The organism is Pseudarthrobacter sp. Y6, from assembly GCF_050156205.1.
Lineage (GTDB): Bacteria > Actinomycetota > Actinomycetes > Actinomycetales > Micrococcaceae > Arthrobacter.
Genome location: NZ_CP189574.1, coordinates 111,657 through 166,442, shown reverse-complemented (window position 1 = coordinate 166,442; position 54,786 = coordinate 111,657). Strand labels below are relative to the sequence as shown.

General features: G+C 66.2%; 60 protein-coding genes and 3 pseudogenes (2 of these 63 running past the window's edge). 45 read left to right on the top strand and 18 right to left on the bottom strand.

Annotated elements, in window-relative coordinates; genetic code table 11:
- On the bottom strand, positions 1-1,844 hold the 5' portion of the coding sequence (locus tag ACQCSW_RS00855) for a LuxR C-terminal-related transcriptional regulator (RefSeq protein ID WP_426989084.1). 823 nt of this gene lie to the left of the window's left edge; the window shows 1,844 of its 2,667 coding nt (coding positions 1-1,844); it begins with the start codon at positions 1,842-1,844; its stop codon lies off the left edge, out of view.
- Between the two features lie 708 nt (positions 1,845-2,552).
- Here ACQCSW_RS00855 and rpsF point away from each other — a divergent pair.
- The 4 genes from rpsF (at position 2,553) to rplI (ending at position 4,349) form a co-directional block, all read left to right on the top strand.
- Positions 2,553-2,858 (top strand): 30S ribosomal protein S6, encoded by a 306-nt coding sequence (gene rpsF / locus ACQCSW_RS00850; RefSeq protein WP_011693941.1) that lies wholly within the window; start codon positions 2,553-2,555, stop codon positions 2,856-2,858.
- Positions 2,859-2,931: 73 nt separating this feature from the next.
- Positions 2,932-3,513, top strand: a complete 582-nt coding sequence (locus ACQCSW_RS00845; RefSeq protein WP_354251226.1) for a single-stranded DNA-binding protein — start codon at positions 2,932-2,934, stop codon at positions 3,511-3,513.
- 126 nt (positions 3,514-3,639) lie between these two features.
- Positions 3,640-3,879, top strand: a complete 240-nt coding sequence (gene rpsR / locus ACQCSW_RS00840; protein ID WP_003800144.1) for a 30S ribosomal protein S18 — start codon at positions 3,640-3,642, stop codon at positions 3,877-3,879.
- Between the two features lie 17 nt (positions 3,880-3,896).
- Entirely contained in the window at positions 3,897-4,349 is a 453-nt protein-coding gene (gene rplI, locus ACQCSW_RS00835; RefSeq protein ID WP_111908353.1) for a 50S ribosomal protein L9, read from the top strand.
- A gap of 9 nt (positions 4,350-4,358) precedes the next feature.
- On the opposite strand, the gene ACQCSW_RS00830 is transcribed toward rplI, so the two are convergent.
- On the bottom strand, positions 4,359-4,862 hold the full coding sequence (locus tag ACQCSW_RS00830; RefSeq protein WP_426989081.1) for a DUF1801 domain-containing protein: 504 nt from the start codon (positions 4,860-4,862) through the stop codon (positions 4,359-4,361).
- Here ACQCSW_RS00830 and ACQCSW_RS00825 point away from each other — a divergent pair.
- The 4 genes and pseudogenes from ACQCSW_RS00825 to ACQCSW_RS00810 form a co-directional block, all read left to right on the top strand.
- Positions 4,791-5,111: pseudogene (locus ACQCSW_RS00825) on the top strand (PhzF family phenazine biosynthesis protein); the annotation flags it as partial. The gene ACQCSW_RS00830 and the pseudogene ACQCSW_RS00825 sit on opposite strands and share 72 nt — an antisense overlap.
- Before the next feature lie 189 nt (positions 5,112-5,300).
- A complete protein-coding gene (locus ACQCSW_RS00820) occupies positions 5,301-5,927 on the top strand; it encodes an FMN reductase (RefSeq protein ID WP_426989079.1) in 627 nt (208 codons plus the stop codon).
- A 67-nt stretch (positions 5,928-5,994) separates the two neighbouring features.
- Complete coding sequence (locus ACQCSW_RS00815) at positions 5,995-6,375, top strand: zf-TFIIB domain-containing protein (RefSeq protein WP_426989077.1); 381 nt, start codon at positions 5,995-5,997, stop codon at positions 6,373-6,375.
- A 223-nt stretch (positions 6,376-6,598) separates the two neighbouring features.
- A pseudogene (locus ACQCSW_RS00810) lies at positions 6,599-6,956 on the top strand (IS481 family transposase); the annotation flags it as partial.
- A gap of 75 nt (positions 6,957-7,031) precedes the next feature.
- On the opposite strand, the gene ACQCSW_RS00805 reads toward ACQCSW_RS00810, so the two are convergent.
- Positions 7,032-7,727 (bottom strand): DUF2071 domain-containing protein, encoded by a 696-nt coding sequence (locus tag ACQCSW_RS00805; protein ID WP_426989075.1) that lies wholly within the window; start codon positions 7,725-7,727, stop codon positions 7,032-7,034.
- Here ACQCSW_RS00805 and ACQCSW_RS00800 point away from each other — a divergent pair.
- The 8 genes from ACQCSW_RS00800 to ACQCSW_RS00765 all read left to right on the top strand — a co-directional run bounded on the left by ACQCSW_RS00800 (position 7,626) and on the right by ACQCSW_RS00765 (position 15,289).
- On the top strand, positions 7,626-8,561 hold the full coding sequence (locus tag ACQCSW_RS00800) for a glycosyltransferase family 2 protein (protein ID WP_426989073.1): 936 nt from the start codon (positions 7,626-7,628) through the stop codon (positions 8,559-8,561). The genes ACQCSW_RS00805 and ACQCSW_RS00800 overlap by 102 nt on opposite strands.
- Before the next feature lie 125 nt (positions 8,562-8,686).
- Entirely contained in the window at positions 8,687-9,778 is a 1,092-nt protein-coding gene (locus ACQCSW_RS00795; RefSeq protein WP_426989071.1) for a hypothetical protein, read from the top strand.
- 11 nt (positions 9,779-9,789) lie between these two features.
- Positions 9,790-10,602 (top strand): glycosyltransferase, encoded by an 813-nt coding sequence (locus ACQCSW_RS00790; protein WP_426989069.1) that lies wholly within the window; start codon positions 9,790-9,792, stop codon positions 10,600-10,602.
- Entirely contained in the window at positions 10,599-11,882 is a 1,284-nt protein-coding gene (locus ACQCSW_RS00785) for a lipopolysaccharide biosynthesis protein (RefSeq protein ID WP_426989067.1), read from the top strand. Before ACQCSW_RS00790 ends, ACQCSW_RS00785 begins: the two co-directional genes overlap by 4 nt.
- The gene (locus ACQCSW_RS00780; RefSeq protein WP_426989065.1) at positions 11,879-13,672 is read left to right on the top strand and encodes a glycosyltransferase; all 1,794 of its coding nucleotides are present in this window, start codon (positions 11,879-11,881) and stop codon (positions 13,670-13,672) included. The genes ACQCSW_RS00785 and ACQCSW_RS00780 overlap by 4 nt, the downstream gene beginning before the upstream one ends.
- 5 nt (positions 13,673-13,677) lie before the next feature.
- Positions 13,678-14,040, top strand: coding sequence for a hypothetical protein (locus tag ACQCSW_RS00775; RefSeq protein ID WP_426989063.1), 363 nt, complete (start codon positions 13,678-13,680; stop codon positions 14,038-14,040).
- Positions 14,034-14,240 carry a hypothetical protein gene (locus tag ACQCSW_RS00770; RefSeq protein ID WP_426989061.1) on the top strand — a complete coding sequence of 69 codons (207 nt, stop codon included), beginning with the start codon at positions 14,034-14,036 and terminating at the stop codon, positions 14,238-14,240. The genes ACQCSW_RS00775 and ACQCSW_RS00770 overlap by 7 nt, the downstream gene beginning before the upstream one ends.
- Positions 14,237-15,289 (top strand): hypothetical protein, encoded by a 1,053-nt coding sequence (locus tag ACQCSW_RS00765; protein ID WP_426989059.1) that lies wholly within the window; start codon positions 14,237-14,239, stop codon positions 15,287-15,289. The genes ACQCSW_RS00770 and ACQCSW_RS00765 overlap by 4 nt, the downstream gene beginning before the upstream one ends.
- Positions 15,290-15,384: 95 nt before the next feature.
- Here ACQCSW_RS00765 and ACQCSW_RS00760 read toward each other — a convergent pair whose 3' ends face one another.
- Positions 15,385-15,957, bottom strand: a complete 573-nt coding sequence (locus tag ACQCSW_RS00760; protein WP_426989057.1) for a hypothetical protein — start codon at positions 15,955-15,957, stop codon at positions 15,385-15,387.
- A 2-nt stretch (positions 15,958-15,959) separates the two neighbouring features.
- The gene (locus ACQCSW_RS00755; protein WP_426989055.1) at positions 15,960-16,415 is read right to left on the bottom strand and encodes a hypothetical protein; all 456 of its coding nucleotides are present in this window, start codon (positions 16,413-16,415) and stop codon (positions 15,960-15,962) included.
- 689 nt (positions 16,416-17,104) lie between these two features.
- Here ACQCSW_RS00755 and dnaB point away from each other — a divergent pair.
- Positions 17,105-18,487 (top strand): replicative DNA helicase, encoded by a 1,383-nt coding sequence (gene dnaB, locus ACQCSW_RS00750; RefSeq protein ID WP_111908348.1) that lies wholly within the window; start codon positions 17,105-17,107, stop codon positions 18,485-18,487.
- A gap of 59 nt (positions 18,488-18,546) precedes the next feature.
- On the opposite strand, the gene ACQCSW_RS00745 is transcribed toward dnaB, so the two are convergent.
- Entirely contained in the window at positions 18,547-19,515 is a 969-nt protein-coding gene (locus tag ACQCSW_RS00745) for an acyl-CoA thioesterase (protein ID WP_426989052.1), read from the bottom strand.
- A gap of 83 nt (positions 19,516-19,598) precedes the next feature.
- Here ACQCSW_RS00745 and aztD point away from each other — a divergent pair, with 83 nt between their 5' ends.
- Positions 19,599-20,921 carry a zinc metallochaperone AztD gene (gene aztD, locus ACQCSW_RS00740; protein WP_426989050.1) on the top strand — a complete coding sequence of 441 codons (1,323 nt, stop codon included), beginning with the start codon at positions 19,599-19,601 and terminating at the stop codon, positions 20,919-20,921.
- A gap of 96 nt (positions 20,922-21,017) precedes the next feature.
- Here aztD and ACQCSW_RS00735 read toward each other — a convergent pair whose 3' ends face one another.
- Positions 21,018-21,452 carry a DoxX family protein gene (locus ACQCSW_RS00735; protein ID WP_426989048.1) on the bottom strand — a complete coding sequence of 145 codons (435 nt, stop codon included), beginning with the start codon at positions 21,450-21,452 and terminating at the stop codon, positions 21,018-21,020.
- A gap of 128 nt (positions 21,453-21,580) precedes the next feature.
- Here ACQCSW_RS00735 and ACQCSW_RS00730 point away from each other — a divergent pair, with 128 nt between their 5' ends.
- The 3 genes from ACQCSW_RS00730 to ACQCSW_RS00720 all read left to right on the top strand — a co-directional run bounded on the left by ACQCSW_RS00730 (position 21,581) and on the right by ACQCSW_RS00720 (position 24,028).
- A complete protein-coding gene (locus tag ACQCSW_RS00730) occupies positions 21,581-22,933 on the top strand; it encodes an MATE family efflux transporter (RefSeq protein WP_426989046.1) in 1,353 nt (450 codons plus the stop codon).
- 25 nt (positions 22,934-22,958) lie between these two features.
- A complete protein-coding gene (locus ACQCSW_RS00725; protein ID WP_426989044.1) occupies positions 22,959-23,549 on the top strand; it encodes a hypothetical protein in 591 nt (196 codons plus the stop codon).
- Positions 23,550-23,656: 107 nt separating this feature from the next.
- Complete coding sequence (locus ACQCSW_RS00720) at positions 23,657-24,028, top strand: hypothetical protein (RefSeq protein ID WP_426989042.1); 372 nt, start codon at positions 23,657-23,659, stop codon at positions 24,026-24,028.
- A 36-nt stretch (positions 24,029-24,064) separates the two neighbouring features.
- Here the strand turns inward: ACQCSW_RS00720 and ACQCSW_RS00715 are convergent, their stop codons facing one another.
- Positions 24,065-24,610: a CGNR zinc finger domain-containing protein gene (locus tag ACQCSW_RS00715; protein ID WP_426989040.1), complete on the bottom strand. Its 546-nt coding sequence runs from the start codon at positions 24,608-24,610 to the stop codon at positions 24,065-24,067.
- Positions 24,611-24,681: 71 nt separating this feature from the next.
- Here ACQCSW_RS00715 and ACQCSW_RS00710 point away from each other — a divergent pair, with 71 nt between their 5' ends.
- A complete protein-coding gene (locus ACQCSW_RS00710; protein WP_426989038.1) occupies positions 24,682-25,704 on the top strand; it encodes an EamA family transporter in 1,023 nt (340 codons plus the stop codon).
- Positions 25,705-25,841: 137 nt separating this feature from the next.
- Here the strand turns inward: ACQCSW_RS00710 and ACQCSW_RS00705 are convergent, their stop codons facing one another.
- A complete protein-coding gene (locus tag ACQCSW_RS00705; RefSeq protein ID WP_111908407.1) occupies positions 25,842-26,105 on the bottom strand; it encodes a WXG100 family type VII secretion target in 264 nt (87 codons plus the stop codon).
- Positions 26,106-26,318: 213 nt separating this feature from the next.
- On the opposite strand from ACQCSW_RS00705, the gene ACQCSW_RS00700 reads away from it, so the two are divergent.
- Positions 26,319-26,591: a DUF2277 domain-containing protein gene (locus ACQCSW_RS00700; protein ID WP_426989036.1), complete on the top strand. Its 273-nt coding sequence runs from the start codon at positions 26,319-26,321 to the stop codon at positions 26,589-26,591.
- 20 nt (positions 26,592-26,611) lie between these two features.
- On the opposite strand, the gene ACQCSW_RS00695 is transcribed toward ACQCSW_RS00700, so the two are convergent.
- The 6 genes from ACQCSW_RS00695 to ACQCSW_RS00670 form a co-directional block, all read right to left on the bottom strand.
- Positions 26,612-29,107: a heavy metal translocating P-type ATPase gene (locus ACQCSW_RS00695; protein WP_426989034.1), complete on the bottom strand. Its 2,496-nt coding sequence runs from the start codon at positions 29,105-29,107 to the stop codon at positions 26,612-26,614.
- Between the two features lie 24 nt (positions 29,108-29,131).
- Positions 29,132-29,362, bottom strand: coding sequence for a heavy-metal-associated domain-containing protein (locus tag ACQCSW_RS00690; RefSeq protein WP_426989032.1), 231 nt, complete (start codon positions 29,360-29,362; stop codon positions 29,132-29,134).
- A 69-nt stretch (positions 29,363-29,431) separates the two neighbouring features.
- A complete protein-coding gene (locus ACQCSW_RS00685) occupies positions 29,432-29,779 on the bottom strand; it encodes a metal-sensitive transcriptional regulator (protein WP_426989030.1) in 348 nt (115 codons plus the stop codon).
- 319 nt (positions 29,780-30,098) lie between these two features.
- On the bottom strand, positions 30,099-30,617 hold the full coding sequence (locus ACQCSW_RS00680; protein WP_426989028.1) for a universal stress protein: 519 nt from the start codon (positions 30,615-30,617) through the stop codon (positions 30,099-30,101).
- Positions 30,618-30,674: 57 nt separating this feature from the next.
- Entirely contained in the window at positions 30,675-31,436 is a 762-nt protein-coding gene (locus ACQCSW_RS00675) for a class F sortase (protein ID WP_426989026.1), read from the bottom strand.
- Positions 31,437-31,540: 104 nt separating this feature from the next.
- Positions 31,541-32,212: a hypothetical protein gene (locus ACQCSW_RS00670; protein ID WP_426989024.1), complete on the bottom strand. Its 672-nt coding sequence runs from the start codon at positions 32,210-32,212 to the stop codon at positions 31,541-31,543.
- Between the two features lie 341 nt (positions 32,213-32,553).
- Here ACQCSW_RS00670 and ACQCSW_RS00665 point away from each other — a divergent pair, with 341 nt between their 5' ends.
- The 3 genes from ACQCSW_RS00665 (at position 32,554) to ACQCSW_RS00655 (ending at position 34,288) form a co-directional block, all read left to right on the top strand.
- Positions 32,554-32,754 carry a hypothetical protein gene (locus ACQCSW_RS00665; RefSeq protein ID WP_354251246.1) on the top strand — a complete coding sequence of 67 codons (201 nt, stop codon included), beginning with the start codon at positions 32,554-32,556 and terminating at the stop codon, positions 32,752-32,754.
- A 108-nt stretch (positions 32,755-32,862) separates the two neighbouring features.
- Entirely contained in the window at positions 32,863-34,008 is a 1,146-nt protein-coding gene (locus tag ACQCSW_RS00660; RefSeq protein ID WP_426989022.1) for a WD40/YVTN/BNR-like repeat-containing protein, read from the top strand.
- A complete protein-coding gene (locus ACQCSW_RS00655) occupies positions 34,001-34,288 on the top strand; it encodes a MoaD/ThiS family protein (protein ID WP_426989020.1) in 288 nt (95 codons plus the stop codon). Before ACQCSW_RS00660 ends, ACQCSW_RS00655 begins: the two co-directional genes overlap by 8 nt.
- 120 nt (positions 34,289-34,408) lie before the next feature.
- Here ACQCSW_RS00655 and ACQCSW_RS00650 read toward each other — a convergent pair whose 3' ends face one another.
- Positions 34,409-34,645, bottom strand: a complete 237-nt coding sequence (locus ACQCSW_RS00650; RefSeq protein ID WP_426989018.1) for a hypothetical protein — start codon at positions 34,643-34,645, stop codon at positions 34,409-34,411.
- A 237-nt stretch (positions 34,646-34,882) separates the two neighbouring features.
- On the opposite strand from ACQCSW_RS00650, the gene ACQCSW_RS00645 reads away from it, so the two are divergent.
- Positions 34,883-35,959 (top strand): ATP-dependent DNA ligase, encoded by a 1,077-nt coding sequence (locus ACQCSW_RS00645; protein ID WP_426989016.1) that lies wholly within the window; start codon positions 34,883-34,885, stop codon positions 35,957-35,959.
- Positions 35,960-36,148: 189 nt separating this feature from the next.
- Here the strand turns inward: ACQCSW_RS00645 and ACQCSW_RS00640 are convergent, their stop codons facing one another.
- On the bottom strand, positions 36,149-37,468 hold the full coding sequence (locus tag ACQCSW_RS00640; protein ID WP_426989014.1) for an MFS transporter: 1,320 nt from the start codon (positions 37,466-37,468) through the stop codon (positions 36,149-36,151).
- Positions 37,469-37,699: 231 nt separating this feature from the next.
- Here ACQCSW_RS00640 and ACQCSW_RS00635 point away from each other — a divergent pair, with 231 nt between their 5' ends.
- From ACQCSW_RS00635 to ACQCSW_RS00555, 17 genes are all read left to right on the top strand, one after another.
- Positions 37,700-38,515, top strand: a complete 816-nt coding sequence (locus ACQCSW_RS00635) for an IclR family transcriptional regulator (RefSeq protein ID WP_426989012.1) — start codon at positions 37,700-37,702, stop codon at positions 38,513-38,515.
- A gap of 138 nt (positions 38,516-38,653) precedes the next feature.
- Positions 38,654-39,535 carry a shikimate dehydrogenase gene (locus ACQCSW_RS00630; RefSeq protein WP_426989010.1) on the top strand — a complete coding sequence of 294 codons (882 nt, stop codon included), beginning with the start codon at positions 38,654-38,656 and terminating at the stop codon, positions 39,533-39,535.
- The gene (locus tag ACQCSW_RS00625; RefSeq protein ID WP_426989008.1) at positions 39,535-41,445 is read left to right on the top strand and encodes a bifunctional sugar phosphate isomerase/epimerase/4-hydroxyphenylpyruvate dioxygenase family protein; all 1,911 of its coding nucleotides are present in this window, start codon (positions 39,535-39,537) and stop codon (positions 41,443-41,445) included. The genes ACQCSW_RS00630 and ACQCSW_RS00625 overlap by 1 nt, the downstream gene beginning before the upstream one ends.
- A 64-nt stretch (positions 41,446-41,509) precedes the next feature.
- The gene (gene pcaH / locus ACQCSW_RS00620) at positions 41,510-42,292 is read left to right on the top strand and encodes a protocatechuate 3,4-dioxygenase subunit beta (protein ID WP_160676190.1); all 783 of its coding nucleotides are present in this window, start codon (positions 41,510-41,512) and stop codon (positions 42,290-42,292) included.
- Position 42,293: 1 nt separating this feature from the next.
- Entirely contained in the window at positions 42,294-42,857 is a 564-nt protein-coding gene (pcaG, locus tag ACQCSW_RS00615) for a protocatechuate 3,4-dioxygenase subunit alpha (RefSeq protein WP_426989006.1), read from the top strand.
- A complete protein-coding gene (locus ACQCSW_RS00610; RefSeq protein WP_426989004.1) occupies positions 42,854-44,371 on the top strand; it encodes a lyase family protein in 1,518 nt (505 codons plus the stop codon). Before pcaG ends, ACQCSW_RS00610 begins: the two co-directional genes overlap by 4 nt.
- A complete protein-coding gene (locus tag ACQCSW_RS00605; protein ID WP_426989002.1) occupies positions 44,364-45,182 on the top strand; it encodes an alpha/beta fold hydrolase in 819 nt (272 codons plus the stop codon). Before ACQCSW_RS00610 ends, ACQCSW_RS00605 begins: the two co-directional genes overlap by 8 nt.
- Complete coding sequence (gene pcaC, locus ACQCSW_RS00600) at positions 45,179-45,634, top strand: 4-carboxymuconolactone decarboxylase (RefSeq protein WP_426989000.1); 456 nt, start codon at positions 45,179-45,181, stop codon at positions 45,632-45,634. Before ACQCSW_RS00605 ends, pcaC begins: the two co-directional genes overlap by 4 nt.
- A gap of 69 nt (positions 45,635-45,703) precedes the next feature.
- Complete coding sequence (locus ACQCSW_RS00595) at positions 45,704-46,918, top strand: thiolase family protein (protein ID WP_426988998.1); 1,215 nt, start codon at positions 45,704-45,706, stop codon at positions 46,916-46,918.
- Positions 46,919-46,921: 3 nt separating this feature from the next.
- Positions 46,922-47,581 carry a 3-oxoacid CoA-transferase subunit A gene (locus tag ACQCSW_RS00590; protein ID WP_426988996.1) on the top strand — a complete coding sequence of 220 codons (660 nt, stop codon included), beginning with the start codon at positions 46,922-46,924 and terminating at the stop codon, positions 47,579-47,581.
- 2 nt (positions 47,582-47,583) lie between these two features.
- Positions 47,584-48,276 (top strand): 3-oxoacid CoA-transferase subunit B, encoded by a 693-nt coding sequence (locus ACQCSW_RS00585; protein ID WP_426988994.1) that lies wholly within the window; start codon positions 47,584-47,586, stop codon positions 48,274-48,276.
- A 142-nt stretch (positions 48,277-48,418) separates the two neighbouring features.
- A complete protein-coding gene (locus tag ACQCSW_RS00580) occupies positions 48,419-49,231 on the top strand; it encodes an IclR family transcriptional regulator domain-containing protein (RefSeq protein WP_426988992.1) in 813 nt (270 codons plus the stop codon).
- A gap of 139 nt (positions 49,232-49,370) precedes the next feature.
- A complete protein-coding gene (locus tag ACQCSW_RS00575) occupies positions 49,371-50,639 on the top strand; it encodes a Re/Si-specific NAD(P)(+) transhydrogenase subunit alpha (protein WP_426988990.1) in 1,269 nt (422 codons plus the stop codon).
- Positions 50,639-50,974, top strand: a complete 336-nt coding sequence (locus ACQCSW_RS00570) for an NAD(P) transhydrogenase subunit alpha (protein ID WP_426988988.1) — start codon at positions 50,639-50,641, stop codon at positions 50,972-50,974. Before ACQCSW_RS00575 ends, ACQCSW_RS00570 begins: the two co-directional genes overlap by 1 nt.
- Positions 50,971-52,344, top strand: coding sequence for an NAD(P)(+) transhydrogenase (Re/Si-specific) subunit beta (locus ACQCSW_RS00565; RefSeq protein WP_426988986.1), 1,374 nt, complete (start codon positions 50,971-50,973; stop codon positions 52,342-52,344). Before ACQCSW_RS00570 ends, ACQCSW_RS00565 begins: the two co-directional genes overlap by 4 nt.
- Positions 52,345-52,409: 65 nt before the next feature.
- Positions 52,410-52,664, top strand: coding sequence for a hypothetical protein (locus ACQCSW_RS00560; protein ID WP_426988984.1), 255 nt, complete (start codon positions 52,410-52,412; stop codon positions 52,662-52,664).
- A gap of 44 nt (positions 52,665-52,708) precedes the next feature.
- Positions 52,709-53,626 carry a diacylglycerol/lipid kinase family protein gene (locus ACQCSW_RS00555; RefSeq protein WP_426988982.1) on the top strand — a complete coding sequence of 306 codons (918 nt, stop codon included), beginning with the start codon at positions 52,709-52,711 and terminating at the stop codon, positions 53,624-53,626.
- Between the two features lie 77 nt (positions 53,627-53,703).
- Here the strand turns inward: ACQCSW_RS00555 and ACQCSW_RS00550 are convergent, their stop codons facing one another.
- Positions 53,704-54,543: an ACT domain-containing protein gene (locus tag ACQCSW_RS00550; protein WP_426988980.1), complete on the bottom strand. Its 840-nt coding sequence runs from the start codon at positions 54,541-54,543 to the stop codon at positions 53,704-53,706.
- Positions 54,544-54,646: 103 nt separating this feature from the next.
- On the opposite strand from ACQCSW_RS00550, the pseudogene ACQCSW_RS00545 reads away from it, so the two are divergent.
- Positions 54,647-54,786: pseudogene (locus ACQCSW_RS00545) on the top strand (FUSC family protein) (its annotated part continues 43 nt past the right edge of the window); the annotation flags it as partial.

Genomic DNA, 54,786 nt, shown 5'->3' with positions numbered 1-54,786 from the left:
AGTTCCTCGTTTCCGATCGTGTTGGCCCGCCAGACCCGGAAGACGTGCCGCATTCCACGGTGGTATTTAGTTTCCGGTTCTGCGAGCTCAAGATCTTCGATCAGTTTCACCGCCTTCCGGACGTTCCCCGCCCGGATTTCATTGTCCACTGCGAGGAACTCCGCGGTTTCCCGCCAGTTGACGGTGTTTGCCTCCAGGAAGTTCCGCACCCGGGCAAAGGCCTCCTGGGCGGCGACATGGTGTTCGGCATAGCTCAGCGCACGGCCCCGTACCAGAAGGGTGGCAACCGTTTCGTTCCCGCCATCGGGCTTGCGGCCGATCTCCTCCGGTGTCCCGCTGATCGCTTCGATGAGTTGCCTTGCGCTCGCCGCCAGGGCCAGACAGTCCGGTGAGGCGTGGTCCTTGAACTCCTCGGCGTACCGCAGCAGGCTGGTGGCATCCGCAAGCTCCCAGCGGTCCGCATAATAGAGCGCGCCGGCCACGAGCAGGCGGTTAGCGAAGGCCGGATCGTGCTGCCCGAACTCCTTCACCAGCCGGAGCACCATGCTGGAGCGCACGGTGCCGCCCTGGATGAACTGGATCTCGAAGGCGAGGCCTGTCAGCCGAAGGATCAGGGCAGGGTTCCGCGTCACGCGCTGAGCCCAGTCCAAGTAGCGCTTGGCGTAGACGAATTCACCCCGGTTCAGCAGCAGCTCGGCCACGGTGGTGAGCCTCGCAGCCGTCTCCGCTTCCCACGGGTTGATGGTCAGGGCCCGTTCAACGTATTCGACGGCGAAGGGCACTTCGCCGCTCCGGATTAGGTCAACGGCAAGGCGGAGCAGCCCAAACGGGGTCTGCCGTTCCAAAGCGGTAAAGCTCAGGTGCCAGCGGTGCGCATAGGGATCCGCGGGCTCCGCCGCTGCCGCCATGGCGCGGTGGCTGGAGGTCCGCGTTGCCGGTGTCATGGCCGCATACACGTAGCCCCGGAGCAACTGGTCCTGGATCCTCAGATGCGGCCCGGACCTGCCCACCATGCCCTGTGCCAGCAGTTCGTCGATCCCGCCCCACAGCTGGTCATAGGCTCTTTCCAAGGTGGCGATATCGCTGCGGCAGGACAGCGAAAGCAGGTCAAGGACCTGCCTCGCGACAGGCGAGAGTCCCCCCACGGTGGCAGCGAACTCCGCTTCGAAGCTTCCCTTGCCGGGCAGCGGAACCGGCAGCGCGTATTTTCCGTCTGCCACACGTTCCAGCAGCAGCGTAAAGAGCTCGACGGCGGCGAGCGGGTTCCCTTGGGTGGCAGCGGCGACTGTGTGGACCGCCGCCGTCGCGGTCTGCCGGGCCGGAATGGCCTCCAGCATGCGGACCGTGTCGTTGTAGTTCAGCGGCGCCAGCTGGAGGGCGGGAAGGGATGCGAACGGGCTATCGGCTATCTCTTCCCGCACGCTCATGAACAGCGCCATGTCCGTTCCCGTCAGCCGACGCGCCAAGTAGCCGATCACCGCCTGGCTGCTGGGGTCCAGTTGGTCGGCGTCATCGATGACAATGACCGTCCGGGACGACGAGCGCTGGTGCAGTCCGTTGAGCAGCAGAGTGGAGACAGTGGGGACGTCCATGGCGCCAGTGGAATCGCGCAGCAGTTCGTCGGCGAAGCGGTTGAGGACGGGGTCATCGATGCCGGTCAGGAGCGCGGTGAGGCCCGAGAGTGGCCAGTCGGACTCTGAGGCACTCGCTGTCAGGAAGACGGTGCGGACATCGGAGAGGCGGGGAATCTCGGCGAGGAGGGCGGACTTACCCGTCCCGCGCCTGCCCACCACCTTGAGGGCTGAATCGTTAGGACCCCGGATTACGGAGAGTATCCGGTCCAATTCCCTGCTTCGGCCTATTAACGACATGTGGTCCCCATCCATCGAAGAAGGAGACCGAACTGCTTGTTCTATCCAAAATCCTGGGTCCATCCAGCCGCTTGCGCGACACGAGGACCGGCTTTCCTGGCCGCCTCATTGCGTCCAGTACGGTACCCAGCCGTTCTTGCCAATATAGACCTGTTCCGCTGCGGGCACCAGAGACTTTATGCCTCGAACCGGAGGGCAGTTGGGGGTCTAATGAGGCCGCCAGTCCCAGCCCCGGGTTGATGGTGGCGGCCAGGATGACGGTACGAAAATGTTTGGGCTGCGTCAGCCGCCGGACGATATCCGCCCGGTCCTGCGCTATGGATTTCGGCCAGGCGTAACAAGCGGTCACGGCTGCGTCCAGCCGCTTGTGCAGCTTTTTCAGGTCCGCCCATCGAGGCTAGACCACTCGCCCCGTCTGTGCTGGCTTTATCCACAGAAACCTGGCCAGCCCGCTTGTTGGGAAGTTTTCCACATACGCGCATCACGGCTTCCGCTCCGGGACCACGGCGCCTAGCCTTGAGTCAAGCGCGAATCGTCTATCCGGTCCAAATGCACTAAGATATTGAAGTCTGTGCTGCGCCCTGCCTCCGTTCTGTTGGCCGGGCATCGCACAGCATCGCAAATGAACCTCCTGTTACGGAAATGCCGTAACCGCTTAGCCCAAAGGAGGTGGGTTCACATATGCGTCCTTACGAATTGATGGTAATCATCGACCCCGAGGTCGAAGAGCGTACCGTTGAGCCGTCGCTTCAGAAGTTCCTGAACGTCATCACCAACGATGGTGGAACCATCGAAAAGGTTGACATCTGGGGCCGTCGTCGACTGGCTTACGAAATCAAGAAGAAGTCCGAAGGTATCTACGCCGTGGTGAACTTCACCGCCAAGCCGGACACCGCCAAGGAACTTGACCGCCAGCTGTCTCTTAACGAGACCATCATGCGCACCAAGATCACCCGCCCCGAAGAGCAGAAGGTTGTTGCTGAGTAATTTCAGCTCCGATCTTCATTCTTTACCCCGCAGGATCGAATTCTTCACCCAGGATCGAACAAGGAGGCAGTAGATGGCAGGCGAAACCACCATTACGGTCATCGGTAATCTCACCAATGACCCGGAATTGCGGTTCACACCGTCAGGTTCGGCAGTAGCGAACTTCACCATCGCTTCCACCCCGCGCACCTTTGACCGCCAGTCCAATGAGTGGAAGGACGGGGAAACCCTGTTCCTCCGCGCAGCGGTCTGGCGTGAAGCAGCCGAGAACGTCGCCGAGTCCCTCACCAAGGGCATGCGCGTGATCGTTTCCGGCCGTTTGAAGAGCCGTTCCTACGAAACAAAAGAAGGCGAAAAGCGCACCGTTATCGAGCTCGAAGTCGATGAAATCGGCCCGAGCCTGCGTTATGCCAATGCCAAGGTCAACCGCACCCAGCGCTCCGGCGGTCAGGGTGGTCAGGGTGGCTTCGGCGGCGGCAACAGCGGCGGTGGCTTCGGAGGCGGCAACTCTGGTGGAAACCAGGGCGGCAACTCCGGTGGAAGCTTCGGTGGCGGCAACCAGCCGGCTGCACAGGAGGATCCCTGGGCAACGCCCGGTGTCTCCAACGCAGGCGGCGGCTGGGGCAATGGCCCCGATTCCGAACCTCCCTTCTAACCAATCATTTAGGCCCGACGCCGGGACCGCCGAGGTGCCGCAAGGCACTTGACGTGACTGCCGCCGTCGGACCACCACCATCCCGTGGATCAACATCCACGGGCTCCATAGAATAGGAGCTCCACGATGGCTAAGGCTGAACTCCGTAAGCCCAAACCAAAGTCCAACCCCTTGAAGGCCGCTGACATCACTGTCATCGACTACAAGGACGTAGCATTGCTGCGCAAGTTCATCTCCGACCGCGGAAAGATCCGCGCCCGTCGCGTCACTGGCGTCACGGTACAGGAACAGCGCAAAATCGCCCAGGCAATCAAGAACGCCCGCGAAGTTGCACTGCTGCCTTACTCCGGCGCTGGCCGCGGTTAGGGAAGGGATTAACTAACATGGCAAAGCTCATTCTGACCCACGAAGTAACCGGTCTCGGTGCTGCTGGCGACGTTGTCGAGGTCAAGGACGGTTACGCACGTAACTACCTGCTGCCCCGCAACTTCGCCCTGACCTGGTCCAAGGGTGGCGAGAAGCAGGTTGAGTCCATCAAGGCTGCCCGCGCCGCCCGCGAGCACGCTTCCCTGGAAGATGCTCAGAAGCAGGCCGCTGCACTCTCCGCCAAGCCGGTCAAGCTCGTCGTCAAGGCTGGCGAGACCGGACGCCTGTTCGGCACCGTCAAGCAGGCCGACGTCGCCGACGCTGTTGAGGCCGCTGGCCTTGGCCGCATCGACAAGCGCAAGGTTGAACTGCCGACTCACATCAAGTCGGTTGGTTCCTACCAGGCCAACGTCCGTCTTCACGCTGACGTTGCCGCTGTGATCGAACTCAACGTAGTCGCAGGTAAGTAGCCTTTCCGGTTACGCAGCCTTAAACTGCACGAAAACCCCGTTGCCGTCACCGGCAGCGGGGTTTTCTGTGCCTCGCGCCGAGGTCAGGGCTGGTGCAGCCGTGACGTGGCCGTAGCCCGTGCGTACCATCTCGGCCAGGACTTCGCGGTCCACGTCGTCGAGCTTGTTGATGTAGAGGCAGGCCACTCCGGTCTTGTGCTTGCCGAGCTGCGGGAGCAGATGGCCCGCGTCGGGCCCGTACAGTGCGAGGTTCGCCTTGCACGATGAGAAGCCCACGGCGGCGGCATCCGCTTCGCGGCCGCTTTCGTACCGGTAGTGATAGCTGCCGAATCCCACGATGCTCGGCCCCCGCATAACGGCTTCCTGCCGGGTAGTCTCCCACCCCGCGGCAGGCGTGTCAGCCAGGCCGCTCGGGGTGATAGCCAGCGGCGGTGAGCCAGAATCCTTCTCCCGCGCCGCCGTCGTCCGTTCACCCAGGTGGACGTCTTCACGGACGAACCCTACCGGGGCCATCCGCTCGCAGTGGTTGGTGATGCCGTAGGCCTCAGCGCGGAACAGATGCAGCGTTTCGCCAACTGGACGAACCTCTCAGAGACCGCTTTCCTCCTGCCTCCGACGCATCCCGATGCCGACTACCGGGTCCGCATTTTCACCGGCCACGAGGAGTTCCCCTTTGCCGGGCATCCCACGATGGGGTCGGCGCACGCGTGGCTCGATGCCGGTGGCGTCCCGAAGCAGGACGAGGTCCTGGTCCAGGAATGCGCGGGGCCGGGCGGGGCGCATCCACGTGAATGCTGTCAGTGAAGACGTCTGGGTGGGCGGCAGTTCCACCACGTGCATCAGCGGCACGGTGGTGCTCTAGCGCCCGTGGAATAAAGGCGGACAGCCACCGGTTACCCAGGTACATGCAAATACATGTAACATAGGCTGTACCGAACCTCAGGAGTCCACGTGGAAACCCGCCGCATCACCGTACTGTCCGCCGGCCTGGGCGTGCCGTCCTCGAGCAGGCTGCTTGCCGACCAGCTCGCCGCAGCCGCAGAGCACCGCCTCGCAGATGCCGGTTTCGAGGTGACGGTTGAGGTCGTTGAGCTCCGGGACCTCGCGGTGGACATCGCCAACAACTTTGTCACCGGCTATGCGGCCCCGCGCCTGGCGGATGTCATTGCCGGCGTGAAGGCTTCCGATGGCATCATTGCCGTCAGCCCGGTGTTCAGCGCCTCCTACAGCGGCCTGTTCAAGTCCTTCATTGACGTCCTGGACCCCAAGTCCCTGGACGGGAAGGCTGTCCTGCTGGGCGCCACCGGCGGTACGGACCGCCACCAGATGGTTCTCGAGTACGCGATGCGCCCGCTGTTCAGCTACCTGCGCACCAGGATAGCCGCTACGGCCGTTTTCGCTGGCCCCCAGGACTGGGGAAATACGGACGACGGCGGCTCGCCCCTATCGTCGCGGATCGACCGTGCGGCGACCGAGTTTGCCGCCCTCCTGGCGGGGGAGCAGTCCGGCCGCAAGCCGGCGGCCTTGGCGTCCCTGCCGTTCGAGCAGCTCCTAGCGGGCATTTCCGGCGGACGCTAAGGCGCGGCCGTCCGTCCCGGGCCTCCGGCTGCCGAACGATTCGGTCTCCCCGGTCGTTGACCGGAACATGAAGTGTCCTGTGGATTCAATTGACCTGATCATGAGCGAACGCAGCGGCGTCGAGATCGATTACTGCCCGCAGTGCCGTGGCGTCTGGCTGGACCGCGGGGAGCTGGACAAGATCATCGACCGCGCCAACGATGCCATGGGTGGCAGCGCTCCGACGCCGCCGCGCCCGGCGGCCGCGGCGCCTGTCCCTGCTCCGGTTCCGCCCCCGCTGTATCCGGACTTTGAACCCCGCCGCGAGCAGCCCCGGTTCGACCAGCCGCGCTACGAGCAGCCGCGTTACGCCGACCGGAAGTATGACAAGCCGGGGTATGACCGCGACTACGACCGCCGTCGTCCCAAAAAGAAGGAAGGCTGGCTGGGAGACCTCTTCGACTTCTAGCCGCCGGACGGAGCGCTGTGCCCTGGTCGGCTGCGTGCCCAAGGTGTAGTGCCCACGCAGGTTATGAACAGCGTGGCGTGATGTAAAGGGCGAGAGCCTCCGGTATCGATTTGGGTCACCACACTCATCTCGACGCCAGGAGGCTCTCGTGTCCTACGTTACCCATGCCAATGCCGACCTGACACCAAAAGGCCAGGGGAAAACTTGCCCGGTTGGTTATCGAGCAGAAGGCGGCGGACACCGCTCCCTGGGACGGGCCGCAGGCAGAAAGAACCGCCGGGCCGGGGCCGGCTACGCCTACCTGCACCCCGCCGTGGATGAGCACCTAAGGCTGGCCTACTCCGAAATCCTCAACGATGAGAAGAAGGAAACTGCCACAGCGTTCTGGCTCCGCGCCGCAGCCTTCTTCGCCGCACACGGAATCACCGTCAAAGCCGGTCCTACGCCTGGCCCTACACATCAGAAGCCGAACGGGGAGCCGCTTACCCGGACTGGCTACATCAGTACAGTCACCACAGGCCCATACCGGCATCGGAGGTAAAACTCCCATCAGCCGCGTTCATAACCTATGTGGGAACTACACCTTAGGTCACCGGCGGTTGGCCGAGGCTGCTCACCAGCCTTGGCCGTCCGTACTTGGTCCGCACTCCGGGGGATTACAGGACCGATTCAGGCGGTCCGCTCGCGCTGATACCGGCAGACGCAAACAGTTCATCCTTCAGATGGTGCAGCTTGGCAGTGCACAGCGGCCACGGTTTATGGGTGTTTGGAATGTAGATGCTCCGTCCCCGGAACGTGCCGTGCATTCCAAACGTCGCCGTGAGAAAGACCGATAACGGGTCGTCGACGGTGGCATCTGATTGGGGTACGACGGTACTCCGTGCTCCTTGCCTGAGACGCCTGACCGAGTATCCGGCGGCTTCAACGTCTGGCGAGTCCGGCCGGGGTTGGGAATAGCGGATTCGCGACCACACGTAGGGAATTTCCGCTGCTCGCGCTGCCAGGACGACGGGCAGCCGGTTCCTGTCCAAGCTCAGGAAGACCACGCCCCTGGTTCCATCGGGTCCCCGTGAGTAGAGGCGCACGTTGACCTCACTGAAGCTGCCCAGGTACGGAATCCCGGGGCCGCGTCCGATTCCGGCGTTCTGTATGCGGAAACCGATAAGCCCTACCCACGAACTGCTGTCGAAGAGGTCCGGTTGCACTCCGGGCGGCATGAAACGAGCAGCTGCGTTTTCCGGGATGCGCCAATGCAGGAATATGGCGTCGGTCCAGCGCTGGTCCATGATGGCGGGCGGTGGCAGTTCAGGCGGATCGGGCCAAAGGGACTCGGCGTTCGAGCGTTGATCCATAGCCAAGCCTTCTCACAGCGGGAGGGGTACCCCCTCTACCGAATAAGTCCCCCAATGCACCTAACAGATCACTCGGCGTTGCCACCTCCACCCCTAGCTCTGGCGGAGCACGAAATTCCCTACGTAGGACGCGATATAGAAGCGAGTACTCGCTACTGGTGTTTACCTAGCCGGGCAGGCCATACGCTATTGGCCAAAGCTCTCTACAAACGCCATGAAGTGGTGAGGCATTTGTCTATTTCCACCCAGTCCCCAATTTCGTTCTCCAAGCCGGCGGCAGAGCCGGAGAGAGCGTCCATAAGCGTCGTTATCCCAACTTTGAACGAGGCCAAAAACGTCCCTTGGGTCCTTCGGCGTATGCCTTTATACGTGGACGAGGTCGTGATTGTTGACGGTCGTTCCAGGGACAATACCGTTGGGGTGGCGCGGGCACTCCGCCGGGATATCGTGGTGCTGGACGAGCAGCGTAAGGACAAAGGTGTCGCGCTATGGTCAGGATTTGCTGCAGCAACGGGCGACATCATCGTCATGCTGGACGCTGATGGAAGCATGGATCCCCAGGAAATTGGCTGGTTCGTTTCTCCACTCCAGCATGACTATGACTTCGTCAAGGGTTCCCGATACGTCACCGGAGGGGGGTCGGAGGACCTGCCTTGGCTGCGGCGTACAGGAAACCGTGCGCTGACCGGGCTGGCCAACGCGGTTCTGCACAGCAACTACTCGGACCTTTGCTACGGCTACATCGCTTTCCGGCGGAGTATCTGGAAGTTCTGCAGCCGGAATCCGACGGACACCGATCCGAAAAGCGTTCTTCCCGTAATGAGCGTGGCCTGACATGACATACGTTCCTTCCCTGCGCGGTCGCGTCGCCACCGGTCCACTCGCCACCACCGCCACCGCGACGACACGGCCGACACCGTCCACACCATCCGACGACACCACCCAGACAGGGGACTAGCATGCACACCGAGCAGACCAAGGCACTGCACTTCGACATCCACGGCCGCGTCACGGTCCGCGTCGAGGCAAAGGCGCCGGCAGCGACCCAGCTCCAGAGCATGTTGGCGTGTTTCGCTACCGACACAGAACGGCCAGCTGACATCGTCGTCGATGACCGCCCGGAGCCGATGCCGGAAGCGGGTCTGGTTGAGCACGAGCTCGCGTACACGGGGAACAGTGTGCGTTTCCAAGCCGATCGGGTCCAGGTCGTGAGGGACGGAGAGCAGTGGCGCATTCACGGGCCGGGCGAGCTGTTGACCTCCGTGGTTCCTGTTCTCGATGCCGCCATGGTCGGTCGGGGAGCCGGCATGATTCACGCGGCAACGATGGCGTACCGGGGCCACGCGATCGCGCTTCCCGCCGCTGGAGGGACCGGTAAGACAAGCACAGCTGCCAAGCTGATGCGGCGCGAGGGGTGGTCGTTCATGGGCGACGACTGGGCCTTCCTCGCCGAGGACGCCACGCTGCTCGGCTACGCGAAGCCGATGTTCATCAAACCGCACCACCGGGACATCTACCCGCACCTGTTCGAAGGTGTCCGGAAGCCCCTGGTTCCCTCAGTGCTCTCGCAGAGCGTCGGCCGCCTGACCACTGTGGTGCACCCGTACGTTATCCGTTATCCGCGCCTTGCGGACTTCTCCCGCCGATGGTCGCCGGAGCACCGCATGGTCGAGGCGGGGACCGCGTTCCCGGGACGGGAAGTGACCACCTCGGCCCCGCTCGCGGCCGCCATTTACATCGAGCGCTTCGAGGGCACCCGGTCTCGGATGGTCGAGCGGACCACCGATTGGATGGTCGACCGCATGATCGGCAACTTCCACATCGAGATGGCGGGCTTCTCGCAGCGGGTCGTGACCGGCCTGGCGGCTACGTCCGTCGTCCCGTGGCGCGAGCACTTCGCGGCGAAGGGGGTCGTGCTGAGCAAAGCGCTCGACGGACGGCCCTGCCACCTGCTGCAGGTACCCTCCGCATACACGGCGGATGAGGCGTCGGACGACATAGTCCGGTATCTGGAGCAGTTGCTGCCGTCCGTCCTCGACGAGCAGGCCTGAGGGCGGACACGGTGGGTCACAGTCCTGCCGAGGTCACCGCGGTCGTTCCGGCCCGCAACGCGGAGCGCATGCTTCCGCGCTGCCTGGAGAGCCTGAGTCAGTCCGGTGTTGCCGAGATCATCGTGGTGGACGGATGCTCCACCGACGGCACCGTCGGGCTCGCCCTCGCGGCCGGTGCCCGGGTCCTGAGTGACGAGGGCCGCGGCCTGCCATGGGCTCGAACGCTCGGTGTGCGGAGCAGCAGCACCCGTTGGGTCCTGCTCGTCGACTCCGATGTCGTGTTCGGGCTCACGGGGGTCGCCGACCTGCTCACGGAGCTGGTCGAGGGTGGCCACGACGCCCTTCAGGCCGGTCTGGAGAGTGTCGGCGGACCGGGCTACTGGGGGCAGGCGCTCGCACATCACCATCGCACCGGCCGCAGTCGCCTCTGGTTCGGGCTCGTGGCGACGCTCGTCGACCGGGACCTGATGCTGGGCGTGGGTTTCGACGACTCGTTCAAGTCGGGGGAGGACATCGAGCTGCGTTGGCGGATGCGGCAGTCAGGGCTGCGAACGGCGGTGTCACGCAGGGTCGTCGTCGAACATCGTTTCGCCGCGGACGACTTCGAGTTCGCGTGCGACCAGTTCCTCATGGACGGAACAGGACTGGGACGGATGATCCGCAAGCACGGCTGGCGCGGGGCGCGGTTAATGCTGCTGCCCGCCGCCGCGGCGGTCCGGGGCAGCGCCTTGAGCCTCGCCCAGGGCCAGCCTCGGTGGCTGCGCTACTACCTCGCCTTCTTTTGGTACAACTACGCGGGCATGGCGAGGGGTCTCGCGTCGTGAAGGCTGAGCGCGGGACCGCTGTGCCGGACGCCTCGACCGTCCGGCACTCCGCCCTGCGCAGCTCCCTCGGCCTCGTCCTGGGCAAGGCCGCCCAGACGGGCGCGGGTTTTGCCTTCTGGGTCGTGGCCGCGCGCGCTACGTCCGACCGTGAGGTCGGGCTCACCACGGCCGCGGTCTCGGCGGTGATGATCTGCACGCAGCTCGCGGTGCTGGGCGCCGGGTCGGCCGTGATCGTCTCGGTGGGGAGAGGGGAGCCGCCCTCGCGGGTGCTGGATGCGGCGTTCGCCATCGTGGGGGTTGCCGGCACCGGGCTGGCCCTCGGCTACCTCGTGCTGCAGTCGGCCGTGGCTCCGGACACGGCCTCGGCATCTGTTCTCTTCTGGCTCACGTTCCTCGTGGCTGCCGTCACCGGCACCCTTGTCATCGTGCTGGACCAGGCGCTCGTGGCGTTGGGACGCGGCGCCAGTGCGACCTTGAGGTACGCGTTGGGCGGCGGGGTTTCACTGGGTGCTGCAGCGCTCGTGGCGTGGCGGGCACACGGCGCCTCCGCCGACGTGCTGATGGTCTGCTGGACCCTCGGTACGACCGTAGCGTGCGTCGTCGGTGCGGTCCAGCTGCGACGACTGGTCGGCTACCGGCCGCGACCGTCCTTGCGCTTGGCGAGGGGCCGTCCACTGCTGGCGGTGGGCCTTCCGAACCAACTCCTCACCCTCACCGAGCGCGCTCCCGGGCTGTTGCTGCCGCTCCTGCTCGCGCACACGGTGGCGCCGGAGGCCGCTGCCTACTGGTATCCCGCATGGATGATGGCTTGGGCCGCCTACACCGCTCCGATGCTGATAGGCATTGTCCAGTTCTCCGAGGGTGTCCGCGACCCGGACCGGCTGGTGTCGACCACCTGGGCGGGTCTCCGTTGGTCGCTCGCGGTCGGAGGTCTTGCTGCCGTCATCCTCGTCGTCCTCGCTCGCCCGCTGCTCAGTCTGCTGGGGGAGCGGTATGCCGACTCGTCCGCCGACGCGCTGCGGTTGTTGGCAGCCGGACTGGTGGGGTACGCGGTGCTGCAGGCCTACAACGCCGTGTGCCGAGCCCGCGGTCGCTACGCTGAGGCAATCGTGGTCGGCGTGACGCTCGGAACCGCCCTCTGCGTCTCAGCGCTGTCGGTCGCCGACAGGGGCGCCACCGCCATGGCGCTTGCGTGGCTGGTGGTGCTCTCCATCGGGGCCGCGGGGGTCGGCCTCCGCCTGCTCGCCGTCCTCCGGCGCGTCAGGAAGGACACGCGATGACCAGCGAGCTCGAAGTGACCAGCCGCACCGGGGGACGCTGGAAGCCCCGTGACGTGTGGTGCGCACTGGCGGGCGTCGTGTCGCTGGCGCTTGCCGCAGGGGCCGCCTCCACGGTGTCCGTGCCCGTGAACAGCGACCTGGGGCTCGTCGCCGTGCTGCCCTACCCGTTCTGGGCGGGGGTCCTGCTTCTGAACATCGCCTTCGTCGTGGCGCTGCGGGGAGATGCCTCGGGCCCGGCGCGCCGCCCGGTCATGATGTGGCTCGTCGTGGTGCTTGTGCTCGTGCTGTTCGGCACCGCAGCCTTCGTGACGGACGTACCGCGGGGTGAGGTCGCGTTCCGTCATCTCGGCATCGCCGACGCCCTCGCGCGCACCCAGGGGATCGACCCGGATATCGACGCGTACTTCAACTGGCCGGGTTTCTTCGCCCTCCTGGCGACGGCGCTCCGGGCGACCGGTCTGGACCCGGTGGCCGTTGCCCTGTGGGCACCGGTGATAGACATGGGACTGTGGCTCACTGCCCTGGGCGTGGTAACGGGCTACCTGACGCGCGATCCGCGACGGCGCTGGCTCGTGCTCTGGCTCTTCTGCCTCGGCAACTGGCAGGATCAGGACTACCTTTCTCCCCAGGCCTTCGGCTTCTTCCTGTACCTCGTCGTGGTCGCGCTGGTCCTCGGCCCGTTGGCAGCGCGGCCTCCCCAAATCCACGGCTTCCGACGCACCGACTTTGCGGCCTGGTGGCGAGGGCGGTCGCCCTCCGAGCCCCGGCCCGGGCTACGGGTGAGCGCCCTCGCGGTGACCCTCTTGCTCGTCACGGTCATCTGCGCGAGCCATCAGCTGACTCCATTCATGGTGCTCATCGCCCTCACCGCTCTTACCCTGAGCGGACGTGTCTGGCCCAGCCGCCTGCCGCTGATCACCGCGGTCGTGCTGGCGCTCTGGCTCGTCTACCCGGCGAGTGCATACCTGATCGGGCACCCACCCCTTGCGGACGCAGGCCTGCAGGCCGCGACCGAGGCGAACGTCGTCGACCGCGTGAGCGGGACCGCTGGGCACGTGCTTGCGGTACAGGTCCGGATGGCTCTCACCCTTGTGTTGTGGGCGCTCGCCGCGGCAGGGGCCGTGCGCGACCGGCGCAGAGGGCGTCTCGACATTAGGGTGGTCCTCCTCGCTGTCACCCCACTGCTGCTCTTCCCCGCGCAGTCGTACGGCGGGGAGATGCTTATCCGCGTCTCGCTGTTCGCCCTGCCCTTCATTGCCGTGCAGGCGAGCTCGGTCCTGCTCCCCGTGGAGGGCAGCACACGCCCCTCCTACCTCGCCGCGGGGGGCCTTGTGCTCACCTGCTGCCTGCTGGCCGTGATGACCGTGACGGCCCGGTTCGGGAACGCCCAATATGACGTTTTCACTGACGGTGAGATGGCCGCCGTCGCCGCCGTGCGTGGTCTCGCGCCCCCCGGATCTGCGATCATCTCGGCTGCCCACCCGACGCCGTGGCGCAGCGAGGCTTACCTCGAAAACCGGTACCGGACGATTGAGGACCTGTGCAAGTCCGACTTGTCGGCGGTGGCGTGCGGCCCATTTGTCTACGACTATGCCCGGCACAACGCTGCTGGTGCCGTCGTGCTGCTCACGCGCTCGTCGGAGGCGAGCCTCGTAGTCAAGGGCGCCATCAGCGAGCGCGGCTTCGCCGAGCTGGAGGAGTGGCTGAGCGCGAAGGCCGGCGTGGAGCTCGCGTTCAGCAACGCCGACGCACGGGCGTACCGGGTGGCGCCGTTCGGGGCAGCGCCATGAGCTCCATGAGCGGCGTCAGCCGGCCCACGGTGGCGCTCGGTCTCGCGGCCGTCGCGCTGTCGCTGGTGACGCTCGTCGGGCTGCCGACACCGCTGCAGGCCGTCGCCGCTACAGCCGTCCTCGTCCTGCTCCCGGGGCAGGCACTGGCCCGACTCACCCCGGTGACCGACCTCGCGCTCGGCACGCTGCTCGTCCTGGCGCTCGGCCTCGCCTCGCTCACGGCGGTGTCCACGGCGATGTTCTACCTCGCTGTGTGGTCGTGGCAGGCGTGCGTGGTCACGATGGGCGTCATCACCGTCCTCGCATGCATGGTCCGCGCTCGGCAGGAGGTTGCCATGGCCCGCGCACGGCAGGAGGCACCGTGTTGATCAATCTGGCGGGGCTGCTCGCGGCTGCCGTCCTGCTCGTCACCCTCGTCTCTCTGGAGATCCGGCGCGCCGGAGCAGACACCGGGCAGCGCACACGCCCGAGGGTCCTCGGCCGTACGGTGAGCGGAAGGGTCGTCGCCGTCATATGGACGGTCTACCTGCTACTCTTCCTTCCACGAGTGCTGGGCCTGCTCACGTGAGCGGCGCGGCGCGGTGGTGGCTCCTCAGCGACCTCCACCTGGGCGTGTCGGACGACGACGCCCGGCGCCCCGGCAGAATGCTGGCTGAGTTCCTGCGCCGCGAGGTGCTCGCAGCCTCCGGTCCTCAGCAGCACGTCGCCTTCGTCGGTGACACGTTCGAGCTGGTCGGGTTCGCCGAGGACAAGAGCCTGGCCCGGCTCGAGTCCATCCTCGCCCGCCACCTCGACACGTTCAGGGCGCTGGAGGCGTGTGCGGCGCGCGGTGTGCAGCTGCACTTCGTGTGCGGCAACCACGACGTGGAGCTGGCCCGGCCCTCGGTTGCCGCCCGCCTGTCGGCGTTGCTGTCACCCGTCGAACCCACGCGGGTCCGGGTGCACCCGTGGTTCCTGCACGTGCCCCACGTGCTCGTGGCCGAGCACGGGCACCAGCACCACGCGCTGCACCGGATGCCCGAGGTGCTCCGCGCGGCGGTCAACGGCACCGACGAGCTGGACCTACCACCGCTCGCCGCCTGGAACGCCGATCCGTCGAGGTCGCGCCTGAGCCGTGCCGGGGCCGTTGCCCGGGCCTGCCTGGCGTCCGAGCGGGCGGAACGCCGCATCCGGGAGCCCGCGTACGACGAGCTGTTGCAGACCGAGTCACTGCGGCTCGCGCTCGACGGGGTGGCCGTTCGGGACCTGGCGCGCCTGTCCCGGTTCCGGACGGTGTCGGCGCTCCCGGTCGCCGCGACCCGCATTGTGCTCGCGGCCGCCGGGCACAGAGTCGCCGACGAGGAGGCTCCTGCTGCAGCGGGCCGGTTCGCACGTACCCTCGAGGCGCACGGTTCCGGGGTGGCCTGGTACGTCTCGGGCCACACCCACCGGGCCCTCGAGTCGGCGCTCGAGGCGTGCCCCACTCGGTACGTCAACACCGGCACGTGGTGTTCGGACGTCCGCGGTCGGGGACCTGACCAGTCGGACCGTCGGGCGTTCCCGTACGCCGTGGTCGACGTCGCCCGCGACGGCGCCACCAGCGGCGGGCTGCGGTACTGGCGTCCGGACGGTGGCTGAGCCGTACCGGTGTCAGCGCACCGGACGGGCGGGCTGCACGCGCGCGTGCAAGGACGCGTGCAGGGAATGGGGCGGCGGGCCGCCGGTCATATCGTCTAATCGTCCAGGAGGGCGATGAACTCGCGTGCCTGCTTCAGGGAGATGTCCGAGTGCCTGGTCAGGGCAGTGGCGGCGCCTTCGGTGTCGCCACTGCGCGCCAGCGTGCGGATGCGGCCGTAGATCTCGTCGTTGAGCATGTTGCTGCTGACCTCACGCGTCACGTCGCCCTTGCTGGCAATGGCGCGGTAGCGGTAGGGGAACCGCTGGGGCGTGTCGTCGTCGTCGGGCTCTGCCTCCGCCGCTTCAGCCGCAGGGCTGCGGTAGCTCTGCGGATGGGCGGCCAACGCCCCCACCGCGTCCCGGGATGCCCGCAGGCCGTCTCCTGTGGCCTCGTAGTACAGCTTGATGGCCGCCATCGCCTGTCCCTGGGCAATGAGCGCGTACAACCTGCGGTGCTGGTCCTCAGAGAGCTTGGCGGCGGCCAGGCGGGCCACCTCAACCGGATCCGGCGCCGGGGCGGTTCCGGCCTGCTTGAACGCCGCCTGCCGCCTGCTGACCGCCCGGGCTGCCAGTGCGACTCCGGCGGCCACGACCGCGAGGATAATAACGGGGATCACGAGCGATTCCATTTCTAAAGCCGATCTACATACTTTTTGGCTGTCGCCAGGTCCGTTTGGGTTGCCTGGCGGAGGAGTTTGATGGCCTGGATCTTGTGTCCGTCGTGCGCCATCGTCTGCAACTGCATGGCCAGCTGAGGGTCCAGAGAGCCGCCGGGCAGCGCCGCGTAGCCATACTGACCGGCACCCGCTCCGGACTGCCCTCGCCGTGCTGCCCGGGCATGGTCTTCCTGCTGCGACTGCTGCTGTTCGTTCTGGCTGGGCCGGGTGTTGGCTTCGAGGCGGGCACGCACGGCTGTGGCCACCCGCACCTGCTCGGCATAGTGCTCCGCAGAGCGCCTGGCCAGGTCCTGCTGGTACTTCTCGGCGTCGGAGGTCCCGGAATCACGCGGTCTGAGGGCTGTCGTGAGTGCCCAAATTATTGCCGCCAACACGCCGGCCGGCAGAAACACCATCAGTACGTCGCCCATAGTCAGAGCTTATGCCAGATGCCCGTTATCCACAGCACATTCCTGCCGTTGCATACAGCCGATTTGCCGTGGCGTCAAAATATGCCGGGCGGTGTGGGTCTCATCACCTTGGGGGCATGAATCGGCGGTTGAGGCGCTTGGAAAGGCAGATCTTTCAACAGCGCCGCGCCGCAAGCTGTGGATGAAGGTTAGGAAAAAAAGAATTTAGTCCACATCCTCGACGAACGTTTTCGCAGGTCAGACGCTTGTATGCGGCAAAAGTTTTTTTGTTTCCACAGGTTCACCCACAGGCTGTGCACAAGCTATGCCCATTAGTGCACAGGTTGTCCACAGCCCTCCGGGCTTGTGGGCTTGGACGCTGGGGCGGTTGCGGCTACCGTTGCGGGATACCTGCTTTTGGGGCGCTATGACGCTGTCGCGGACATGTGCTTTCGCCGCAGTGGAGGCCCTTGGTCCAGCCGCTGCGGCGCATTCTGTGGATAACTTGCGGAGCATGGGGATAACTCCCACGCGCGTTGAACAGACTCCAAGTTGCGCAGACTTCAATCGGGCCCGCCGGACTTCATTGTCGGTGGCCGCTGATAGACCTGAACGTATGCCGTCCCGTGGAGGTCCCGCAGGAGGGCATCCGGCAGGTAAATGACTTACTCGCCGCATCATGACGCGGCACACTACGGAGGACGGCAGTTTTGTCAGTAACGCACCTGGACTCGATCGAGGGTACCCGCGGATCAGAAGGCAGCCGTAAGCCACCCCAGGACATTCCCGCCGAGCAGTCCGTCCTCGGCGGCATGATGCTGTCCAAGGACGCCATCGCGGACGTTGTGGAAATCCTCCGCGGCCAGGACTTCTACCGGCCTGCGCACGAGACCATCTACGAGGCGATCATCGACCTCTACGGCCGCGGCGAGCCAGCAGATGCCGTCACCGTCTCGGACGAACTGACCAAGCGCGCGGAGATCAACAGGATCGGCGGCCCCGCCTACCTGCACGAGCTCATCCAGACCGTCCCTACGGCCGCCAATGCCGGCTACTACGCCGAAATCGTGGCAGAGCGCGCCATTCTGCGCCGGCTCGTCAACGCGGGCACCAAGATCGTCCAGCTGGGATACGGTTCCGACGGCGAGGTGGAGGACCTGGTCAACCAGGCGCAGGCCGAGGTTTACGCCGTGGCGGAGCGGCGCACAGCAGAGGACTATGTGGTCCTCAAGGACGTCATGGAATCCACGGTGGACGAGATCGAAGCGTCCGGACACCGCGGGGAAGGCATGACCGGTGTGCCCACGGGGTTCTACGAACTCGATGAACTCACCCATGGACTGCACCCGGGACAGATGATCGTCATCGCCGCCCGCCCGGCAGTTGGTAAGTCCACGTTTGCCCTGGACTTCGCCCGCTCGGCGGCCATCAAAAACAACCTGGCCACGGTCATGTTCTCGCTCGAAATGGGCCGGAACGAAATCGCCATGCGCCTGTTGTCCGCCGAAGCAACCATCGGCCTGCAGGACCTCCGCAAGGGCACCATCAAGGACGAGCAATGGTCCAAGATCGCCACCACCATGGGCCGGATGAATGATGCCCCGCTCTTCATCGATGACAGCCCGAACATGTCGCTGATGGAAATCAGGGCCAAGTGCCGCCGCCTCAAGCAGCAGCATGACCTGAAGCTCGTGATCCTGGATTACCTGCAGCTCATGAGCTCCGGCAAGAAAGTGGAGTCACGCCAGCAGGAAGTCTCCGAGTTCTCCCGTGCGCTCAAGCTGCTGGCCAAGGAACTCCAGGTCCCGGTCATCGCCCTGTCACAGCTCAACCGTGGCTCCGAGCAGCGCCAGGACAAGCGGCCCATGGTCTCTGACCTCCGTGAATCCGGCTCCATCGAGCAGGATGCGGACATGGTCATCCTGCTGCACCGTGAGGACGTCTATGACAAGGAATCCCCGCGTGCGGGCGAGGCGGACATCCTGATCGCCAAGCACCGTAACGGCCCCACCAAGGACATTGTGGTGGCATTCCAGGGCCACTACTCGCGCTTCGCCAACATGGCGGCCGACGCCGGAGGCAGCGGCTTCTAGGCCCGTTCCCGCATGGGCTGGCTGGCTCAGCCCTGCCCCAGCAGGTGGTTCCCGCTGGCTTAGCCCTGCCCCAGCAGGTGGTTGGGCAGCCGGTTCCCCGGAGCGGTCCCACGGATCTCGAGCAGTTCGCGGGCGTGGGCATGGAGCCGCTCGTCCTCTGCCGAGACCGGCACCCAGCCGGGGATGGGCACCGAGTTGCCGTCGGCGTCGCGCGCCACCATCACTGTGAGGCAATACGTGGTGAGGTTCAGTTCCGTGCCCTTCGGATCGCCGGAGCGCACGTGTACGGCGATGTGCATGCCTTTGGTCCCGGTGTAGACCAGCCTGGCCTCGACCTCCACCACATGGCCGATCAGCAGGGGCCGGTAGAAGCGCACGCCGCCGGAGAATACCGCCACCGTGTCCATTCCGCAGTACCTGGATGCGCAGACATAGGCGGCTTCGTCGATCCACTTCATAACGATTCCGCCGTGCACTTTCCCGCCCCAGTTCACGTCCGTGGGGGCGGCCATGAACCGCAGCGTCACGCGTTCGGCGGTCCCGGCGTCGGTATATTCCTGGGCGTTCATGGCTTCGACGATCCGTTCACGGACCTTGATCCGTGCAAGGGCGTGGTCGCGCTGTTCGATCTCCGCTGCCGTGACCGGTTCGAACTGTTTGACGGGTATCGGCTTGCCGTTGTCGCCGACCGCCACGAAGATCACCATGCACTGGCTGCGCATCGTGGCGGGGCCGCCCTTGGGATCGCCTGAGGAGACGACGGTCCGGATGTGCATGGAGGAGCGTCCCGTGTAGACGATGGTAGCCTCCACCTCCACCATGTCGCCGCTGTTCACCGGGTCCGCGAAGTGGATGTTGCCCACGTAGGCGGTGACGCAGTAGGACTTGGCCCAGCCCACGGCGGCAGCGTACGCAGCCTTGTCCACCCATTCGAGGACGGTCCCCGCATCCACCGAGCCGCTGTGGCCCACATCCGTGGGGGCAGCCAGGAAGCGGAGGGTTACGGAATTGGCCGCGGTCTCAGTCATGCTGCGATCTTACTGAGATGTCGCATTACCGGAGGGACGGGACTGACTCATAGTCACAAATTAGAATGAGTATCATTAGCAGCATGCTCAAATCTCAACCCAAGTTCCCCTTCCCCCAACGACACCCCCGGACGTTCCCGGCGGTGCTCGCGGCTTCCGCACTTCTCCTCTCGGCGTGCGGGGGAGAGCCCGGCACCGACGCTGGACCCTCACCAACGACAAACACGAATTCGGCCGGCAGTACCACCGCCGAAGGCAGCGAGGCAAAAGAGTCCCAGGCGCCAGTCCCGCGGCTGATCCTGACCCACGATGCAGGTATTACGGTTCTTGACGCCAAAACACTGCGGACGGTGGGGGAAGCGCCCTTGGAGGGATTCAACCGTCTCAGTCCGGCAGGCGACGGCCGGCACGTCCTGGTGTCCACCGGAGATTCCTTCCGCGTCTTTGACGCCGGCGTGTGGACTGGGGCGCATGGCGACCATGGACACTCCTATGTGGCCGCACCGCGGCTGATGGACCGGGCGTTCCGCGCCAACAAGGCCGGCCATGTGGTCAACCCCGGCGGGCAGACGGTTCTCTTCAATGACGGGTCGGGCAAGGTGGAAATATTTGATCCGGCCGCGCTGACGGACGCACTCAAGACCGGCCTGCCCGCGACCAGCACCTACACCGCGCCGGCAGCCCATCATGGCGTGGCTGTGCAGCTGGAGGATGGCAAGCTGCTGGTCACGCTTGGCAACGAGGAAGGCCGCAACGGCCTGGCGCTGCTGAGCGCGCCGGACGGTGACGGCGGGCAGGGACGCAGTGAGCTGCTCCGCAGCGAGGATTGCCCCGGCGTGCATGGCGAGGCCGTGGCAGGCAGTGAAACCGTTGTGGTGGGTTGTGAGGACGGCATGCTGGTCTACCGGGACGGTGCCTTCACCAAGGTTGCAAGCCCTGCCCCCTATGGCCGCATGGGCAACCAGGCCGGAAGCCCCGCCTCCCCGGTGATCCTCGGCGACTACAAGGTGGACAGGGATGCCGACCTTGAGCGGCCCACTCGGATCTCACTGGTCAACACTGACACCCGGGCGCTGCAGCTGGTGGACCTGGGCACCAGCTATTCCTTCCGCTCCCTGGGCCGCGGTCCGGCCGGCGAGGCCCTGGTGCTGGGCACGGACGGGGCGCTCCATGTCATTGATCCGACGACGGGCGAGGTCACCGCTGCCATTTCCGTGGTTGGCGCCTGGACGGAGCCGGATGCCTGGCAGGATTCCCGCCCCACCCTGTTTGTCCAGGGTTCAACGGCCTACGTCACGGAGCCGGCCACCTCCACCATCCACGCCGTTGACCTGAACGCGGGAAAGGTGGTCAAGAGCGCCGTCCTGGAACGCGCCGCCAACGAACTGACCGGAGTTACCGGCTGACGTTCTGCCGACTAAGGACGTTAAAGCCCGACGGCGGACCGGCACCTTGGTGCCTGTCCGCCGTCGGGCTTTGCGTTTACTTTGTGAGAGTCCGCCTTACGCGAGGACTGCCAGTTTGGAGCCCTTGCGGCCGAACAGGACGCGGTCCACTGACACACGGCCAGCTCCGGTGAGTGCGAGTGCCAGGGCGGCAGCGCCCAGGAGCAGCACCAGTTCGTACCCGCCCTTGTCAGCGAAGACTCCTGCCGAGGCGTGCACCAGGAAGAGGGCGCCGATCATGTTTACAGCCAGCAGGGCAGCCACCACGCGGGTGAGTGCGCCCAGGATGAGGGCAATGCCGCCGGCAAGTTCGAGGCCTGCAATGAGGGGTGCTGACACGTTGGCTGCGGGCACACCCATCTGGGCGAACGCGGCCTGGGTGCCGGCGATGGTCCATTCGTTGAACTTCTGCCAGCCGTGGGCGGCGAAGAGGAAGCCAAGGATGACGCGCAGGACGGTGATGGCGGTGGTGGTAAGGCGTGACTGATTCATAAATCGAGTCTCCTCGATCATTAGTTGAAGTGTCAACTAACCGCCCGTCATAGTGTCCTTTGTCATGACTTCCGGTGTTACGGAAGCAGAGCCGCCAGGTGGTCGGTGCCGGCCGTTAGGCTGAAACTGTGCCCAACCAATCCGCCCCGGCTGCCGTGCAGCGTCCCGCCAGCCATGCCCGGGAAATCCTGCGGCTCGCCGTGCCGGCGTTCGGCGCTCTGATCGCCGAACCGCTGTTCCTGCTCGCGGATTCGGCCATCGTGGGCCATCTTGGCGTGGCCCAGCTGGCCGGCGTGGGGCTCGCCTCCGCCGTACTGCACACCGCCGTCGGCCTGATGGTCTTCCTCGCCTACTCCACCACCCCGGCGGTGGCCCGCGCGATGGGACACGGCCAGTTGGGCAAGGCACTCGCCGCAGGGCGCGACGGCGTCTGGCTGGCACTCCTGTTGGGCATAGTGCTGGCGGTGGCCGGATTCTGGGCCGCTGAACCGCTGGTGTCCCTGATGGGCGCTGAGGGTGCCGTGCGTTCATTCGCTGTTGACTATCTGCGCTGGTCCATGCCCGGCCTGGTGGCAATGCTGCTCATATTTGCGGGCACGGGCGTCCTCCGCGGATTGCAGGACACCAGGACACCGCTGCTCGTGGCCACCGCAGGCTTCGCCCTGAATATTGTCCTTAACCTGTGGCTGGTCTACGGGCTGGACTGGTCCGTTGCGGGCTCGGCGGCAGGCACCAGCGTGGCGCAATGGGCCATGGCGGCCGTCTATCTGGTGACTGTCCAGCGAAATGCTGCCCGGCACGGCATCAGCCTCTGGCCCGACTGGAGCGGTATCCGCGCGATGACCCGGATCGGTTCGTGGCTCATGCTCCGCACGCTGAGCCTGCGTATTGCCATCCTGGCCACGGTTTTTGTGGTCACGGGGCAGGGTGCCGTCAACCTGGCGGCGCACCAGCTGGCCATGACCATCTTCTCGTTCCTCGCTTTTGCCCTCGATGCCCTTGCCATCGCCGCCCAGGCCCTGATCGGCAAGGAACTGGGCGCATCCAACCCCGTCAGGGCGCGGCACCTGACCCGGACAATGATCCGCTGGGGTGTCGGATTCGGCGTGGTTACGGGAGCCCTGCTGGCCGTCGCTGCGCCCTGGGCGGGGGCGCTGTTCACTTCCGACGCCGGCGTCCAGTCCGTGCTGACATACGCCCTGTGGATCCTGGCCGCCGGTCAGCCCGTTGCCGGTTATGTTTTTGTCCTGGACGGGGTGCTGATCGGCGCCGGCGACGCCAAGTACCTGGCGCTGGCGGGCGTGGTCAACCTCGCCGCCTACGTCCCCATGCTCGTGGCCGTTGCCGTCTCCGGCATGTCCGCAGCTGCAGGCCTCGTTTGGCTGTGGGCCGCCTTTGCGCTGGGCTATATGGCCGCCCGGGCTGTGACGCTGGGCCTGCGCGCCCGGTCGGACCGCTGGATGGTGCTGGGTTCGCCATAGGGCCGGCGGCCACTAAACTGGACCGGTGAACCAACCATTGACACCCACAGATGCTCCCGCAGGCACCGCCCAGCAGGCAGGCCCGTGGAAGCCGGTACTGCTCCGGGCCATGGCCGCACTGGTGTTCGGTGCCGTGACCATTTTCTGGGCCGGACCATCGGTCCAGGTCATGGGCTGGTCCGGCGGGCTGTATCTGCTGGTCACGGGCCTGCTGGTGCTCTGGGCCATCCCGAAGACCGGCTACCCGCGTGACCGCATGCCCGGCAAAATCCTCTCCGCCGCAGGGGCCGCCCTGGCAGGCGCAGGTGTTGCCTTGGTGCTGCTTCACGGGGACCGCGTCTTCGGCGTCGTCGCGGCGGTGGGACTTGGCCTGGCCGGGGCGGCTGAGCTGTACTGCGGAATCCGGTATCGCGGCCGGCACATGCTGGCCCGCGACTGGCTGGCCTCGGGCGTCATCGGCCTGGGTACTGCGGCCTTCCTGCCCTTTTTCATTAGCCTCGGAGCCCATGCCCTGCTTGGCGTCGCCGGCGGCGGGGCCATCATCTCCGGTGTGCTGTGGGTCGTGTCCGGGCTGACGCTCAGGCACGATTCCCGGCCCGCCTCCGCGAAGCCGTAAACTAGAAGCAAAAGGTTCTACCCGGCGTAGAAAACACGCCCGGAACAACCCCCGTACACATTCGAACCAGCACGCCCGTCCGGCATGGCTGTAGGAGAGGAACTATCTTGGCAGACCAGAAACCAGGAAAACCGCGCAATCTGCGGACCTCGGTGAAGGGGCCGCTGATGTTCTCTGCGTTCTGGGCCGTCGTCGCCTTCGTCGCGGTGCTGATCTTCGCCTCCGGCGGCAGCTCGAAGACCCCGCGGTTCGACCTCGCCTTCACGGGCGCCGGCATCGCGTTCATCGTCACGCTGGTGATCGCCGCCATGCTGGCCATGAGCCACAAGGAGAACGCCGAACACCTGGGCAAGGGATCCGGCGTCAACCTGAGTTCAGCGCGGAAGCCGTCGCATGGATTCGGGGGACACGGCCCAAGCCAGGCCAGCGGCGCCCCTGAGTCTCCGGACGCTGACAGTCCCGGCACCAGCGACTCCTAGCCCGCCTGCTCCTCGCGCGCCGGGCCCGGCCCTGGCTCAGCGAACCGTAGCCTGCCGCGCGCGGTACGCTGCCACGTGCGCGCGGTTGGCGCAGTTCCCGGTGTCGCAATACCGTTTGGACCGGTTGCGGCTGAGGTCCAAGACCATGGCATCGCAGTCCTCGGCCTCGCACACCAGCAGGCGGTCCATCTCCTTGCTCCGGATGACGTCCACCAGGGCCATGGCAGCTTCAGTGCCCATGCGCTCTGCCAGCGGCGCGTCCCTGGCAGTGGCGTGCAGATGCCAGTCCCACTCATCGTGTTTCATCAGCTGGGGGAGTGCGTTCGCCTCGCGCAACAGGCGGTTGACGCCCGCCACGGCAGAGTCTTCGTCTGCAGTCCACAGGGCGGCAAGCCGGCTGCGCAGTTCGTGGACACTTGCCACTTCCGCTGCGTCGCCGGCGCGGGATCCACTGAACCCTTCGGACTGAAGGAAGTGATCCAGGTCCGCCACCGTGGCGAGTGATTCATGGCCGTTGGCGGCGGTGTTGATCAGGTTGACCACGGTGCGCAGAGCTATTTCGGTGTCAGGGGCAAAGACCATCTTGACTCCTTACTGGGGCTGGGCGTAGGGTCAGGACCATTACCCTACTTTACTCCTGACAGGAGGCGTCGGTGACTGCCGCCCCTAACCCCGCAGCCGCGGGCGGATTCCTTGGCTCCGGTCTTGGAATCGCGTTGTTCTCTTCTGCTGTCTTCGGGCTCTCCGGCTCATTCGCCAAGGCGCTCCTGGAAACCGGCTGGTCCCCGGGCGCTGCCGTGACGGCCCGCCTGACCGGTGCTGCGCTGATTCTCGCCATTCCTGCGATTCTGGCATTGCGCGGACGGTGGTACCAGCTGCGCGACAACTGGGTCACCATCGGCCTTTTCGGCCTGATCGGTGTGGCCGCGTGCCAGCTGTTCTACTTCAACGCCGTAGCCCGCCTTTCCGTGGGCGTAGCGCTGTTGCTTGAATACCTGGCTCCCGTCCTCATCGTGCTTTGGCTATGGGGAGCCAGCAGGAAGCGGCCACGGGCGTTGACCTTCGGCGGAACAGTGCTGTCCCTCGGCGGCCTGGTCCTCGTGCTGGACCTCACCGGAACGGTCAAGATCGACATTGTCGGGGTCCTGTGGGGGATGGCCGCTGCCGTATGCCTTGCCATCTACTTCTTCATCACGGCCAAGGAGAATGATTCCCTGCCGCCCATCGTCCTTGCGTCCGTCGGGCTGCTGGTGGGGGCAGCCGTCATGTGGCTGGCGGCCGCCACGGGACTGCTTCCCATGGCCTTCAGCACCGCGGATACCAGGCTTGGCCCCTGGATCACGCCCTGGTGGGTCTCCTTGGGTGGCCTGGTCATTCTGGCAACAGTCCTGGCGTACGTTTCCGGCATTGTCGCTGCCCGCGCCCTTGGCTCCAAAGTTGCGTCCTTCGTCTCGCTGACCGAGGTGCTGTTCGCCGTGATCTGGGCATGGCTGCTTCTGGGTGAGCTGCCCGGCGCCATCCAACTCCTGGGCGGCGTCCTCATTGTCGGCGGGGTGGTTCTGGTTAGGCTGGACGAGCTGCGGTCCGGTACAGCTTCAGCCGCCGGTGCAACGCCAGCTACTGGCGGGACGCCCGCCCCGCTGGACCACGCGAACGACGTCGAACCTGTGCCCTGATTGCCGGCTGTCCTGACCTGAAGGACAGCTGCCTTGCCCTGACGGACAGGTGCCATAACCCGCTGGCACAGCCGTTAAATGCCGCGGGGGCCCGGACACTGTGCTGTGTCCGGGCCCCCGCGTCAGAGCTTCTGCGGTTAGCGTGAAGCCTGGTCCTGCTCGTTGGCGTTCTTGGTGGCCTTCTGGCCGGCATCCTTCAGCGCCTGGATGACCTGGTTCAGCGCCGCGGTGTGCGTGCCTGACCATTCGCCGCGGAAGTGGGTGGCGTCAGGGCCTTCCCAGTTGGTGCTGTCCAGCACGCGGGACAGGTTGGACCTCTGCTGCTCGATCTCGCCAGCACCGGCCTGCAGCTTGCTGCCAAGAGTCCTGAGCTGCTCTACATCTGCGCCCCAAATAGCCATGAGTTTTCTCCTCGTTGTCTTGGATCCGATCCAGATCGGCATCCCCAGCGGCCCCCGGCTGATCCGGAAGATCCATTACCTAGAACCTATCCCGGCCCCAAAACACTGTCGATGGGCACCGCTGCCCATGCACCACTCCCCATGGGCGCGGGACCCGCATCCAGTACAGGGCTGGGGGTCGATCCGAGGCGTTCCAGAGCCTAGCATGGCTGTATGTGCCGGAATATCCGAACCCTCCACAATTACGAACCGCACGCAACCTCTGAGGAAGTGCATGCTGCCGCGCTGCAGTATGTGCGCAAGGTCAGCGGCAGCGCCAAGCCGTCCAAGGCCAACGAAGACGCCTTCGAAGCGGCGGTGCACGAGATCGCCCACATCACCCAGCACCTGTTGGATTCGCTGGTCACCCACTCTCCCGCCAAACACCGGGACGAAGAGGCCGCCAAGGCGAAGGCCCGCGCGGCGGTGCGCTTCGGCACCGCCTGAGGACCTGTCCGCATGAGGACTTACTTGCCGAAGCTGCGCAGCCGGAGCGAGTTGGCCACCACCAGGACGGAACTCGCCGCCATCGCGGCACCGGCAATCATCGGGTTCAAAAGGCCCAGGGCGGCCACAGGAATGCCGATGGCGTTATAGAAAAATGCCCAGAACAGGTTGGTCTTGATGGTGGCCAGCGTCCGCCGGGACAATTCGATGGCCTGTGCCACCTGTCCCAAGTCATTGCCCATGACGGTGAGGTCCGCCGCCTCGATGGCCACATCGGTACCGGATCCCATGGCGATGCCCAAGTCAGCCTGCGCCAGCGCGGCGGCATCATTCACGCCGTCGCCGGCCATCGCCACAATGGCCCCACCCGCCTGGAGCCGACGGACGGCGTCCACCTTCCCGGCAGGCAGAACACCTGCATAAACATCGTCAGGGGAAATGCCGACGGCGGCAGCGACCTGCGCGGCCACCGCGGCGTTGTCTCCGGTCAGCAGAATGGGGCGCAACCCGAGCTTCTTTAGCTTTGCCACAGCTTCCGAGGATCCCGGCTTCACGGTGTCGCGGAGACTGATGATTCCGGCAGGGGTGCCGTCCACCGCCACCCAGATGGCCGTGGCGCCGGTGGCTTCCGCCTCGGCCAGCGCCTCCAGCTGCGCGCCGGAAGGGCGGACGCTATTCTCCGTGAGCCAGCCGGTGCGGCCCGCCAGGATCACTCGCCCTTCAGCGGTTCCCACCACTCCGCCGCCTGGTGCCGAACGGAAGTGTTCGACGGCGGGGAGCCGCCCGCCGTCGTCGTGCCCTGTTTGCGCCTCAACAGCCGCGGCCGCGATGGCGTGTGCGATCGGGTGCTCCGAGCCTGCTTCGACGGCGCCCGCGAGCCGCAGCACTTCCTCGCCCTGGTAACCGTCAAACGCGAGAGTGTTGCCCACGGCGAGTTTTCCGGTGGTGACGGTGCCGGTCTTGTCGAGCAGGATGGTGTCCACCGTGCGGGTGTCTTCGAGGACCTGCGGGCCCTTAATCAGGATGCCCAGCTGGGCTCCCCGTCCGGTTCCGGTGAGCAATCCCACCGGAGTGGCAAGCCCCAGGGCGCAAGGGCAAGCGATGACAAGGACAGTGACTGCGGCGGTAAAGGCGGCCCTAAGCTCGGCAGGCTCAATCACCGGGCCGCTGAACGCAAGCCACAGCGCAAACGTGAGCACAGCGATGGCCAGCACGATCGGGACAAAGACGGCGCTGATCCGGTCGGCGAGGCGGGCGATGGGGGCTTTGCCAGTCTGTGCCTGCGAGACCAGCCGGGCCATCTGTGCCAGCGTGGTTTCGGAGCCCACGCGTGTGGCCCGGACCAGCAGCCGGCCGGACGTGTTGATGGTGGCGCCGGTTACTTTGCTCCCGGGCTCCACCTCCACCGGGACGGATTCGCCGGTCAGCAGGGATGCGTCCACAGCTGAAATGCCGTCGATCACCTCTCCGTCCGTGGCGATTTTTTCGCCCGGGCGGACCACCACGACGTCTCCCACGCGGAGCTGATCGGCGGGGACTTTATGTTCGGAGCCGTGATGAAGGATGGTGGCATCCTTGGCGCCGAGGTTCAGCAGCGCTCTGAGGGCGTCGCCGGCCTTCTGCTTGGCGTTGGCTTCGAGGAACCGGCCCAGAAGCAGGAACGTGGTGACCACGGCGGCCACTTCGAAATAGAGACCGGCGGAGTCCATTCCGGCCATGGCCGGCTGTTCGGTCATGCTGGGGTCCACGGCGAGTTGCCACACGCTGAACAGGTAGGCGGCAGCGACGCCTATCGACACCAGCGTGTCCATGGTGGACGCCAGGTGGCGCGCATTGATGGCCGCAGCGCGGTGGAAGGGCCAGGCCGCCCAGCTGACCACCGGAAGCGCCAAGGCCCCGGCCACCCAGCCCCAGTTGGGAAACTGCAGTGCCGGAACCATCGAAATCGCGAGGACGGGGAGCATCAGTATCACGGCGAGGATCAGTCTTGGCCGTAGTTGGGCCGCCTTGCCGCCGTGGGACATGTGGTCACTTAGCGCACCGCCTTCGGCGCCATGTTGCGGGCGGTCGTCAGGCGCGGCACCGTCGGAGACATGCTCTGCATGCTCGCTCGTGCCTCCCCGGCGGCCCCCTGGCCTCGCAAGCTCGGCCAAGGAACCCTGCCCCCGTGGGCCCATCTTAGACGCATGCTGCCGCATGCCCCCGCCATCGCCGCCTGCGGACATCGAGCCGAGCACGTCGGTTCGGTCGCCGGCACTTTGGCTCGGGTACCGCGCGAGGCGGACCGTGGCTTTGTAGCCCGTTGCGTTGACGGTGTCTACAATCTGCTGGTCCGTGATGCCGGCTGGGACTGTGACGTGGGCGGATTCCAGCGGCAGGTTGACCGAGGCTTCGACGCCGTCCAGTTTGCCCAGCTTCTTTTCCACGCGGTTCACGCAGGAGGCGCAGGTCATGCCCTCGATGTCCAGTTCAACCACCCTGCTTTGGGGCTGGTGACGGAGATGGTCTGTGCTCATGTGGGATCCCCTGATCGGACAGCGCTACGCGTCGTTGGCAACAACCAGGTAGCCGGCTTCGGCGACCGCTTCGCCGATCTCGGACGGCGACAGCTCCTGGCTTGAGGTGATGGTGACGGTGGAAATGCCGCCGGCGTTGAGTTCGACGTCGACCGTTTCAACCCCGGCGAGTGATTCAAGTTCTTCGCTGACGGACGATATGCAGTGACCGCAGGTCATGCCGGACACGTTGACGGTGGTGGAGGTGGTGCTCATGGCTGGCTCCTTCAAGAGGGCCGGCGGTGGCCGGCCGTGAATGGGTGGTCGGTTGTCAGTGGCAGGTGGTCAGCGGAGGAGGCGGCCGATGGCCTCTGTGGCTTCCTTGACTTTGGCGTCTATGGCCTCAGCGCGAAGGGCAGGATCGGGTTCCCCGGCGGCACCCACAACGCAGTGGCCGATGTGCTCTTCCACGAGTCCCAGGCTCACGGCGTGCAGAGCCTTGGTGACCGCGGAGACCTGGGTCAGGATGTCGATGCAGTATTTGTCCTCATCCACCATCCGGGCGATGCCGCGGACCTGGCCCTCGATGCGCTTGAGCCTACGCAGGTATGCCTCTTTGTTGGCGGTGTAGCCATGCGGAGGCGCCGGGGCGGTACCAGTGGGTGTGGCCAAGGTTTCCTGCGAAGTTTCCATACTGCCAACATATACCCGGTGGGGGTATATAGCAAGTACCCCCCGGGGGTATCAATTTCGGGGATGCTTTGCCACGACCCTGGCAGGTGCGGTTGTGGGAGGGCACAAAAAAGCTCCGGAGTGCGTTATTGGGGGATACGCACTCCGGAGCAGCATTTGGGCAGATCCACCGGCCGTTGCGACCGGATCCTTCTGCTTGAATTAGCTTACTTGCCAGTATGGCCGTCCGCTACCACCTCGAATAAGTACTTTCGCTTTATTATTTCGGTCACCCAAAACCGCCCCGGATGGGGCGGGGCGACGGGTTCAGGTGACCGGCTCAGGCATCGTCCTGATGCGCCGGCCTGCGGTAGGGAACCACCAGCACTGGCCGGCTTTGATGATGCGTGAGCCAGAGTCCCACGGATCCGTTGAGCAGTTCGGAGACCCGGTGGGACAGGCCGCGCTCCGACGTTCCCACGATGATCATGGGCGAGTTGGTTTCCGCGGCGAGCCGGGCGAGGGCGCGGCCCGGATCCCCCGCCAGGGTCCGCAGTGTCCAGCCCACGGGGGCGCCCGACGTCGCGGCGTCGGCCACGGCTTCCGCGATCACTCCCCTGAGTTCCGTGGTGACCGAGCGGATGTCGTCGTCGTCCTTGTCCGGGTGCAGCGACAGCCGGTGCGCGGATCTGGTCGGATCCCATTCCACCAGGTAGCTGGCCTCGTCAACATAGGCACACAGCAACGGCGCTGCCAGTTTGGCCGCCAGGGATGTGGCGGTCCTCAGCACTTCCAAATGCTGATGGGGCAGCACCCCCACCAGCAACGGAGGCGGACCACTGAATCGTTCGGGACTCATAGGACCATTCTGTGCCTGCACGGCGCCGCTGAACAGGGCCTTCGGCGAGTGGACGTTTCAGCCGGCAGCGGGCGACGCCGAGACCACCACATTCTTCCCCCACGGGTCTTCTGTGTAGCAGCTGATCAGGACCACGCGGCTGGGCACCATGTCCCAAATGGGGCTGTCTTTGAGACTGTCCTTGAGGTAGGTGGTGACACTGTCAACGCGGTAGGGGATGGTGCCGGTTGCGGTGACGACGTCGAAAGTGTCGCCGACCACGGCAGCGGAGCTGAGGTGGTTGAACGGGGCGTCCCGGCCCTCCCAGCTGTGCCCGATGATGTAGGTGGTGTTGCCCGACCCGTTGCCGGGAGTCCCGAACGGTGTCAGCCAATACCCGTCCATGGTGGTGGGCGGCACGATTGTCTGGCTCTCGACGGCGGTGCTGTCCGGCGTCAGCGGATACACGGCCGTGTCCATCGCGGCTTTCGGATAGACGATCCGCTGCGGGGCCGAAGCCTCCGGGAGGACCGGCCCGGTGGCCACGGGCGCCGCTGCAGCTGGCACGGATGCAGACGGTGCAGACGGTGCAGACGGTGCAGACGGTGCGACCGGAAGGCCCGAAACGGCCAGGGGCAACGGCAGTTGGATGGACGACGTTCCGGACGAGTAGGCTGCAGCGTTTGTTCCCGGCGTTGCGGCCCCATGCAGGTCCAGCAGCGATCCACCGAACGTGAAGGACACGAAGCCCAGGACGCCGCAGGCCAGGATGGCGATGTCTCCGCGGTTCAGGCCGCGGCGCCGTTTCGGCACTTCGTGCCGGCCGGATTGCTTTGCCACGATGCTCCTCAGGCTGTTGGAAAGTGTGCTTACAGGAAGGGCGCCCCGCCTTGAGTTGGCGGGGCGCCCCCTGCGTGTCAGCTCGGCCCAGTCCGAGCTGGGGCCTAGTCTGCCTTTGGTTCCAGGGACCTGCGGCGTACGGCCACCAGTGCACTGGCGCCGAGCATCACGCCCAGGCCCGCGAGCCAGGTAGGAGCACTCTCAGCTCCGCCCACTGCGGTCTGCGCGTTGAAGCCCTGGTTGGTACCCTGACTGACAGCCGATGCCCCGGTGCCGGCCGGCGTCTGTACCGTCGCCGGTGCGGCGGGGGTCTGTGCGGCGGGGGTCTGTACGGTGGGGGTGACTGTGGTGACCGGCGTCTGGACAACGACCGCTGACTCCACCACCGGCGTTTCAACCACGGCGGGCGGGTCGACCACGACGGCTGGAGGATCGACCACGACGACGGGTGGGTCCACCACGACGACGGGAGGATCGACCACGACGACGGGAGGATCGACCACGACGACGGGTGGGTCCACCACGACGGGTGGGTCGACAGGCGGATAGACCGGAGGTTCCTCACCCGGAGGCAGCGGGGCACAGTTGGCGATGTAGGTTATCTTTCCGGCGTTCGTCCAGTTCAGCCCCCCTGGTACGGACGTGTTCGGCGGAATGATGTCTGTGGGATGCCCGTCGTGGCCGGCCAGGCCGTTCACGTTTAATCGAATTGCGCCCCAGCCCGTTCCGGTTTGTGCGCCGTCGTGGCAGATGATGACCATATTAGGAGCAGCCATGGCTGGTGCTGTCAGACTGATTAGCCCTAGCCCAATAACTCCCAGTGTTGCAAAGGTACGTTTCATTGTTTTCTCCCCAGATTGTCTAAAACGAACCATGATGAGGGGGAGTAGCGGTGACTCTGAGTGCCCCAGCAGCACGGTCAACTTGCTTGTCGCTTCAGGTTAGGGCGGCCGCAAGAGGCAGTCGCGGGTACCGTGTACTCGTCTTTTTGTCCCATTGACCTGCGGCGATACCTGCTTGTACGCGGAAATGGGAGCCCACTACTGGAGTGTTGCCACCCTTGAACGTGGACACGGCGGCGCCTAACGTTGGAGCATACGAAAGGTGCGTGACCGGCATGGAAATCTACATGTGGTGGCTGGATCTGAACCTGGAAACCAAGGAATGGCTGCGGGAAAACCTCCGTGCGGCGGAACTGCCGCTACCGGTGCTGCAGGGCATCGCCGAAGCCGGCGGGCCGCATCCGGGCACCCCGGCGGCTGTCCTCACCGAAGCCGACTGGGATTTCATTGAGACGCAGTCCGAATTCGTCGACTAACAGGCGCCGCCGGCACGGCCCATGCGTCCAGTCCACGCCGGACCAACACACTCGGACCAGTCCACATAGCGAAGAAAAGCGTTGCGGCCCTCCGTCTGGGGTGGTTGCATGGGGTGCATGGCAACCGCAGATAACTTTCTCTTAGCGATCGGGACCAAAAAAGGCCTCTGGCTGGCCATGAGCCAGGACCGGAAGAAATGGTCCTTCTCCGGCCCGCATTTCCTGATGAGCGAAATCCCCAGCATCGGGATCGACACGCGGGACGGCCGTACCCGGATCATGGTTGGCGTCAGGTCCGAGCACTGGGGCCCCACGGTGGCCCACTCCGATGACCTCGGCGCCACCTGGACCGAACCTGAACAGGGCGCCATCAAATTTCCCGAAGGCACCGGCGCGGCAGTGGAGCGCATCTGGCAGATCTACCCGGACGCAGAATCGCGGCCAGGGGTGGTGTGGGCAGGCGCCGAACCGATTTCAGTCTGGAAATCCACTGATGGCGGCGAGCATTTCGAACTCAACCGCGGGCTCTGGGACCATCCTCATCGCAGCGACTGGGGTGCGGGCTACGGCGGCGCCGCCGCTCACTCCATCGTGGTGAATCCGGCCGGGGACAAAGTCCACGTCGCCATGAGCACCGGCGGTGTATACCGCTCGCTTGACGGCGGTGCGTCCTGGGAGCCCCGCAACAAAGGGATCTCGGCGCACTTCATGCCGGACCCCAATCCTGAGTTCGGCCAGTGCGTCCACAAGATCGCGGCGGATGCTGCGGTGGAAGGACGGCTGTACGCGCAGAACCACCACGGCGTCTACCGCACGGATGACAACGGCGAAAACTGGAACTCCATCGCCGAGGGCCTTCCGGCCGACTTCGGTTTTGTGATGCTGACGCATCCGCGGCGGGAAGGAACCGCCTGGGTTGTGCCGCTCAAGGCCGACGGCGAGCGGATCCCGCCCGAGGGAATGCTTGCCGTACACCGAACGGACGATGCCGGGGCCACCTGGAAGCGCCTCGATACAGGCCTGCCCGAGAGGGAGTACAACAGCGTCCTCCGCGACGCCGCGGCCGTGGATTCCTCCGAGCCGGCCGGCGTCTACTTCGGAACGCGCGGCGGCACGGTGTACGCAAGCGCAGATGAAGGGGAGACGTTTGCTGAGGTTGTCAGCCATCTCCCGGATGTCCTGTGTGTCCGCGCCGCCCTGGTCTCCGGGGCCGGACTGAAGCTTCCGGAAACGGCAGCGGCCCGCGGTGCCTGACATCAGCGTGGTACTTCCCAGCATCCTGCAGCCCTTGGCCGGCGGGCAGTCCATCCTGACTGCGCCCGTCGAAGGGGCGGTGACGGTGGGAAAACTGCTGGATTCGGTGACCGGGGGTTACCCGGTGCTGGCCAGGCGACTGCGGGACGAGACCGGAGCTCTTCGCCGGTACGTGAATATTTACGTTGCCGGCGACGAGGTGCGCCGGCTCCAGGGCCTGGAAACCGAGGTGTCGCCCGGGCAGGAGGTGCTGGTCATCCAATCGGTGGCCGGCGGTTAGAGCCGAAATATCTCTCGGGCGGTCCGGCGGGCAGTCCTGACTGACTGCGCCCGCCGTCGTGCGAGATTCCATGGTCCAAGATTCGGCAAGGAGGTTCTCCGCCGTGGCAGTAAACCTGGGTCAGGCAATCCGCCAGACGCTGCATTCGTCCGTATTGATCGCTTTCCGCGAGCCGGTGTGATGGTCCATGATCCAGACGACGCCGATTCCCGGTGCTGTCTCCTGGACTAGGCCACGGCGGATGACCACGTCGTCGTAGCTGGGGCCAACAGAGAGGCGGGCCTCGATTTCATCGCCGCGGTGGAGCTGGTCCAGGGCGCGGACTCTTGTTACATGGGCTTTGGCTTCCTTCAACATTGGGCCTCCTGGCTGGAGCTGGTGCCTGGCTTGCCGGCACTTCCAGTGTGGCCGGGCAATGTTGCGCCCTGGTTTCCTCAACGTTAGATGCCGGTTAGTTCTCTGCGATCGATTCGTTTCCGCCGGCACCAGGGGATTCGGCGAATGCCACGCGTCAAACCCCGCCGGGGCCCTCGTTGGGGCATCGTGCCAGTTCAGGCCTACCGCCGGCGGGCCTCCCGGGCAACAATGGGCACTATGCAACTTCCCGTGATGCCTCCCGTCCCGCCCATGCTCGCCAAGGCCGTCAGCGGAATGCCCGACGGGGCCCTCAGCTATGAGCCAAAGTGGGACGGGTTCCGGTCCATTATTTTCCGCGACGGCGATGAGCTGGAGATCGGAAGCCGCAACGAAAAGCCCATGACCAGGTACTTTCCCGAGCTTGTGGAAGCCCTGAAGGAGAACCTGCCGCCCCGCTGCGTCCTAGACGGCGAGATTGTCCTGGTGGGGGCTTCCGGTGACCGGCTGGACTTTGACGCCCTGCAGCAGCGCATCCATCCCGCCGCCAGCCGGGTGAAGCTCCTCGCCGAACAGACCCCCGCCAAGTTTGTGGCCTTCGACCTACTGGCCCTGGACGACGATGACTACACCGGCCGGCCCTTCGCCGAGCGACGGGCAGCGCTGGAAAAGGCGCTCGCCGGCAGCAAGGCGCCCGTCCACGTCACCGCGGCAACCCAGGACAAGGCCACCGCCGAGCAGTGGTTCCAGCAGTTCGAGGGCGCTGGCCTGGACGGGATTGTGGCCAAGCCGCTGGACGGCAGCTACCAGCCGGACAAGCGAGTGATGTTCAAAATCAAGCACGAACGCACCGCCGACTGCGTGGTGGCCGGCTACCGGGTGCACAAGAGCGGCCCGGATGCCATTGGATCACTCCTGCTCGGCCTGTACAAGGACGACGGCGGCCTGGCCAGTGTGGGCGTGATCGGAGCCTTCCCGATGAAACGCCGGCAGGAGCTTTTTGAACAGCTGCAGCCGCTGGTCACCGACTTCGACGGGCATCCGTGGGCATGGGCCAAGCAGGAGGAAGGCGAACGGACGCCGCGGAAAGCCGAAGGCAGTCGCTGGAGCGCCGGCAAGGACCTGTCCTTCGTACCGCTGCGGCCGGAGCTGGTGGTGGAGGTCAGGTACGACCACATGGAGGGCGAGCGCTTCCGCCATACCGCCCAGTTCTCCCGCTGGCGGCCGGACCGGGATCCTGAGTCCTGCACCTACGCCCAGCTCGAGGAGCCTGTGAACTTTGATCTCTCCTCGGTCCTGGAGACCGGCCGACCCTAGGCACTCAGTTCACCAGCGGCACCCGAGCCCGCCGCCCGCCGTCGTACGTTATTGCCCTTACGTTCCCGGCCGTGCGTTCCAGCCCGGTTGCTCCTGCGAGAGCACGGAAAAGCCCGGCGTGTCCTGGGACGCGCCGGGCTTTCCGGTAAGCAACTGGGCAGGAACGTCAGCTTCCCGCGGCGGCTGATGTTACTTAAGGCCGAGCTGCCTGGTGGGGACCTTGAAGGTTTCCTTGGCCGTCAGGGCGGAGATGGCCGCGATGCCGCAGATCACAGCGGTGAAGATGCTGATCTGGACCCAGCCGCCGGGCCTGATGCCGCCCATGGCTGCCACGATGGCGGGGGCGAAGCCGGCCATCAGGAAGCCCAGCTGGGTGCCGATCGCCAAGCCGGAGAACCGGACCTTCGTGCTGAACATTTCGGCGTAGAAGGACGGCCAGACCGCGTTGGAGGCCGCGTAGCCGAAGGCGAAGAAGCCGATGGCTGCGAGGAACATCAGCGGGATGCTGCCGGATTCGAGGCTGAGCAGGAATACCGGAGTCAGGATGGCGCTGGCCACGGCACCGTAGATGAAGACCGGTTTGCGGCCGATCCGGTCCGCGAGCTTGCCGAACAGCGGCTGGGTGCCCAAAGCGACCAGATTGGCGCCGACTACCAGCCAGAGCGTAGTCGTGCCGTCAACACCGGCGACGGTCTTGGCGTAGCTGATGGCAAGGGTGCCGAACACGGTGGAGACGGCGGCGATGAAGGCACAGCAGACCACGCGGATAACGTCGCGCCAGTGTCCCTTGAGGAGATCGGCTACAGGAAGTTTGGAAATCTGGGCCGTCTTCTGGGCTTCCTCGAAGGCGGGGGGTTCGTGCAGGGTGCGCCGGATGAAGAAGGCAACAATCACGACGACGGCGCTGAGCCAGAACGGGATGCGCCAGCCGATGCCGTACTTGATTTCGTCCGGGAGGGCGAGAACGGGGATGAAGACGAGGGCTGCGAGGATCTGGCCGCCCTGTGTGCCGGTGAGGGTCCAGGAGGTGAAGAAGGAGCGGCGGTTGTCCGGCGCGTGTTCCAGCGTCATGGAGGATGCGCCGGCCTGCTCGCCGGCGGCGGAGAGGCCCTGGCAAAGCCGCGCTAGCACCAGCAGGGCCGGAGCCCACCAGCCCACGGTGTTGAAGTCGGGCAGGCAGCCAATGATGAACGTTGAGGCACCCATCAGCAGCAGCGTGAACATCAGGACCTTCCGCCGGCCCACCCGGTCACCGAAGTGGCCCAGGATGACGGCGCCCACCGGCCGTGCCACATACGCGAAGCCGAAGGTGGCGAAGGACATGACGGCCGCGTTGGCCCCGGCGTCCGGGAAGAACACCGTGGGGAAGATCAGTGCGGCGGCGGACCCGAAGATGAAGAAGTCGTAGTATTCGACGGCGCTACCCAGGAAGCTGGCGAGGGCTGCCTTCTTTGGCGTCCCGGCCGGGGCAACGGTGCCCTGCCCGGCGGACGGAAGTGTCTGGCTCATGGAGTTCCTTATGTGTGACGACGTTGTCGCGGATGGATCTGGAGGGTCGCAGCCGCAGCGGCCTGAGTGGAGCTGGTGCGGTGCGGCTGGAGTCCGTTGAAAGACCCAGGCCAGTAGCCACATGGTGAGAGCTACTTGTGCGATACAGCAATGATGGCTGTGAGCGCAGTCACTTGTCAAGAAAATAATCACCATCTAGAAATAGTTCCCACGATGTGGCAACATCGTCGTATGAGTGTGAATCAAACCACAGCGCCCACTGACGCCGGCGCTGAGCCAAAGACGCCCAAGGGTGACCGTACGGACATGGTGGGCAAGGCTCTGGGGCTGCTTGTCCTCCTGGGTGACGAACCGCGTGGCGCCAGCGCTGCGGAGATCTCGCGCCGCGCCGATCTCCCCTTCAGCACCACCTACCGCCTCCTGGGATCCCTGACGCGGGACGGATTTGTGGACTATGAGCCGGACGGCCGCCGCTACCATCTGGGCCTGCGCATCTTCCAGCTCGGCCAGCGGGTCTCCAACCATCACGGATTTGCGGGCACGGCACTGCCAGTCCTTCGCCGCGTGACCGAGCAGACGGGGGAGGCCACCATCCTCAGTGTCCGCGACGGCCACCACCACCTCACGGTCAACAAGGTGGACGGCCCGCAGACATTCCGGGTCACCAGCGACCCCGGGCATCTGGGCGCGTTGCACGCGACAGCCGTCGGCAAGGCGCTGGTGGCTTTTACCGATGACACTGAACGTGAAGCCTTGCTTGAGGAGCTCGAACTGGAACCCCTCACCGAACACACCATCACGGACCGTGCCGCCTTCCGTGCGGAGATCGAGAAGGTCCGCCGGCAGGGATATGCCGTGATGGACGAGGAGAACGAGAACGGCATGCGCGCGGTGGCGGTACCGCTGTTCAATTCGCAGGGCCACGCCTTCGCCTCACTGGCCACCGCCGTTCCCGTGTTCCGCCTCAGCGTGGAAGCGCTTCTGGCCCACGTGCCCCTGCTGCAGGACGCCGCGGCCGAGCTGGCCGCGCGCTTGCCGCAACGGTAAATAGCCTCCAAATGTTCGTATGTAGAACAAGCGTGCGAGAAGTGAACAAGTGTTGTACTGTAATCCCTATCACCCGACCCGCCGCGGACGCTTCGAGCGCCGCCGCCCGCCGGGTGCCGTATCAAAGGAGCTGCCCGGATGAGCAATCGAACTGAGTCCTACCTCGTGGGACTGGTCGGCGACGGCGTGATGCCGTCACTTACTCCCCCCATGCACGAACGCGAAGGCGATGTGCAGGGCCTGCGCTACCTCTACCGCCCCATTGACCTGTTGGAGCTCGGACTTTCCGGCGACGCCGTGGGGGATCTGCTCAAGAGTGCCCGCAGCCTGGGCTTCAACGGCCTGAACATCACCCATCCGTGCAAGCAGCTCGTCCTGGCGCACCTGGACGAGGTCTCGCCGGATGCCCTCAGGCTCGGCGCCGTCAACACGGTCGTCATCGAGGACGGCCGTTTCATCGGCCACAACACCGACTACTCCGGGTTCGCCGCCGCGCTTGGCTCAGGCCTTCCGGGTGCGCGGCTGGACCGCGTTGTCCAGCTTGGCGCGGGAGGCGCCGGTTCCGCCGTTGCCTACGCCCTGCTGACCGCCGGCGTGAAGGCGCTGGACCTGGTGGACGTGGACCCCGCCCGGTGCGCGGCACGCGCCGCAGAGCTGGCGGGCTTGTTCCCGGGCAGCACCGTCACAGCGCGTACGACGGCGGAGCTGCCGCAGCTTATGCTGCTGGCCGACGGTCTGGTGCACTGCACGCCGGTAGGCATGGCCGCCCACCCGGGTGTCCCGCTGGACCTGGACCTGCTGGAAACCCGGCACTGGGTGGCGGACATCGTCTACCGCCCGATCGATACCGAACTGGTCCGCGGCGCCCGCGCCAAAGGCTGCGAGGTCCTGGACGGTGGCCGCATGGCCGTGGGGCAGGCCGCGGATTCCTTCCGGATTTTCACCGGGCTGGACGCCGACGCGGAACGCATGCGCAGCCATTTCCTGGAGCTCGTGGCCAAGGAAGAGGTGGCTGCCTGATGCGCACCGGAATCGCCACGGTCTGCCTCTCCGGCACCCTGAAGGAAAAGATGCAGGCCTGCGCCATCGCCGGCTTTGACGGGATCGAAATCTTCGAACAGGACCTGGTTACGTCGCCGCTCACGCCCGAGGACGTCCGCAAGATGGCGGCCGACCTTGGCCTCACGCTGGATCTTTACCAGCCGTTCCGCGACTTCGACAGCGTGTCCGAAGACCTCCTGGCCGCCAACCTCCGGCGCGCCGAAGCCAAATTCAAGCTCATGGCGCGGCTGGGCATGGACACCATCCTGGTCTGCTCCAACGTGGCCACGGCCAGCATCGACAGCGACGACCTCAGGGTTGATCAGCTCGGCAAACTGGCTGCACTGGCAGGGGACCATGGCGTCAAAGTGGCCTACGAGGCCTTGGCCTGGGGCAAATACGTCAACGACTACGAGCATGCCCACAAGCTGGTGGAAGCCGTGGACCACCCCAACCTGGGCACGTGCCTGGATTCCTTCCACATCCTGTCCCGCAACTGGGACACCACCCCCATCGAGGCCTTCAACCCGGAAAAGATCTTCTTCGTCCAGGTGGCAGACGCCCCCAAGCTCTCCATGGATGTCCTCTCCTGGAGCCGGCACTACCGGGTGTTCCCGGGCGAGGGACAGTTCGAGCTCGCCAAGTTCATGGGCCACGTGGTCCGGGCGGGGTACAGCGGCCCGGTGTCGCTGGAGATCTTCAACGACGTCTTCCGCCAGTCGGACGTGGAGCGCACCGCCGTCGACGCCATGCGGTCACTCATCTGGCTGGAGGAACAGAGCGCCAAGTGGCTGGATGCTGCTTCCGACGGCGGGACCGGCGGTGGTGCTGGTGGCACTGCTTCCGGTGGCACCCAAGCCCCCGGCCGCCGTCGTTATCCGATGGAACTGGCCACGCTCCCGCAGGTGACCGAACCGGCCGGCTACAACTTCGCCGAAGTCAGGGCGGCGGACACCAAAGGCCTGGAAACCGTCCTGGGCCAGCTGGGATTCGAGTTCAACGGCCGGCACCGCACCAAGGCCGTGCAGCTCTGGAGCATGGGCCACGCCCGGGTGATCGTCAACGAGGCCGCCCGCCTTGAGGGGGACACATCAGCGGAGGATGCCTCACCGGCCATCGCCGCTTTGGGGTTCGACGTCGACTCCCCGGTGATTGCCTCCGCCCGGGCCCAGCAGCTGAAGGCCCCCGCGGTCCCGCGCAAGAGCCAGGCCAACGAGGAAGTGTTCCAGGGGTTCGCCGCCCCGGACTCCACCGAGGTCTTCCTGTGCCAGGGCACCTCCGACGGCACCGCGGCCTGGACCCGTGAGTTCGGGGAGGGGCTGGAAAAGCCCGCCGCCGGACCCTCCGCCGTGATCGACCACGTCAACCTGGCCCAGCCGTGGCAGCATTTCGACGAGGCCGTCCTCTTCTACACGAGCGCCCTGGCCCTGGAGCCCCAGCCGTTCGCGGAGGTGCCCAGCCCCACCGGCCTGATCCGTTCGCAGGTCATGGCCACCGGGGACCGCGCCGTGCGGCTGGTGCTGAACCTGGCGCCGCTGAATCAGCAGCGCAAGACCTACCAGGAACACATCGCCTTCGCCGTGGATGACCTGGTGTCCACCGCCCGGGACTGCGAGGCCCGCGGGCTGGAGTTCCTGCAGATCCCGGCCAACTATTACGAGGACCTGGACGCACGCTTCGGGCTGGCGCCGGAGTTCCTGGCCACGCTGCAGGACCTGAACCTGCTGTACGACCGGGACGTGGACGGCGAATTCCTCCACTTCTACACCGCCACCGTGGGCAGTGTGTTCTTCGAAATGGTGGAACGCCGCGGCGCCTACGACGGCTACGGGGCCCCCAACGCCCCCGTGCGGCATGCAGTCCAGTACGACCACCTGCAGCACCGGTAAACCACCTGAACCACTCAGCAACACCACCAACACCAGCAGCAACAACCAGAGAAAGGAGGCCGCAGTGGAGACACAGCAGGATCTCAGTGCAGAGATAAACGCCATGGGCGATGCCTACGCGCGGGCGCTCAAGGACGGCGCCCCGGCCGAGACCCAGCCCCGGCTGGACTACGCGCCCTACCGCAGCAGCATCCTGCGGCACCCCACCAAAAGCCTGCACCACGCGGACCCGGAAACCATCGAGCTCTACTCGCCGGCGTTCGGCCACCAGGACGTGCACGCCCTGGAAGCGGACCTGACCATCCAGCACAACGGCGAACCCCAGGGCGAGCGGATCATCGTGGCCGGCAAGGTCCTGGACGGCGACGGCCGCCCCGTAGCCGGGCAGCTCGTGGAAATCTGGCAGGCCAACGCGTCCGGCCGCTACATCCACAAACGCGACCAGCACCCCGCACCCCTGGACCCCAACTTCACCGGCGTCGGCCGCTGCATCACCGGCCCGGACGGCTCGTACCGGTTCACCACCATCAAGCCCGGCGCCTACCCGTGGAAGAACCATGTCAACGCCTGGCGCCCGGCCCACATCCACTTCTCCATGTTCGGCACGGAGTTCACCCAGCGGATCGTCACCCAGATGTACTTCCCCGGCGACCAACTCTTCCCGCTGGACCCTATCTACCAGTCCATCGTGGACCAGGACGCCCGCGACCGCCTGGTGGCCACGTACGACCACAACCTGACCGAGCCCGAATGGGCCCTGGGCTACAACTGGGACATCGTCCTCACCGGCTCCAAGCGGACCTGGACCGAAAACGAGGCGCTCGGCGCAGCAGGAGACGAGGAATAACGTGAGCACAACCACCAAGCTTGTTCCCACACCCGGCCAGACCGTTGGCCCTTTCTACGGTTATGCCCTGCCGTTCGAGAAGGACAACGAACTCCTGGCGCCCGGCTCGCCCGGCTCCCTCCGCCTCCAGGGCACCGTTTATGACGGCGCCGGGGAAACCATCCCGGACGCCATCCTGGAGATCTGGCAGCCCGACGCCGACGGCAGGATCGTGCAGCAGACCGGTTCTTTGGTCCGCGACGGCTACACGTTCACCGGCTGGGGCCGCGCGTCTGTGGGCCACTCCGGCGTGTACACGTTCACCACCGTGAACCCGGGTCCCACCGAGTCCGGCGCCGCACCCTTCATCTCCGTGGCCGTGTTTGCCCGCGGCCTGATGAACCGGCTGTTCACCCGCGTGTACCTGCCGGAAAACGAGGGAGCCCTCGCCAAGGACCCGCTGCTCAGCTCCCTGGACCCGGACCGCCGCAAGACCCTCATTGCCCGCCGCGATCCCGACGGCGGACTCACGTGGGACATCCGCCTGCAGGGCGACGGCGAAACAGTCTTCCTGGACTTCCAGTGACGGAGACCCCCGGCACGGGAGGTACCGTCCGCTTCGAAACCGCCGCGGACGGCGACGTCGGCCTGCTCAGTCCCGTCTCGGCGTCGCCCCTGGTGACGGCGCTGACCGGTGACCGCGCGGTACTGGCGGCGATCCTCGCCGTCGAGTCCGGCTGGGCCGCCGTGCTGGAGAAGGCAGGCCTGGCGGCCGCCGGTTCCGCCGCCGTCGTGGCCTCCGCCGCCGAGGCGGGCCGCTACGACGCAGCAGACATCGCGCTCCGGGCCCAGGGCGGCGGCAACCCCGTCATCCCGCTGCTCGGAGACCTGCGGAAGCACGTCACGGCGCTGGACGGCGCCCGCATCGGCGCAGTGAAGGCGGTCCATACGTCGCTGACCAGCCAGGACGTGCTGGACACGGCCCTGATGCTGCTCGCGCGCAACACCGTTGAGGCGGTGCTGGCGGACCTGAAATGCACGACGGCGGCGCTCGCCTCCTTGGCGGAACAGCATGCGGACACGCTGGGCGTGGGCAGGAGCCTGACCCAGCACTCCCTCCCCTTTACATTTGGGCTGCGGGCGGCGCAGTGGTTCCACGGGCTGGCAGCTGCAGGACGGCAGCTGGGCAACGTGCAGTTCCCGGTGCAGTTCGGCGGGGCGGCCGGAACATTGGCCGCCGGAACCGTACTGACTGATGGCTCGGCCACCAACCCCTTTGACCTGGCCGACTCATTGGCGACGCAGCTGGGCCTCGGCACGGCACCGGCACCCTGGCACACGGACCGTTTGGCTGTCACGTCCCTCGGACACGCGTTGGCCTCGGTGCTGGACGCCGCCGGGAAGATCGCCATCGACGTCCTGTTCCTGAGCCGGCCCGAGGTGGCCGAACTCGCAGAACCGCGCGCCGCCGGACGCGGTGTCTCCTCGGCCATGCCGCAGAAGCAGAACCCGGTGTTGTCGGTCCTCATCCGCAGCGCCGCCCTCCAGGCGCCCCAGCTGGTGGCCCAGCTGCACCTGGCCGCAGCCAACTTCAACGACGAACGCCCCGACGCCGCCTGGCACACGGAATGGCCTGCCCTCCGCCAGCTTCTCCGTCTGGCACTGGGCGCGGCCGGGCACCTCCGGGAGCTCGCCGAAGGCCTGCAGGTTTTTCCCGACGCCATGCGCCGCAACCTGGAACTTGCCGGACCGCTGCTCCTGGCCGAAGGGGTGGGCGCCACCGTCGCCCCGCTGCTGGCCGAACAGGATGGCCGCAGCGGCAAGGAGCAGCTGCAGGCCGTGGTGGACCAGACGTTGCAGGCGCCCGCAGCCGACCAGGGCGCAACCTACCGCCGGCTGCTCCGCGAATCCGTCCCGGCGGAGACGCTTTCCGACGGGCAGCTGGCGGAACTCCTTGAACCGGCCCGCTACCTGGGCCAGGCTGCCGAGATCTCGCGCCGCATCCTGGCCGCCTACCCCGACTTTTGCCGCTTCACCCAGTTACCTGCCCACCCCGGGTCATCAGCAGACCCCGACCAGAACGGAGCCAGCCGTGGCTAAACCGACCCTGAAGGCTGTTCTGCTTTCGCCCGAACGGGCCCTTGGCGAACGTCCGCTGCTGGTGGTGGGCCCCTCCCTGGGTACGTCCTCCGTCCTGTGGTCCGAGGCGGCCGCCCTGCTCAGCAACGACTACGACGTGGTGGCCTGGGACCTGCCCGGGCACGGCGTCTCGCCCGCTGCCACGGAGACATTCGACATCGCCGGGCTGGCGGATTCAGTGGTGGACCTGGTGGACTCGATCGCCCCGGGCAAATCTTTCCACTACGCCGGGGTTTCGCTCGGCGGAGCCACCGGCCTCCAGCTGGGCATCAAGCACGGGGAACGCCTCAAGAGCCTGTCCGTCCAGTGCACCGGTGCCAAAATCGGCACCCCCGAAGCATGGCTGGAACGTGCTGAAACCGTGCGCAGCCAGGGCACTCCCGTGATGATCCAAGGCTCCGCGCAGCGCTGGTTTGCGCCGGGCTTTATGGACCGTGAACCGGAGCGGAGCAGCCGGCTCCTGCACGCCCTCCGCGACACCGACCGCTTCAGCTACGCTTTCTGCTGCGAAGCGCTTGCCGGCTTTGACGTCCGTGACGAACTCGGCAGCATCACCGTCCCCACGCAGGCAGTGGCCGGAGCGGCGGACACTGTAGCGCCGCCGTCGATGGCTCAGGAAACCGTTGATGGGATTACCGCCGGCGGCGGCACGGCAAATGCTGTGACGCTGGAGGGAGTGGCACACCTGGCGCCCGCCGAGGCGCCCGCCCACGTCGCCGAACTGCTGCGGACCCTCATCACCTGGAGCGAATCCCGCGAGGCAGTCAAGTGAACGGCGCAGAACGGAACGGCGTGGTCCAGCCGGGTGCCACCAGCCAGGCGATTTACGACGGCGGCATGATGGTCCGCCGCGAAGTGCTGGGCGCCGCGCATGTGGACCGGGCCAACGCCAACAAGGACGAGTTCACTGAGGATTTCCAGGACATGATCACGCGGATCGCGTGGGGTGGCATCTGGACCCGGCCGGGCATCTCACGGCAGATGCGCTCGGCGGTGACCATCACTGCGATGGTGGCGCACGGGCACTGGGAAGAGCTGGCCATGCATATCCGCGCGGCCATCACGAACGGCCTGAGCAGGGACGAAATCAAGGAAATTCTGCTCCAGACAGCCATTTACTGCGGTGTTCCGTCCGCCAACACGGCCTTCAAGACCGCCCAGCAGGTCTTCCAGGAATTGGACAATCCCGAAGTGGACCCCACCCACCCAACTGACTCGCATTAAACGTCGTCATTCGCGTGAATGACGACGTTTACTGCTAGCTAGTTGGGCACACAGAATCAGAGGAGCATTTTGAACCAGGCATTTGTTTACGACGCCGTACGCACCCCCTTTGGGAAGTTCGGCTCCGGCCTCGCAGCCGTCCGCCCGGATGACCTGGCCGCGCACGTGATCAAGGAATTAGTGAAGCGCGCGCCTGGTCTGGACCCGGAGCGCATTGATGAGGTCGTCTTTGGTAACGCCAACGGCGCGGGCGAGGAAAACCGGAACATCGCCCGGATGGGCACGCTGCTCGCCGGCTTGCCGGTCTCGATCCCGGGCACTTCGGTGAACCGGCTGTGCGGTTCTTCGCTGGACGCGGCGATCATCGCCTCGCGCCAGATCAACGCCGGCGACGCTGAGCTGATGCTGGTGGGCGGCGCCGAGTCCATGTCCCGGGCCCCCTGGGTGCTGCCGAAGACGGAGAAGCCGTACCCGGCCGGGGACATGACCCTGGCCTCCACCACGCTGGGCTGGCGCCTGGTGAACAAGGCCATGCCCAAGGAGTGGACCATTTCCCTGGGCGAGGCCACCGAACGGCTCCGCGAGAAGTACGGCGTGACCCGGGAGGCGCAGGACGAGTTCGCCGCGAACTCCCATAATCTGTCCGCCGCCGCGTGGGATGAAGGCTTCTACGACAACCTCGTCGCCCCGGTTCCCGGCACGGATCTGGTCCGTGACGAAGGCATCCGCGCCGGCTCCTCGGCCGAGAAGCTCACCGGGCTCAAGACCGTTTTCCGGACCGAGAACGGCACCGTCACCGCCGGGAACGCCTCCCCGCTGTCCGACGGCGCCTCCGCGGCCTGGATCGGATCCGAAGCCGCCGCCGGGCTGCTGGGGCTCGAACCGCTGGCCCGCATTGCAGGCCGCGGCGCGCACGGCAACGATCCGCAGTTCTTCGGCTACGCCCCCGTGGAGGCCGCGAACAAGGCCCTCGCGAAGGCGGGCATCGGCTGGGACCAGGTGGGCGCCGTCGAACTTAACGAAGCGTTCGCTGCGCAGTCCCTGGCCTGCATCAACGCCTGGGGCATCGACCACTCGATCGTGAACAGGCACGGCGGCGCCCTCGCCATGGGCCACCCGCTGGGCGCGTCCGGCACCCGGATCCTGGGCACGCTTGCCCGGAGCCTGCAGGCCTCCGGTGAGCGCTGGGGCGTCGCCGCGATCTGCATCGGCGTGGGCCAGGGCCTCGCCGTCGTCCTCGAAAACGTAACGGCCGGTACCGGCACCAGCACAGGAAAGGCATAGGGAATGCTGACATTTGTTGACTCAGTAAACGAGGCCGTCTCCGGTATCAAGGACGGCTCCACCGTGATGATCGGCGGGTTCGGCAACGCCGGCCAGCCGTTCGAACTGATCGACGCGCTGATGGACTGCGGCGCCCAGGACCTGACCGTGGTGAACAACAACGCCGGCCAGGGCGATCAGGGCCTGGCGCTGCTGATCAAGGAGGGCCGGGTGAAGAAGATGATCTGCTCCTTCCCTCGGCAGTCTGATTCATGGCACTTCGACGCCAAGTTCCACGCCGGCGAGATCGCGCTGGAGCTGGTGCCGCAGGGCAACCTGGCCGAGCGGATCCGCGCCGCCGGTGCGGGTATCGGCGGGTTCTTCACGCCCACCGGCTACGGCACCATGCTGGCCGAGGGCAAGGAAACGCGCATCATCGACGGCCGTGGACAGGTCTTCGAGACCCCCATCCACGCCGACGTCGCGCTCATCAAGGCGCTGAAGGCCGACGGCGTGGGGAACCTTGTGTACCGCAAGACCGCCCGGAACTTCGGTCCCATCATGGCCGCCGCCGCCAAGCACACGGTGGTCCAGGTGTCCGAGATTGTCCCCACCGGCGGCCTCGATCCCGAAAACATCGTCACTCCCGGTATCTACGTCAACAGCATCGTGAAGGTGGCCTGACCATGAGCGCACAGACCAACAGCCAGGCCAGCATTCAGACCAGCGACAAGCCTCTGGGCCGAGATCAGCTCGCTGAACTCGTGGCGCGGGACATCGCGCCGGGCTCGTTCGTGAACCTCGGCATCGGCCAGCCCACCCTGGTCTCCAACTACCTCAAGCCGGGGCAGAACATCACGCTCCACACGGAGAACGGCATGCTGGGCATGGGCCCCGCGGCTGAGGGCGACGAGATCGACGGCGACCTCATCAACGCCGGCAAGATTCCGGTCACGGAACTGCCGGGCGCGTCCTACTTCCACCACGCGGACTCGTTCGCGATCATGCGCGGCGGCCACCTGGACATCTGCGTGCTCGGCGCTTTCCAGGTCTCGGCCACCGGCGACCTCGCCAACTGGCACACCGGCGCCCCGGACGCCATCCCCGCCGTGGGCGGCGCGATGGACCTGGCCACCGGCGCCAAGGACGTGTTTGTGATGATGACGCTCCTGACCCGAGAGGGCGCCTCGAAGATCGTGGAAGCGTGCACGTACCCGCTCACCGGCGTGGGCTGCGTGACGCGCGTGTACACGGACAAGGCCGTCTTCCTGATCGGGCCCGACGGCGTCACCGTCCGCGAGACGTTCGGCTGCACCCTCGAGGAGCTCCAGGAACTGGTGCCCGTCCCGCTCAAAGTAGCCGCCGCCGTCGCGCCCTAACCCCACCTTCACCAGCGCGAACGGACACTTAAGCCCCTAGCCCCGGCGTTCCAAGGGCTGCAAGTGTCCGCTCGCGCCAGTCGGGAGGGCCGCAAGTGTCCGCTCGCGCCAAATAGGCTCGCGCCAAATAGGATTGGTAACCATGACCAACGCACCTGCAGACTCACGGGCCGCCCCGCAGGCTAGCGACCAGTATGTGCAGTCGTTGGCGCGCGGGCTGGCCGTGATCCGGGCCTTTGATACGGACCACGCGGTCATGACCCTCACCGAGGTGGCGGCCAGGACGGACCTGACCAGAGCCACGGCCCGGCGCTTCCTGCACACCCTCGTTGAGCTGGACTACGTCCGGACCGACGGCAAGACGTTTGCGCTCACGGCCAAGGTCCTGCAGCTCGGCTACGCCTACCTCAGCGGGCTGTCCCTGCCCCAGCTGGCCCAGCCCCACCTGGAGGAGCTGTCCCTCAAGCTGGGCGAATCCACGTCCGCAGCGGTCCTGGACGGCACGGACATCGCCTACATCGCCCGGGTGACCACGCGCCGCATCATGAACGTGGGCATCACCGTGGGCACCCGCTTCCCTGCCTACGCCACGTCCATGGGCAGGGTGCTCCTCGCGGCCCTGCCGCCCGCAGGACTTAAGGACTACCTGGCGGCGGCGGAGATCAAACCGTTGACGCCGCGCGGGCTGGGCACCGTTCCCGAGCTGCTGGCGGTGCTGGACACCGTCCGCGCCCAGGGCTGGTGCCTGCTGGACCAGGAGCTTGAGATCGGGCTGATGTCCGTTGCCGCTCCCGTATTCGACGGGCCAACAGAGGTGGTGGCCGCGGTGAACGTGTCACTGCAGGCGCAGTCGGTGGCCGCCCAGCCGGACCCGGAAGCGTACCTGGCCGCCGTGGCCCGCGAAATCGTGGCGACCGCGCAGTTCGTCTCGGCGGACCTGACCGCCCGGCGCTAGAGTGCCCGGCGCCGATGCACCACAGTGGCCGCGAACAGGCAGCAAATGCCCCCAAAACGCGAATCTGAGGGAATTAGCTGCCAGTTCGCGCAAGGCGCCATAGACTCGAGCCAACTACGTCGGTAAGGGAGTTGGCGGTTTGAAACTGGGCATACCGCGGGAACGTCATGAGGGTGAGCGGCGTGTGGCCGCCACGCCGGAAACGGTCAAGCAGCTGGCGGGGCTGGGCCTGGAGGTCCTGATCGAGGCAGGAGCCGGGGTCGCCGCCGGCCACTCGGACCACGATTACGCCGTCGCCGGCGCCCGCATCGTTCAGGATCTGGACCCCGGCGAACTGAACGTCCTGGTCCACGTCCGCCCGCTGGAACCCCCGACGGCGGCAGCCCTGAAGAGGGGCGCCGTCACCGTTGGCCTTGCCTCGCCGTCGTCCGAACTCGCCACCCTGCAGGCGCTCGTGGAGGCCGGCGTTACCGCCTTCGCCCTGGAACTGGTGCCCCGCATCTCCAGGGCCCAGTCCATGGATGCGCTCAGCTCCCAGGCCCTGGTCGCCGGTTACCGCTGCGTGCTGGAAGCCGCCATCCGGCTGCCGCGCTTCTTCCCGCTGTACATGACCGCCGCCGGCACCGTCCCGCCTGCCCGGGTGCTGGTGCTCGGCGCCGGGGTTGCCGGGCTGCAGGCCATCGGCACCGCGAAACGGCTCGGCGCCCGCGTCTCCGCCAACGACATCCGGCCCGCCTCCGCCGACGAGGTCGCATCGATGGGCGGCACCTTCATCAAACTGGATCTGGAAACTGCTGAGGCTTCGGGCGGCTACGCCCGTGAACTCAGTGCCGACCGCGGCGCCCTCCAGCGTGAGCTCCTCGCCCCGCACGTCGCCGTGGCCGATGTCCTGATTACGACGGCGGCCGTCCCCGGAAGGCGAGCACCGCTTCTCGTCAGCCGCCAGATGGTGCAGGGCATGCGCCCCGGTTCCGTCGTCGTCGACCTCGCCGCAGAGTCCGGCGGCAACGTGGAGGGCGCCGTTCCCGGCGAGGACATCCTGGTGCCCACCGCCGACGGACAGGGCCACGTCACCCTGGTGGGGCTGAAGGATGCACCGTCAGCGATGGCGCAGGACGCGTCCCGGCTGTATGCCAAGAACGTGGCCAATCTGCTCGCCCTGATGGTCCGGGACGGCACCGTTGCCCCCGATTTCGACGACGAGGTAATCGCGGGTGCCTGCCTCACGCACGACGGCGCGGTGCGGCACCCGCCCACGGCCGAGGCCCTGGCGGCACTTGTCCCCGCCCTGCCAGACCACGCACCCCGGGTCCAGAACGATCGCGTCCAGAACGACGGGATCCGCAACGACACGGTCCAGAACGACGGGATCCGCAACGACAGGGTCCAGAACGACGGGGGAATCTGATGGACGGCATGAGCCTGCTGACAGTCACCGTGCTGGCGGTGTTTGTGGGATTCGAAGTGGTTTCCAAGGTCTCCAGCACCCTGCACACCCCGTTGATGTCCGGAGCCAACGCCATCCACGGCATCATTCTGGTGGGCGCCATCATCGTGGCTGGCCAGGCCGCGGACCCCTGGGTCCTGGCCGTGGCGCTGCTCGCCGTGGTGCTGGCCACCGCCAACCTGGTGGGCGGCTTTGTGGTGACGGACCGGATGCTGCACATGTTCCGTGCCCGCAAGGACGTCGTCCGCCAGGGCGGCCCGCTCAAGGAAGCCACCGGCAAGGAGGGCACAAAGTGACCCTCCTCGATCCGGTGTGGACCTCGCTCCTCTACCTCGCCGCCGCGGTGTTCTTTATCCTTGCGCTTCGCGGCCTCAGCTCGCCCCGGACCGCCCGCCGCGGCAACCTCATCGGTGCGTTCGGTGCGCTGCTCGCCGTCGTCACGGTCTTCCTTTCCGCCCGGCTGGACAACATCCCCTGGATCATCGGCGCCATCGCAGTGGGGACAGCGGTGGCCGCGCCGGTGGCCCGGCGCGTGCAGATGACCCAGATGCCGCAGCTCGTGGCCCTGTTCAACGGGGTGGGCGGCGGCGCCGCAGCCCTGGTGGCACTGCTGGAACTCAGCCACACCGCCGACCCTTGGGTCCGGATTGCCATCGTGTTCACCCTCCTGGTGGGGGCCGTGTCCTTCGCAGGCTCCGGGGTCACCTTCGCCAAGCTCCAGGAACTCATGACCACCCGACCCGTCGTTTTTCCCGGCCTTCCCGTGGTGATGGCCGCGGTGCTGCTCGCCGCCGTGGGCACCGCCGTCGCCGTCGTCCTGACCGGTTCCCTGGCGCTCGCGGTGCTGCTGATGGTGCTGGGCCTGGCCGCGGGCGCACTGCTGGTGCTGCCGGTGGGCGGTGCTGACGTGCCCATCGTCATCTCGCTGCTGAACGCTTTCACCGGCCTGGCCGTCGCTGCGTCCGGCGTGGTGCTGGGCAACGTGCTGCTGGTGGTGGCCGGCACGCTGGTGGGCGCCTCCGGTACCATCCTCACCCGGGCCATGGCGGCCGCGATGGGCCGCAGCGTGGCCGGCATCCTGTTCGGCGCCTTCAAGGGAGGTTCGACGGCGGGATCCACCGCCGTCAGCGAACGTCCCGTCAGGTCCTCGAGCGCGGAGGATGTGGCCGTGCTCCTGGGCTATGCGCAGCGGGTGATCATCGTCCCCGGCTATGGCCTGGCGGTGGCCCAAGGCCAGCACACAGCGGCCGAACTGGCACTGGCCCTCGAAGCCCGCGGCATCGAGGTGGACTTCGCCATCCATCCCGTGGCCGGCCGCATGCCCGGGCACATGAACGTGCTCCTGGCCGAGGCCAACGTGCCGTACGAATCGCTCAAGGAGATGGGCGAGATCAACTCCGAGTTCCGCATGGCCGACGTCGCGTTGGTGGTGGGCGCCAACGACGTAGTGAACCCGGCCGCGAAGACGTCCTCCGGCTCGCCGATCTACGGCATGCCCATCCTGGAAGTGGCCGACGCCCGCCAGGTGATCTTCCTGAAACGCTCCATGCGGCCAGGATTTGCGGGGATCGAGAACGAACTCCTGTACGAGCCGCAGACCTCCCTGCTCTTCGGCGACGCCAAGGATTCCCTGGCCAAGGTGCTGGGCGCCGTGAAAGCGCTGTAACGTGCTGGCCGTAGGATCAACCCTGACACTTCACGCCCTGAAAAGTTTCACGAGGAGACATGCCCATGAGCCGCCCGCAGACCCCGTCCGACGCATCCACAGCAGCCCGGCCGGCACGCCCCGTCTGGCTGTTGCCGGTCATCATGACCATTGCCACCGGCATGATCGGCATGGTCCTCGTGGCAGGGCAGGGCCTGTACTGGATGATCGCCGTCATCGCCGTGGTTGATGCCATCGGCGTCTTCACCATCATCCGAACGGCCCGGATCAATGCCCGGAACCAGGAAGCCCGGTCGCAGGAAATCCAGAACCGCCGCTAACGCTTTCCCGACAGCCACATTCCAGGTCACATCAAGAGGACACCATGACAGCCAACAGCTCCACTTCCCTCAAGCGCCCGGCCATCATCATCAATCCTGCCAAGCCGGTGGACATCGACGTACGTGCCCTGGCGGCCAAGCACTGCTCGGAGAATGGCTGGGGCGAGCCCATCTGGCTGGAGACCACCAAGGATGACCCGGGCGTCGGCCAGGCGAAGGAGGCACTCAAGCAAGGGGCCGACGTCGTTATTGCTGCCGGCGGCGACGGCACCGTGCGGTGCGTGGCCGAGGTCCTCTCCGGCGGGGACGTGCCTATGGGGTTGCTTCCGTTCGGCACGGGCAACCTCCTGGCCCGGAACCTGGGCATGGACGTCACCGACTTTGATGGTGCCATGGCCCGGGCGCTGGCGGGCACCGAGCGGAAGATTGACGTGGTCCGGGCTGCCCGCAATAGCCCGGACAAGGAGCAGGTCTTCCTAGTCATGGCCGGCGTGGGCTACGACGCCACCATCATGGCCGACACCAACGAGGACCTCAAGGACAAGGTGGGCTGGCTGGCCTACGTGGACGCCGGCATCCGGAACCTGCCGGGCAAGCCCGTGAAGGCAACCATCGTCCTCGACGGCAAAACAGTAGTGCACCGCGGGGTCCGAAGCGTGATGGTGGGGAACTGCGGCAAGGTCCAGGGCGGGCTGGAGATCTTCCCGGACGCCAAGATGGATGACGGCCTGCTGGACGTGGCGGTGCTGGCCCCGAGGGGGAAACTCGGTTGGTTTTCCGTGATCGCCGGCATGATCGGCAAGGGCCGGGGCAAGGACACGTCCGTGGAGTACTACCAGGGTAAATCCGTGGAGATCACGCTGGAGCACAACGACGATTACCAGCTCGACGGCGACCACGAAGGCGACGGCAAGCACGTGCTGATGACCATTGAGCCCGGCGCGCTGACCATCCGGATGTAACCCAACTCGGACTAGACATATCAGCGCTGTCGTTTTGGGGCCCCAACAACAGATAGCGCTGCCTAGTTGTCAGGGATCTACGCGTGGGGTGCTGGCGCCGGCCGGTGGGCCAGGATTTCAGCGAGCTCTGCGAGCCGGTGCGCGCGTGCGGACTCGGCGGGTGTGAACGGTTCGCCGGGACGGGCGAAGGTGATGGGTCCGTGCCAGGCGGTGGGGATCTTCAGGCGCGTGCCGGCGTCGTCCCTTTCCAGGATGGCCTCTGCGGGGGTGAGGATGCGGGCGCGAAGCAGTTCGGCGACTGCCAGCGGCAGCTCGTCCGGGGCGTCGGCGATCCTGGCTGCCAGGCTCAGCGCCTTCGTCTGGCCGTCCGCCATGGCCAGCGCGGTGGTAGGCCAAACGCGCGAACTTGAGCCGCCGCCGTCGTGCAGTGCCTCCAGCAGGTGCCGTTCACTGAGGTTCCCCGGCGCCGAGAGCACAAACTCGTCCAGCACGCCGCCGGCAACGGGGTGGACGTGGATGCTGAGGATATTGGTATCCAGTCGGGCCAGCGCCCGGGTGATTCTCTGCAGCGACCCCGGGTGGTCCTGGAGCACCGTGCGCGCCCGCCACAACGCCGGTGCGGTGCCCAGCTTCCTGCGGTGCCGGAGTGCCGGCGCGTGCAGCCAGCCGCGGAGCATCCGGGCGGCGGAGGGCTCCGCCACCCAGATCACCAGCACGGTGGCCGTGAGCGTGAGGACCAGCACCTTGGCAAGATAGGGCAGGTGCGTTTCCACCACCAGGGCGTGGACCAGCAGTTCGATCGGGAGCATGACGGCCACGTTGGCCAAGGTCAGACGGGTCTTGGTGGGTTCCGGCATCAGGCCGCAGACTTCACAGCTCAAATCAGCCGCGGCAGGGTTCCTCGCAGTGGGCTTCATGCCTCAAGGATCACAGGGAGGTGTTTCGGCGGCGTTGCCCTGCCGTTCCGATCGTGGGAACAGGCTGCGGCGTAGGATCGATGTGGCCGTCAGCGCGGCCGCCCGCCAGTACTTGCTGGCGCAGGTCTTCGTGACGCCGCTGGCCCTGATCTCCACGCTGCTGGTGGCGCCGGCCTCACCCACCAGCCTGCTCCGGGACCGGATCGTCGAGACGGTGATCGGTGCGGCCGTCGGCATTGCCGT

Excerpts from the sequence above, each read along its gene's own strand:
- ACQCSW_RS00700 (WP_426989036.1), top strand. The coding sequence starts at position 26,319 with ATGTGCCGGAATATCCGAACCCTCCACAATTACGAACCGCACGCAACC.
- rplI (WP_111908353.1), top strand. The coding sequence starts at position 3,897 with ATGGCAAAGCTCATTCTGACCCACGAAGTAACCGGTCTCGGTGCTGCT.
- ACQCSW_RS00845 (WP_354251226.1), top strand. The coding sequence starts at position 2,932 with ATGGCAGGCGAAACCACCATTACGGTCATCGGTAATCTCACCAATGAC.
- ACQCSW_RS00550 (WP_426988980.1), bottom strand. The coding sequence starts at position 54,543 with ATGAAGCCCACTGCGAGGAACCCTGCCGCGGCTGATTTGAGCTGTGAA.
- ACQCSW_RS00555 (WP_426988982.1), top strand. The coding sequence starts at position 52,709 with ATGACAGCCAACAGCTCCACTTCCCTCAAGCGCCCGGCCATCATCATC.
- rpsF (WP_011693941.1), top strand. The coding sequence starts at position 2,553 with ATGCGTCCTTACGAATTGATGGTAATCATCGACCCCGAGGTCGAAGAG.
- ACQCSW_RS00645 (WP_426989016.1), top strand. The coding sequence starts at position 34,883 with ATGCAACTTCCCGTGATGCCTCCCGTCCCGCCCATGCTCGCCAAGGCC.
- ACQCSW_RS00635 (WP_426989012.1), top strand. The coding sequence starts at position 37,700 with ATGAGTGTGAATCAAACCACAGCGCCCACTGACGCCGGCGCTGAGCCA.
- ACQCSW_RS00625 (WP_426989008.1), top strand. The coding sequence starts at position 39,535 with ATGCGCACCGGAATCGCCACGGTCTGCCTCTCCGGCACCCTGAAGGAA.
- ACQCSW_RS00760 (WP_426989057.1), bottom strand. The coding sequence starts at position 15,957 with ATGGAATCGCTCGTGATCCCCGTTATTATCCTCGCGGTCGTGGCCGCC.
- ACQCSW_RS00650 (WP_426989018.1), bottom strand. The coding sequence starts at position 34,645 with ATGTTGAAGGAAGCCAAAGCCCATGTAACAAGAGTCCGCGCCCTGGAC.
- ACQCSW_RS00815 (WP_426989077.1), top strand. The coding sequence starts at position 5,995 with ATGAAGTGTCCTGTGGATTCAATTGACCTGATCATGAGCGAACGCAGC.
- ACQCSW_RS00800 (WP_426989073.1), top strand. The coding sequence starts at position 7,626 with ATGCAGGAATATGGCGTCGGTCCAGCGCTGGTCCATGATGGCGGGCGG.
- ACQCSW_RS00665 (WP_354251246.1), top strand. The coding sequence starts at position 32,554 with ATGGAAATCTACATGTGGTGGCTGGATCTGAACCTGGAAACCAAGGAA.
- ACQCSW_RS00795 (WP_426989071.1), top strand. The coding sequence starts at position 8,687 with ATGCACACCGAGCAGACCAAGGCACTGCACTTCGACATCCACGGCCGC.
- ACQCSW_RS00685 (WP_426989030.1), bottom strand. The coding sequence starts at position 29,779 with ATGGAAACTTCGCAGGAAACCTTGGCCACACCCACTGGTACCGCCCCG.
- ACQCSW_RS00580 (WP_426988992.1), top strand. The coding sequence starts at position 48,419 with ATGACCAACGCACCTGCAGACTCACGGGCCGCCCCGCAGGCTAGCGAC.
- ACQCSW_RS00705 (WP_111908407.1), bottom strand. The coding sequence starts at position 26,105 with ATGGCTATTTGGGGCGCAGATGTAGAGCAGCTCAGGACTCTTGGCAGC.
- ACQCSW_RS00590 (WP_426988996.1), top strand. The coding sequence starts at position 46,922 with ATGCTGACATTTGTTGACTCAGTAAACGAGGCCGTCTCCGGTATCAAG.
- ACQCSW_RS00830 (WP_426989081.1), bottom strand. The coding sequence starts at position 4,862 with ATGGCCCCGGTAGGGTTCGTCCGTGAAGACGTCCACCTGGGTGAACGG.
- ACQCSW_RS00585 (WP_426988994.1), top strand. The coding sequence starts at position 47,584 with ATGAGCGCACAGACCAACAGCCAGGCCAGCATTCAGACCAGCGACAAG.
- ACQCSW_RS00630 (WP_426989010.1), top strand. The coding sequence starts at position 38,654 with ATGAGCAATCGAACTGAGTCCTACCTCGTGGGACTGGTCGGCGACGGC.
- aztD (WP_426989050.1), top strand. The coding sequence starts at position 19,599 with ATGCTCAAATCTCAACCCAAGTTCCCCTTCCCCCAACGACACCCCCGG.
- ACQCSW_RS00755 (WP_426989055.1), bottom strand. The coding sequence starts at position 16,415 with ATGGGCGACGTACTGATGGTGTTTCTGCCGGCCGGCGTGTTGGCGGCA.
- ACQCSW_RS00735 (WP_426989048.1), bottom strand. The coding sequence starts at position 21,452 with ATGAATCAGTCACGCCTTACCACCACCGCCATCACCGTCCTGCGCGTC.
- ACQCSW_RS00640 (WP_426989014.1), bottom strand. The coding sequence starts at position 37,468 with ATGAGCCAGACACTTCCGTCCGCCGGGCAGGGCACCGTTGCCCCGGCC.
- rpsR (WP_003800144.1), top strand. The coding sequence starts at position 3,640 with ATGGCTAAGGCTGAACTCCGTAAGCCCAAACCAAAGTCCAACCCCTTG.
- ACQCSW_RS00715 (WP_426989040.1), bottom strand. The coding sequence starts at position 24,610 with ATGGTCTTTGCCCCTGACACCGAAATAGCTCTGCGCACCGTGGTCAAC.
- ACQCSW_RS00690 (WP_426989032.1), bottom strand. The coding sequence starts at position 29,362 with ATGAGCACCACCTCCACCACCGTCAACGTGTCCGGCATGACCTGCGGT.
- ACQCSW_RS00680 (WP_426989028.1), bottom strand. The coding sequence starts at position 30,617 with ATGAGTCCCGAACGATTCAGTGGTCCGCCTCCGTTGCTGGTGGGGGTG.
- ACQCSW_RS00745 (WP_426989052.1), bottom strand. The coding sequence starts at position 19,515 with ATGACTGAGACCGCGGCCAATTCCGTAACCCTCCGCTTCCTGGCTGCC.
- ACQCSW_RS00775 (WP_426989063.1), top strand. The coding sequence starts at position 13,678 with ATGAGCGGCGTCAGCCGGCCCACGGTGGCGCTCGGTCTCGCGGCCGTC.
- ACQCSW_RS00660 (WP_426989022.1), top strand. The coding sequence starts at position 32,863 with ATGGGGTGCATGGCAACCGCAGATAACTTTCTCTTAGCGATCGGGACC.
- ACQCSW_RS00805 (WP_426989075.1), bottom strand. The coding sequence starts at position 7,727 with ATGGATCAACGCTCGAACGCCGAGTCCCTTTGGCCCGATCCGCCTGAA.
- ACQCSW_RS00780 (WP_426989065.1), top strand. The coding sequence starts at position 11,879 with ATGACCAGCGAGCTCGAAGTGACCAGCCGCACCGGGGGACGCTGGAAG.
- ACQCSW_RS00695 (WP_426989034.1), bottom strand. The coding sequence starts at position 29,107 with ATGAGCACAGACCATCTCCGTCACCAGCCCCAAAGCAGGGTGGTTGAA.
- ACQCSW_RS00570 (WP_426988988.1), top strand. The coding sequence starts at position 50,639 with ATGGACGGCATGAGCCTGCTGACAGTCACCGTGCTGGCGGTGTTTGTG.
- ACQCSW_RS00670 (WP_426989024.1), bottom strand. The coding sequence starts at position 32,212 with ATGGCTGCTCCTAATATGGTCATCATCTGCCACGACGGCGCACAAACC.
- ACQCSW_RS00560 (WP_426988984.1), top strand. The coding sequence starts at position 52,410 with ATGAGCCGCCCGCAGACCCCGTCCGACGCATCCACAGCAGCCCGGCCG.